Raw genomic sequence first — 55,852 nt, 5'->3', positions numbered from 1 at the left:
CGACGAGTTCGGCCGCACGCTGGGCGAGGAGATGCTCGAGCCCACGAAGATCTACGCCAAGGACTGCCTGGCGCTCGCCGCCGAGACCGACGTGCGCACGTTCTGCCACGTCACCGGTGGTGGACTGGCCAACAACCTCGCGCGGGTCATGCCCAAGGGTCTGGTCGCCGAACTCGACCGCGGCACCTGGAGCCCCGCTCCGATCTTCGCGATGATCGCGCAGCGCGGACGCGTGGAGCGGGCCGAGATGGAGCAGACGTTCAACATGGGCGTCGGCATGGTCGCGATCGTGGCGCCCGAGGACGTCGATCGTGCGCTGGCCGTCCTGACGGCGCGGCACATCGACTGCTGGACGCTGGGCAGCATCAAGAAGTCGCACGACGTGTCCGCCCAGCGCGCGATTCTCGCCGGCGACCACCCGAGGTTCTAGGGTCGGGCGCCGGCGGTCGGAACGGGGCGAGCTAGTGGCCCCGACCGGCTGAAGATGTGGAAATGAGGGGGAGCCGGTACCGGCTCCCCCTCATTTCTGTGTCTTCAGATCTCAGCGCCGCCAGTCGTCGTCGTCCTCCCGGGAGTGACCCTCCCTGTCGGCACGCTGGTCAGCGAAGACCTCGTCCCGATGCGAGTTGGACGACCCACCTGAGAGCTCTCTTTGCAGGCTGTCAAAATCCGTGGTCGGTACGCTGTACTTCAGCTCGCGTGCAACCTTGGTCTGCTTTGCCTTAGCCCGGCCGCGGCCCATGGCTGACCCCCTCGCGCTTTCGCGGGGCGGCCTGGGGAATTTGGCGGCCCCGTTTGAGTGTGTAAGTTCCTGCCCCACACTCTAGCGTGGAAAAGTCCCTCGCGCTTCCATCCACACCCCGAACCGGTGTCTGTTTAGTCTCATCGAGGTCGCGAGCTGCCCCGATGCCGGTATTTCGACTTCAGAAGACTCCCGGAATTGCCCGGACCGTCCCCACCCGGACGCCGCCGCCGAGCACGGGCTGCGATGCGAGGGCTGCCAGGTCCTCGGTCCATTCGGCGCCCATCCGGTGGAGAAGCGCTGCGGCGAGGGGCAACCGGGCCCGTTCGTGACCGTCGTCGATCTTCAGCGCGAACGCCGAGCCGTCGGGGAGCGCGCCCGCGTAGACCCCGTCGGCGCCGGCCTTCGTCATCAGCCCGGGAACGACCGGCATCAGGCGTGCGTCGTCCTTGCCGGTACCCGAGACGAGATACGGGTGTTCGCGGACGGCGTCGGCGACGGCGAGCTCGGGGGAGCCGGGCTCGGCGGTGACGAGCCGCGCGAACGCCCGCGCCAGATGCGTCAGCGACAGCGGGACGATCGGCAGCCCGCATCCGTCGATGCCGAGTTCGGCGTCGACGTCGCCGCTGATCGAGCCGAGCGTCTCGACGACCGCGAGTTGCAGCGGATGCGTCGGCTCCAGGTAGCTGTCCAGCGGCCAGTCGGCGGTCAGGCAGGTAGCGAGCATCGCCGCGTGTTTGCCCGAGCAGTTCATGTACACCGGGCGGGGGAGCTCCCCGGCGGCCAGCAGTTCGGCCCGCGCGAGCTCGTTGGAGGGCAGATCCGCGGGGCAGCGGAGCTGATCCTCGTCGAGGCCGTACCGGGCGAGGAGCCGCTCGACGAGTTCGACGTGGTCCGACTCGCCCTCGTGGGATGCGGTCGCGATCGCAAGCTCTTCCGAACTGGTCGGTTCGAAGCCGTTCCGCAGCATCGTCACGGCCTGCCACGGCTTGTTCGACGACCGCGGGTAGATCGGCGTGTGCACCTCGCCGAGGGCGAGCGCGATCTCGCCGTCGGCACTGAGGATCACCGCGGAACCACGGTGGACGCACTCACGGAATCCGGAACGGACGACCTCGACCAGTTCGATGCTCAATACGTGACCTGCACTTCCAGTCCGGCGATCCGACGGCGGGCCTTGTCCGCGACGGTCGGAGCGAGGTTCTCCTGCTGTTCGAGCAGTGCCACGAACCGTTCCGGGTCGCGACCGGTGAACAGATCGCGCACGGTGACGCCGTGCCCGGGCACGTGGATGCGGTGGACGGCGTCGCCTGCGGTGATCGACCCCTCGGTCACCACCCGCAGGTACGCACCCGTGTCGCCGCGTTCGGAGAACCGCTTGACCCACCTCGGCTCGGCGGCCCACACGCCGAACGTGCCGCACGGCGTCCGTGGGCCTGCCACCTCCAATTCGGTGGTGCCGATCCGCCAGCGCTCGCCGATCACGGCGTCGCTCGCGGCGATGCCGTCCAGCCGGAGATTCTCGCCGAACCATCCCGGGGGCAACACGCGGCCGAGTTCCGACGCCCAGCGCTGCGCCTCGTCCTCCTGGTACGCGTAGACGGCCTTGAACGGCCCGCCGTGGTACTCGGTGTCGCAGACGCGGTCGCCGGCCAGTCCGGCGGTCGTGACGGACACCGGGCCGTCGACGGGCCGCTTGTCGATCGCCGTGCGGGTCACCCGCCGGGTGCCGCTGTCGCGTTCGGTGTGCAGCACGCAGACGGCCAGCACCTCGCCGGTCGCCGCGGTCGTCCCGGTCACCGGCCGCGGAGCCGGTCGACGGCGGCGCGGCCGGCCTGGACCGCGTCGTCGACGGGCACGGAGTCGGGGTCGATGGACGCCGCGCACGGGCCGGTCACCAATTCGGTGTCGGTGGGGATGGACCGTTTGACGAGGGCCAGCGCGATGGGGCCGAGTTCGTGATGGTCGATCACCGTGCCGATCCGTCCGACCGCGCGCCCGCCCGCCGTCACCGGGTCACCGGGTTCCGGCCGGCCCTCGGCGCTGCCGTCGAGGTGCAGCAGAACCAGGTGTCGCGGCGGTTTGCCGAGGTTGTGGACGCGGGCGACCGTCTCCTGACCGCGGTAGCAACCCTTCTCGAGGTGGACGGCGCCGTGCTCGGCGGGACCGCCGATCCAGCGGACCTCGTGCGGGATGGTGCGGTCGTCGGTGTCGAGCCCGATCCGCGGACGCACGGCAGCCACCCGGAGGGCCTCGAACGCCCACGTTCCGGCGGGGGCGGCGCCGGCGGCGGTGAGCCGGCCCCACCACGTCGCGAGTCCTTCCCGCGGGACCAGCAGGTCGAAGGAGTCGGCGGTCGGCCACGGCATGCGGCGGACGAAACCGCCCCCGGCCACCACGGCCGCGGCGTACGGCTCGGCGGGCGCGGCGACCCCGGCGGCGTCGAGGACCGCCGTGGCGTCGGGGCCGATCACACTGAGGACGGCGAGTTCGTTGCCGTCGCGGGGCTCGGCCTTGGACCAGAAAACCATCTTGGTGAGGAACGAGAGAAGGTCGGATCCGCGGTCGGCTTCGGTGTCGATCCAGGTGACGCCGTCGAGGTCGGTCTGGACGAAGTGGTGTTCGACGCGGCCGTTGACGTCGAGGCTGAGGTTCTCGGCACTCGAGCCGTCGGGGAGTGCGGCGACGTGCTGGCTGGAGATGGTGTGCAGCCAGGTGAGTCGTTCGGGTCCGCTGATCGCGATGACGAACCGGTGGGAGCGGTCGACGACCACCGCGGAACGCTCGGCGCTGCGTTGTTCGCCGAGTGGATCGCCGTGGTGCCAGGCGACGCCGGCGTCGGGGGAGCCTTCGGGCGCGGGGACCGCGTCCGGGGCCGTGACGAGTGGACTGGGTGAGACGGGCAGTTTGTCGACCACGAACCCAGTCTAGGGACCATGGACCTCGGGTGGCGGTCAGCAGGGTCGATAGGCTGGGTCTCATGTCTGATCGAGTGCTGGTGACACTGGACCACGAGGTGCGCGACGCGGATGCCCCGCTGCTGCACGCGGACGATCTGGCGGTGGTGCGCGGCGACGGTGTCTTCGAGACGCTGTTGGTGCGCGGCGGTCGCGCACTGAAGGTGGAGCCGCACCTCACTCGACTGGTCGCGTCGGCGCGGGCCCTCGGTCTGCCGGTGCAGGACCTGGACGACTGGCGGCTGGCGCTGGAGTTGGCCGTCGAGGAGTGGGGATCCGAGCGGGAGGGCGCGATGCGCCTCGTGCTCAGCCGCGGCCGGGAGTCCGGTGGCGACGCGACCGCTTTCGTCACCGTCGGGCCGGTCTCCGATCGGATCCTGGATGCGCGCCGCGACGGGGTGTCGGTACTCACACTGGCCCGGGGCTATTCGGTGGATCTGTCGGCGAGCGCGCCGTGGCAGCTGCTCGGGGCGAAGACCTTGTCGTATGCCACGAACATGGCCGCCCTGCGGTACGCGGCCACGTTCGGGGCCGACGATGTGATCTTCGTCAGTAGTGAGGGCAATGTGTTGGAAGGGCCACGTTCCACGGTGGTCATCGCCCGTGAGAAGACGCTCCTCACGCCGCCGCCGGAGCACGGAATTCTGCCGGGCACCACGCAGCAGGCTCTCTACGAGGTGGCGTCCGGCAAGGGGGTCCGCTGTGAGTACGCGGCACTGCGCCCGGCGGATCTCATTACGGCGGAAGGTGTTTGGCTCATCTCCAGCATCACCATGGCCGCGCGGGTGCGCAAGATCGACGGCCTCGCCCTGCCGGACGCGCCCCTCGCCGACGAGATCGTGGAGCTGGTCGGCCTCGCGGTCGAGACGTCGGGTGCCGAGTCCGCGGAGGCTTGACAGGTCTACTACATTTCGTAGTAGCAAAGTCCTGCGGGGGAAACGACCCCCGCAGTACGTTGTTTTCAAGGGTCGGGCGGAAGCCCACGCTCCGGCCCTGAAGCCTGTCCTACGGGCCCAGTTTCGGAGTAGCCATGGATGCCTTGGATGTCTCCCGGTGGCAGTTCGGCATAACCACCGTCTATCACTTCATCCTCGTACCGCTGACGATCGGGCTCGCCCCGCTGATCGCCGTCATGCAGACGATGTGGGTGGTCACCGGAAAGGACCACTGGTATCGGCTCACCAAGTTCTTCGGGAAACTCTTCCTGATCAACTTCGCGCTCGGGGTCGCCACCGGCATCGTGCAGGAGTTCCAGTTCGGCATGAACTGGAGCGAGTACTCACGCTTCGTCGGCGACGTGTTCGGCGCGCCCCTCGCCCTCGAGGGACTGGTGGCGTTCTTCCTCGAGTCGACGTTCCTCGGACTCTGGATCTTCGGCTGGGGCAGGCTGCCCAAGCTCGTCCACCTGGCCACCATCTGGCTCGTCGCGATCGGTGTCAACGCGTCCGCGTACTTCATCATCACCGCGAACTCGTTCATGCAGCACCCGGTGGGGGCCGTCTACAACCCCGAGACCGGGCGCGCGGAACTCACCAGCATCTGGGAACTGCTCACCAACAACACCGCCCTCGCGGCCTTCCCTCACGTCGTCGCCGGAGCATTCCTCACGGCGGGCACGTTCGTGGCAGGCGTCGGCGGCTGGTGGATGGTGCGCAGCATGCGCAAGTCGAAGGAAGCCACCGAACCGGAGGTCGCGAAGAAGCACGAGGAGACCGCCAGGACGATGTTCCGTCCGGTCACGATCCTCGCGCTGTGGGTGATGGTCGCCGCGGGTGTCGGACTCGCGATCACCGGCGACATCCAGGGCAAGCTGATGTTCGAACAGCAACCCATGAAGATGGCGTCGGCCGAATCGCTGTGCCACACCGAAACCGGCGCCGACTTCTCGATCCTCACCGTCGGCACCCAGAACAACTGCGACAGCATCACCCAGCTCATCAAGATCCCCGGGCTCACCTCGTTCCTCGCGGACGGCAGCTTCGACTCCACCGTCGAGGGCGTCACCGAGATCCAGGCCCGCTACGAGGAGATGTACGGGCCGGGCAACTACAAGCCCAACCTGTTCGTCACCTACTGGACGTTCCGCGCGATGATCGGCTGGGCGGCCGGGTCTGCGCTGCTCGCCGTCGTCGGCCTGTGGATGACCCGCGGCGGCCGCGTCCCGGACAAGAAGTGGTTCGGCTGGCTGTCCCTCCTCGTCATTCCGACGCCGTTCCTCGGCAACAGCGCGGGCTGGGTGTTCACCGAGATGGGCCGCCAACCGTGGGTCGTGGCACCCAACCCGACCGGGGTCGACATGATCAGACTGACTGTCGACCAAGGCGTCTCGAATCACTCCCCGTGGACCGTCTGGGTCTCGCTCATCACGTTCACTGTGGTCTACGGGTCGCTGGCGGTCGTGTGGTTCACGCTGATCCGCCGGTACACGGTGGAGGGACCGCTCGAACACGACGCGCATCCACCGGGTGACGGCCACGACGAGCCCGAAGAACCGGGCAAGCCCGAGCAACTCTCGTTCGCGTACTAGGGGAGACGGTCATGGGACTTCAAGAAGTGTGGTTCATCCTGATCGCGGTGCTCTTCATCGGGTACTTCGTCCTCGAGGGATTCGACTTCGGTGTCGGCATGCTGATGCCGGTGCTCGGCAGGCGCAAGGACCCGAACGGGGACACCCGACGGCGGGTGGTGCTCAACACGATCGGCCCCGTGTGGGACGGCAACGAGGTGTGGCTGATCACCGGCGGCGGCGCGTTGTTCGCGGCGTTTCCCGAGTGGTACGCCACCTTGTTCTCCGGTTTCTATCTGCCGCTGCTGATCATCCTCGTCGCGCTGATCGTCCGGATCTGCGCCATCGAGTACCGCGGCAAGATCGACGACGACACCTGGCGCCGACGGTGCGACTGGGGCATCGTCTTCGGGTCCTGGGTGCCTGCCGTGCTGTGGGGTGTCGCGTTCGCGAACATCGTGCGGGGCGTCGACATCGACGCCGACAAGCAGGTCACCTCCAACCTCTTCGATCTGCTCAATCCGTATGCGCTGCTGGGCGGTCTGACGACCGCGCTCGTGTTTGCCCTGCACGGCGCGGTGTTCCTCGCCCTGAAGACGGCCGACGAGGTCCGCACGGACGCCGTCGAACTGGCGTCGCGGCTGGCAATCCCGGCCGTTCCGGTGGCAGGCGCGTTCGTGCTGTGGACGCAGTTGGCGCACGGCAAGGGCTGGACGTGGATCCTCGTCGCGATCGCCGCCGCCGCACTCCTGGGCGTGGTCGCGCTCACCCGCGCCGAACGTGAGGGCTGGGCGTTCGCGCTCACGTCGATCGCGGTGATCGCCACCGTGGCCCTGCTGTTCGGCTCGCTGTTCCCCAACGTCATGCCGTCCACACTGGACGCCGCGTACAGCCTCACCATCGACAACGCGTCGTCGAGTCCGTACACGCTGAAGGTGATGACGTGGGCCGCCGCGTTCCTCACCCCGGTGGTGCTGATCTACCAGGGCTGGACGTACTGGGTGTTCCGTCAACGGATCTCGACCAAGCACATCCCGCCGTCGATCGGTCTCCCGCTCGAGCGCAGATGAGCGCAGCGGTCGGCGACGCACCCCGCCCCGCCGGGCAGCGGGGTTCCCGGCGCCCCGTCGATCCCCGCCTGTGGCGGTACTCCGCGGCGGCCCGCGGGTATCTCGTCCTCACGGTCGGGCTGTCGATCGTCAACGTCGCGATGGTCATCGTGTCGGCGATCGTGATCGGCCGTGTGCTCGGTGGCGTCATCGTCGACGACGCCACCGACCTCGGACGGTGGTCCACCGAACTGACGGTCCTCGCGGCCGCGGTGGGGATCCGCGTCCTCGGCACCTGTATCCAGTCCCGTTTCGCGCACCGGTCCGCCACGCGGGTCGTGGCGGAACTGAAGGGCGAGGTGCTCGGCGTCGCCACGCGGATGCGGCCGCGCGCACTCGATCCGCGGCGGGACGAGATCGCGACCGTGCTCACCCGCGGCATCGACGGACTCGTGCCGTACCTCACCGGGTACCTCCCCGCCCTGGTCCTCGCGGGAACGCTCACGCCGGCGACGTTGGCGGTCATCGCATTCCAGGATCTGACGTCGGCGGCCATCATCTTCGTGACGCTGCCGCTCATCCCGGTCTTCATGATCCTCATCGGCCTGCTCACCAGGGGCAAGGCCGCCAAGACGCTGACCGCGATGACCACACTGTCCTCGCAACTGCTCGACCTCCTCGCCGGACTGCCCACACTCCGCGCGCTGGGCCGCGAACAGGGGCCCGCGACGCGGGTGCGCGAACTCGGCGACGCCCACCGCCGGACCACGATGTCGGCGCTGCGGGTGGTGTTCCTGTCGTCGATGGTGCTGGAACTGCTGGCCACCCTGTGCGTCGCGCTCGTCGCCGTGAGCATCGGACTGCGGCTGGTCTACGGGGGCATGGGACTCGAGGCGGGAATCGTCGCACTGATTCTCGCGCCCGAGGTGTACCTCCCGCTGCGGATGGTCGGCACCCAGTTCCACGCCGCCGAGGACGGGATGGCCGCCGCGAGTCGCGCCTTCGCCGTCATCGATGCCGACGAGCCGGTCGATTCGGACGAGCCTGTCGATTCTGACGGTGGGGTGGTGGACGCCGACAGCGCAATCGTGGTGGATGCCACCGGGGCTCGCCTCGAGTTCGACGACGTGGACGTCGCATCGCGCCGCGGCCTGGCGCCGCACGGACTGTCCGGGACCGTCGAACCCGGCGCGGTGACCGTGCTGACCGGGCCCAACGGCGCCGGGAAATCGACTGCGGTGCACGCACTCCTCGGCCTCGTCGCACCCGAGGGCGGACAGGTGCGGGTGGCGGGCGTCCCCGTGAATTCGCTCGACCGGTCCGCGTGGTGGGCGCAGGTGGCGTGGCTGCCGCAGCACCCCGTCCTCGTTCCCGGCACTCTGGACGAGAACCTCCGGCTCATCGGCGACGTCGTCGACCTCGAACAAGCCTGCGCGGCTACGGGTTTCGACCAGGTCCTCGCCGAACTCCCCGACGGTTGGAACACCCGCGTCGGATCCGGGGGAACGGGACTGTCGCTCGGACAGCGGCAGCGGCTCGCACTCACCCGGGTGCTGGCCACCCGGCGTCCGGTCCTGGTGCTCGACGAACCCACCGCACACCTCGACGACGCATCGGAGCGGACCGTGCTCGATTCCCTGCGCGGCCTGGCCGCCGCCGGCCGGACGGTCGTGGTGGTGGGGCACCGGCCGACCGTGCTCGCGGCCGCCGACCGGGTGATCGAGGTGAGCGCCGATGTCGCGTGACCCGCTGCTCCGGGCGCTGCCGCTCCTCGACCTGAAACCGGGACGGGTCGCACGGGCCGTCGCCGCCGGAGTCGCCACCCTGGGCAGTGCCCTCGCGCTGGCGGCGCTGTCGGCCTGGTTGATCACGAGGGCATGGCAGATGCCGCCCGTCCTGGACCTCAGCGTGGCCGTCGTGGCGGTGCGCGCCCTGGGCATCTCCCGCGGCGTCTTCCGCTACCTCGAGCGGCTGGCCACCCACGACACCGCCCTGCGCGGCACCACGTCCGCCCGCACCCGGCTGTACCAGCGGCTCGCCGACGGGGACCCCGCGGCCGCGGCCGGACTGCGCCGCGGCGAACTCCTCGCGCGCACCGGGGCCGACGTCGACACCCTCGGTGACGTCGTGGTCCGCGCGCTCGTTCCGATCGCCGTGGCCGTCGTCCTGGCCGTGGCCGCCGTCGGCATCCTCGCGGTGATCTCGCCGGCCGCGGCGCTCGTGCTCGCAGTGGCGCTCGCGGTGTCGGGGGTCGCGGCGCCCTGGTTGTCCGCCCGGGCCGCCCGCCTCGCCGAGACGTCCGGAGCGGAGGCGCGCGCCCGGTTCAGCGAGGGCGCCGTCACCGCCCTCGATCACGCCGCGGAACTGCGCGTCGCGGGTCGCCTCGACCGCGCCGTGTCGCGGGCCGTCGATGCCGAGCATGCCGCGGTCTCGGCCACCGACCGCGCCGCCGCACCCAGCGCGTTCGCCGACGCCGCCACACCGCTGGCAGTGGGGGCGAGCGTCATCGCGTCGCTGCTCATCGGCATGGACCTGTACTCGTCGGGGACCATGAGCCCGATGGCGATGGGCATCCTCGTGCTGCTGCCGCTGTCCGCGTTCGAGGCCACCGCGGCACTGCCCGCCGCAGCGGTCGCGCTGACGCGGGCCCGCATCGCGTCCCGCCGCATCATCGCCGTGCTCGATGCCGCAGTCGCGGATCCGCACCCCGGAGACCGGGACCTCGACGGACCGGCGGAAGTGGTCGCGAAGGACCTGCGGTGCGGCTGGCCCGGAGGGCAGATCACCGCCTCGCTCGACCTCGACCTGCGGCCGGGTGCCCGGGTCGCGATCGTCGGGGGCAGCGGGTCCGGGAAGACCACCACTCTGATGACGCTCGCCGGGTTGCTCCCACCCGTCTCGGGGACGGTCCGGATCGACGGGATCGACCTCCACCAGATCAGGTCCGAGGCGCTGCGCCGGAACGTCGGGTTCTTCGCGGAGGACGCGCACCTCTTCGACACGTCGGTGCTCGAGAACCTGCGGGTGGCGCGCGGAGACCTGGATGCCGCGGCGGCGGTGACCGTCCTGGAGTCCGTCGGGCTCGGGGGATGGGTGGCGGGGCTGCCGGAGGGAGTGCACACGACCCTCGCCGGCGGTGCCAGAGCGGTGTCCGGCGGGCAGCGTCGCCGGCTGCTCCTCGCCAGGGCGTTGGTGTCGCCCGACCGGGTGCTGTTGCTGGACGAACCGACCGAACACCTCGACGCCGACGCGGGCGCCGACCTGCTGCGGAGACTGCTCGCACTCGACGGCGGATTGGTGTCTGCGCAGCGCACAGTCGTGGTGGTCACCCACCAGCTTCCGCAGGATACCAGCGCTGACCTGGTGATACGGGTGGCGAAAGCTGAGAGCGAAAATGCGTTGCCGACTCCGTGAGTGCGGCGTACGTTCTTGTGTACACGAGGAAGGAGGTGGTCTGAAATTGAATGACAGACGGACACGTGAGGTGGCTGCCAGCTAGCCGCTACCGCTGACGGAATTCACTGACCGCGCGAGCGGCGAGCGAATCCCAGGCAGCTACCCGGCCCCCGAGCCCCCGGTCTGGTCCAAGATCGGGACCGGTGCACCAGCACCGGAAGGCTCGGGGGCCGTTGTGCGCTTCGCGCCCGTGAGTACTTGTTAACCGCCGGCGGTTAACAAGTACTCACGGCATCGCGGGCACGGGTTCGACCCACTCCAGCCGCCCCGCTCGAGCACCGTGCGCACCTCGGCCGCGACCTCACACGAGCGTTGCGTCACCTCCTCCCAGCCGTACACCAGCGCCGCCTTCCCCGCGAGTTCCGCCGCGTTGCCGCGACGCCGGTCGCGCAGCGCCACCGACCGCGACGAGTGGTACCGCAGCCCGTCCAGCCGCACGAGGAGCGGAACACCGCTGTCCGAGTAGTCCACGTCCTCGTACAAAGTCTTCCCGTCGACGAGCACAGGCGACTGTCGCCGGGCGGCCGGCAGTCCGTGGGCGAGTTCGACGTCGACGGCGTACCGGTGCTCCAGAATCGACTGGACTCCGCTGGAGACGAACGTCAGCGCGTCGGTCAGTGCCCTGCGGTATCTGCGCGGCGGACGCTGCTCGATCCGTCGAAGGAGCGTGTGGACCGAGACACTGCTGCCGGTGACCGCCGACACGACGACCCGCGCGGCCGCCGGCGCCGACGGCTCCTCGACGGCCAGATCGACGACCGTGTCGGCCAGGGACGTTCGCGGCAGGAGCGTCGGGACGAGGATGTGGGCGTGCGCCCGGGACCGGTGCACCACGACTCCCGGGTGGAGAAGATCGCCCTCGCGCGGAACCAGACGGCCGGACCGCCGGCCGACCTTGCGATACGTCGGCCCCTGGTGCTCCGCGGACAATCCGTAGGGCACGGTGACGTGGATCGGACCCTCGGGATCGACGCGCACCAGCGCCCACTCCTCGGCCGCGGTCCGGTGGCTGAGAATCGCGCGGGGACCGCCGAACAGCAGCGCCGCCCACAGCATCATCGGCCGGTCGAGGGGACCGTTGGTGACGGCGTAGACGCCGTGTAGAACCGCCGGCCACTGGCCGGACTCCACCATGTGCTGAATCTGCCGGGTGGAGATGCCCAGCCCACGTAGTTGCCGGGCCGTGACGAGGCCGTGCTGGTGGTCGAGGACACGTTGGAACTCGGGCTTGAAGTCGATCGTCGCAGGTGTCATGGACGCGACGGTGCGGAACCCGGCCGACAGGAATGGCCCGAAAACGGCCGATTTCAACCGACCTGTGGATGAATCAAAGGTTGTGGATAACCCGAGCCGTGAGTACTTGTCAACCGCCCGTGGTTAATAAGTACTCACGGGGCGTCAGCCAACGTAGCGGGACAGCCGCGCGGAGAGGTGGGGGCGCAGCTCCCCGTCCGCGATGATGCGTTCCTCGACGTACGCGAGGTCGCCGCCCTCGACGATGCCGTAGAGACGCTTGGCGCCGCCGACGAGGACACCGGAGGTGCTGCGGATCACGACGTCGGTCGCGAGTTCCCACGACGACTGGGTGAGGGCGCGACCGTAGAAGAGTTCGACGATGCCGGAGCTGTGGGCGAGGAGAAGCTCGACGACTTCCTCGTTGGTGCTGCCGGGAATGCCGTCTCCGCTGATCCGCCAGAAGCCGGTCTCGTGGAGGTCGGGGCGCACGTACTCGCCGTCGGTGTCCAGAACCCAGGTCTGGGATCTCCACTCGAGGTAGTTGCCCCCGTTGTGGGAGACGATGATCTGCTGCCCGAAGTGGTAGTCGCCGGTGGCGGGGTCGTGGCCTTCCCCTTCACCGCGCCAGACGCCCACGAGCGGCAGTACCGCGAGGAGTTCGTTGTTCAGATCCGGGCCGAGGCGCAGATTCGCGGTGTCCTCGGGCAGCGGAAGGTCCGGAAGCTGCGGGATGTTCCGCGACGCCGTCGTCTTGGAACGCTCGATGGCGTCCGCGACGGCTGCGTCACCGCTACCACGACGCACGGTGGGGGAGTCCCCAGCGGGCGCGCTCGTAGTCGGGTGCTCGGAAGGCGGATCTGCGCCTGCGTCCGGAGTGTGACTCACGACTCGTCGGTGACCAGGCGGTAGATCGTGTAGAGGGAGAACCACGTGATCAACACGGCGGCAAGGACAAGAAGTACCTCGAAGAAGATAACCACGGTGACATCCTAAACCGAACCCGTCGAACGGTCGAAACGGGAGGCGGCTTACCGTCACTGCGGCTACGGTTTTTCGAAGGCGACCACCCGGTCGGTTCCGGATATCCCCATGCCGTCGTCTCGTCTCCCGCTCCTCCCGGAGGTCCCATGCGTCGATCCAGCCCCGCCCTCCCCGGCCTGGCGCGAGCCGCGATCACGGCGACGGTTCTGCTGCTCACCGTGTCCGCGTTCGGCGCTCCCGGCCTGGCCGTCGCGGCCCCGGACTCCGGCAGTGCAGGGTCGGGAAGCGCCGGTTCGGGGAGCGACGACACCGACCGCGTCGATCCGAACAACTACGCCGCCGACTGCCCGGACATTCTCATCGTCGCGGTCTCGGGCGCGACGGATTCGGAGGAAGACCGCAACCCCCTCGCGGAGAGTGGCGAGGTGTGGTCGAACTGGGTGGGCAACGTGACGGTGCCGACCGGCGAGGCGAACAAGGACGAGCCGGGAACGGTGGGGTGGATGTATGTTCCGTACCCGTCCACGTACGGCCTGAGTTTGCTGCAACCTGTTCCGACATACCAGGATTCGATGGCCGCCGGTGTCGCGTCGACGAACAGGATCCTCGACGAGAACAAGGCGAAGTGTGGCGAGGACACCCAGTACGTGCTGCTCGGATACAGCGTCGGCGCCGAGGTCGTCGAACGGGTGGCGCGCGAACTCGGCCACCGCGACAGCAACGCTCTGGTTACCGCCGACGACATCGCCGGCGTCGCATTGATCGGCGACCCGTACCGTCCGGCGGGCACCCCCTCGATGGGCGAACCCGGCCCACCCGGAGGCGGATTCATGTCGTCCGAGCCGGCCGACTACGGCGCCCTCGACGGCAAGATCACCTACGCGTGCCGCCCCTACGACATCGCGTGCGACGCGCCGCAGGAGATCGCCGTCCTCGAGCTGGCGCTCGGGGTGCTGGGACAGATGCACTTCACCCTGCTGGACCCGGGCCAGACCGTCTCCGACTTCGCGAACGCGGTGACGAACATGGCGGCGCGGTCGATCGTGCACATCGTCACCCACGACGACTGGTTCGCCTCCGACGAGTCCTTCCTCGACGTCCTGCGCAAGGTGGCCGATCAGACCTACGACCCCGACGGGCCGGACCGGAACACGCAGCTGTCGCAGGAGCAGATGGTCGAGGCGCTGAACTGGGCGATGGGCCCCGGTTCCGAGGTTGTGAAGGCGAAGCTCGCGAAAGAGGGCCCCGGGTTCGTCGAGGACAACCGGGACGTCTTCGAACTCGTGATCAAGCCGTACATCTTCCTGGGCTTCATCCAGCACCTCTTCTATTGGAACAACAACCCGAACGACCCCTGGTACTGGGAGAGCGAGAAGATCGTTGACTGGATCACCGCGCTCGCGCAGCAGCAGTAGGCGGAGCCGCGCACAGGAAGGCCCCGCTCCGAATGCCGGAGCGGGGCCTTCCTGTGCTGGTGCTGAGTCTTACTCGCCGACCGTGACGTCGACGTTGTGCACGCCTGCGCTCGTCGGGCTCACCGTGGCGGTGCCGTTGCCGGAGCTGGACAGTGCACGCACGGTCCAGTCGCCGGGAGCGGCGAAGAAGCGGAAGTCTCCGGTGCCCGAGGCGACGACCTCGGCGGTGAACTCTCCGCCGCCGTCGAGGAGACGCACGAACGCTCCACCGATCGGCTGGCCGTCAGCGGCGAGAACGCGGCCGGTGATGACCGTTTCCTTCTCGACGTCGACGCCCGCGGGCAGGGTCTGGGTCTGTACAGGTGCTCCACACATGGTTCAGTGAACCTCCAACTCGATGGGTGCGCCGACGAGTGAGCCGTATTCGACCCAGCTGCCGTCGTAGTTCTTGACATCGGACTTGCCGAGGATCTCCTTGAGCACGAACCAGGTGTGGCTGGAGCGCTCGCCGATACGGCAGTACGCGATGGTGGGCTTCGACTCGTCGTAGCCCTTCTCCGAGTACAGCTTCTCCAGGTCGTCGTCCGACTTGAAGGTGCCGTCCTCGTTTGCGGTGGTGCTCCACGGGATGTTGATGGCCGTGGGGACGTGTCCACGCTGCTGCGCCTGCTCCTGCGGCAGGTGTGCGGGGGCGAGGATCTTGCCGGAGAACTCGTCGGGCGAACGCACGTCGACGAGGTTCTTGTTGCCGATGGCGTCGATGACCTCGTCGCGGAACGCGCGGATCGTCAGGTCGGGTGCGTCGGCCTTGTACTGCGTGGCCGGGCGGGCCACGGTCTCCTTGGAGAGGGGGCGCCCGTCGAGCTCCCACTTCTTGCGGCCGCCGTCGATCAGCTTGACGTCCTGGTGGCCGTACAGCTTGAAGTACCAGTACGCGTACGCCGCGAACCAGTTGTTGTTGCCACCGTAGAGAACGATGGTGTCGTCGTTGGCGACACCCTTGGCCGACAGGAGGTCGGAGAACTGCTGCTGGTTCAGGAAGTCACGACGGACCCCGTCCTGCAGGTCCTTCCGCCAGTCGAGGCGGATGGCGCCTTCGATGTGGCCGCCGTCGTATGCGCTGGTGTCCTCATCCACCTCGACGAAAACGGTCTTGGGGGCGTTGAGGTTCTGCTCAGCCCAGTCGGCGGAGACTAGGACATCGGAGCGAGCCATGGTGTTCCTTTCGATGTGTTCTTACTTGTGTCGGGTGGATCGTGCAGTGGTTCTGGGTGCGAAACTTTCAGGCCGCGGGCCGGAGGCGTGCGACGAGTGGATAGATCTGACAGCCGAGGCAGAACCCGAATGCGGCGTTGAGGAACGCCGCGAACAGGGCGAATGCGGTGGCCACGGCGCCGACGATGCCGGAGCCGGCGAGGAAGCCGACGGTGCCGACGGCGGCGAAGACGAATCCGACGAGCTGCGCGAACCGGAGCGGTGCGGCCGGTTCGCGTTCGCTCACCGGAGTGAGTCGCGGCGCGACGAGGGTGCCGAAGATCCGGCCGTACGGGCTGCGCCGCGGCCCGGAGGCCGCGCCTGCCGCGAAGACGACCGCCTGCAGTGCCAGCAGAATTCCTGCTGCGACCAGCGAGAACGTCGACACGACGAGGACGGCGACGAGGACCGCGGTGGTGACCCAGGCGGCGAACCGGGGGCCACGAACGTCGACCTGCTCGACCTCGAGTGTTGTGGACATGAGAAGTGCTCCTGCGTTGAGTCCTGAATGCTTGCCTGGCGCCGAGCAACGACGGACGACGTCGTCATCGGGTTTCGATCACGTGCGCGGAGTCCGCGGTGTCAGCAGAAAGCGACAGCCCTGGTGATCAGCAACAGGTACAGCAACAAGCCCCGAGGCGGCACAGGTCTACCGTGCGGCGTCGGGTGAGCATGAGCTCGTGGCTGGATTGCACGGCGACGAGTTTACCCGGTTCTTCAGGAATTTGAAGCCGGGGGCCGGGTGAGGGGTCCGAGCGCCGCCCTCAGGTCGGCCGTCGAGGGCACCCCGGACACCCGGAAGCGTTGCTGCAGGTCGGCGTCGAGAATGAACGTCGTCGGCAACGACAGAACGCCGAGTTCCTTGGCGAGAGCGGGATACTCGTCGATGTCGACTTCCACCTCGACGGGAGGTTCCGGCTCGCCGGTGAGGTCCGCGACGACCTGTCCGACGACCCTGCGCACCGCTGCGCAGGGTCCGCACCAGTCGGCGGAGAAGTGGAGAACGGTGGCCGGTCGCCCGTGCCCCGAACCCGACCCGACGCCCGCCGCCTCGAGGAGCAGGCGTCGCTCGTCGGTCACGGCCGTGGTCGTCTCGCCGGTGGTCCGGACCTTCCCCTGGCGGCGCTGCCAGACGAGCCCGAACGCGAGGGCCGCGAACAGTGCGATCAGTAACAGTGTGATTCCGGTCATCGGCTCTGCAGTTCGTTCAGGTCGATCGTGACGTTGTCGCCGACGCCCTCGATGACGATCTGCGAGCCCTCCGCGTACACCTCCGTCGGCTGGACGCCGAACGGCAGTTCCCGGGCGTCGATGGTCCGGGTGAAGAGGCCCAGGATCGCGGGGGCGAGCGGCTCGGGGATGGTGAAGTCGGCGTGGCCCTCGGGCCCGAAGTAGAAGTCGCTGGCGACGATCTTCACCTGATCGCCGTCGAGGACCAGGTCGGCCTGCACGCTGACGGTGGTCTCCAGCTGGCCGACGGGGACGGTGCCGGTGAGGACGACGCCGCCCGCGGTCGTCATTCCGGAGCCGCCGGAGCCGCCGGTCCCGTCCGACTTGCTGGCCGGCGGGGCCGAAACCTGCAGGTCGGGGATGTCGAGGAAGCGGCCGAGGTCGGTGGCGTCGATGAGCATCCGACCGGAGAGGTGGTCGACCGGAAGGCTCGTGACGGAGCCGTCGACGAGGTCGGACAGCGGCGCGGACACGCCCAGGAGGGTGGATTCGATCGTCACCTCACCGACCACGTCGCTCTGTACTCCCTGTGCGCGGATCTCGATGTTCTCGTACTTCCCGTCCCACGCCTGGGTGAGGAAGGGGAAGCCGTGCACCGTCACCTCGGGATCCGCGGTGAGGGACGCGCCCGCCCGCAGTTCCCGCGACACCCGGTATTCCGCGTACGCCGCCGAACCGAAGTCGACGACGAGCCCGAGTGCCACGAGGAAGACGATTCCGATGATGAGTTTCCGCACGGCCCCATTGTGACGGACACGGTGCCGGCGCAACCTCCGCGCCGGTTGCCGGGGTTCGGTGCGACGGACCGTGACGGCGGCGCGCTACTCTGTCACCGACAAAAGTGTCGATACCTTCAGTGTCGATCTACCTGGACCGGCGGACGAACGATCCGTCGGCCGGCCGGGTACGACGGCGACGAGATGGGAGGCTGTGTGGAGCTACTGCTTCTTACCTCCGACCCGAACCCCGAGGCAGTGCTGCCTGCCCTCGCCCTGCTGGCGCATTCGGTGCGGCCTGCCCCGACGGAGGTGTCCTCTCTCCTGGAAGCGAGCTCCGCCGACATCGCCCTGGTGGATGCGCGCACCGATCTCGCGGCGGCCCGCGGCCTCTGCCGGTTGCTGGGCAGCACGGGTTCCGCGGTCCCCGTGGTGGCGGTGCTCACCGAGGGTGGCCTGGTGGCGGTCAATTCCGACTGGGGTCTCGACGACATCCTGCTCCCGGGCACCGGGCCGGCCGAGGTGGACGCCCGCCTCCGACTGCTGGTCGGACGCACCGGCGGCGTCGCCAGCCCGGAGGCGTCGGGCAAGATCACGCTCGGTGAACTGGTCATCGACGAGGGCACGTACACGGCCCGGCTGCGTGGCCGCCCCCTCGACCTCACCTACAAGGAGTTCGAACTCCTCAAGTACCTGGCGCAGCACGCGGGTCGCGTCTTCACCCGCGCGCAGTTGCTGCAAGAGGTGTGGGGATACGACTTCTTCGGTGGTACCCGCACGGTCGACGTCCACGTGCGTCGCCTGCGCGCCAAGCTGGGCAGCGAGTACGAATCCTTGATCGGTACAGTCCGCAACGTCGGGTACAAGGCCGTCCGTCCCACCCGCAGCAAGTCGGGTGCGCCGGTGCCGCCGGTCGACGACCTCGACGCCGAAGATGCAGACTTCGAATCCGCGGAAGGACCTGTGATCCAGTGAGCGCTTCGGTGCAGTCCTGGACCGATCGACTCGACGGCAAGCAGGCCGCGGACGTGTCCGCACTGCTCGACCGCGCGACGGCAGCGGACGGAACCGCGCCCGTGTCGGAGCAGGGCGTGCACGCCGTGTCCGGGGCCGGCGGCGACGGTGTCCGCCATCTCGTGGAGACCGACGCCCATCGGATCGTCGGGTACGCGCAGCTGCAGCCGGGTCACGGCGAGCACCCCGCGATGGCCGAACTCGCGGTCGATCCCGAGGCGCGCGGCCGGGGGATCGGTAGCCGGCTGGTTACCGAGGTCCTGTCCGAGGGTGGTCCGGACACCCGGGTGTGGGCGCACGGCAACCTGCCCGCGGCGCAGGCGATGGCGCACCGCCTCGGGCTGAGCGGTGCACGCGAACTGCTGCAGCTCCGGCGTCCGCTCGAGGGTGCGGAGCTTCCGGAAATCATTGTGCCGGAGGATATTTCGCTTCGCGTGTATCGGGGCGTCGAGGATGATCCCGAGGTGCTGCGGGTCAACGCCGCCGCCTTCGCCTGGCATCCCGAGCAGGGGTCGTGGACCGAACGGGAAATGGCCGAACGCCGCGCGGAGGCCTGGTTCGATCCGGCCGGGCTGTTCATGGCGTACGGCACGTCGGACGAGAAACGGCTGCTCGGATTCCACTGGACCAAGGTGCACCCGCAGCAGGGCGACGAACCGGCGATCGGTGAGGTCTACGTGGTGGCCATCGGACCCGACGCCCAGGGGCGCGGTCTCGGCCGGTTGCTCACACTCGCCGGACTGCACTACCTGCGTGATCGCGGGCTCGGTGCGGTGCTGCTCTACGTCGAGGGCGACAACACGTCGGCGCTGCACACCTACGACCGGCTCGGGTTCGAGCGGTTCCACACCGACGTCGCGTACGCGCGAGCCTGAGGCGCGCCTCTTACTTCGGCACCCGTCGTTCGTCTCGGAAATATGGGCAAATGCTCGGTCTGTTCACTTTCCGTTCACCGATCGTGGTCCAACTGGACATTAGCTACCCCTAGGTTTCTCCGTGGGCAGCGCCGTGCTGCCTGGTGCAGGATCCTCCCGGTCCGCGCCTCATGTCGCCGCCCGATCCAGGGCGAGACGGTATTTCCGGAGGACTAGGTGAATCTCAAGCGCAATGGCGCCCTGCTCGGTGCAGTGGCCCTGGGTGCCATGACCTTGGCCGCGTGTGGCAGCGACAACAACGCCGCGTCGAGCGGCGTCGACGCAGCCGCCTCGAGCGCGACGTGCGAGGGCAAGGCCAACCTCTCCTCGGCCGGTTCCTCGGCGCAGAAGAACGCCATGGACCAGTTCGTCTCCACCTACATCTCCGTGTGCCAGGAGAAGGGCAAGACCGTCAACCTGGCGTACAACCCCAGCGGTTCCGGTGACGGACGTACCCAGTTCATCGCGGGGCAGATCGACTTCGCCGGTTCCGACTCGGCGATCAAGGCCGAGCAGGCCGAGCAGGCCAAGGCGCGTTGCGTCGGCGGCGAGGCGTGGAACCTTCCCCTCGTCTTCGGGCCCGTCGCGGTCGCCTACAACCTCGACGGTGTCGAGGACCTGGTGCTGAACGGTGAAGTCACCGCCAAGATCTTCAACGGCACCATCAAGAAGTGGAACGACCCGGCCATCGCCGCCCTCAACCCGGGCGCCACCCTGCCGGACCAGGACATCACCGCGATCATCCGGTCGGACTCCTCGGGAACCACCGACAACTTCCAGCAGTACCTCACCGCCGCCTCGAACGGCGCCTGGACCACCGGTGCCGGCTCCGACTTCACCGGCGGCATCGGTGAGGGCGCCAAGGGTTCGGCCGGTGTCGCGCAGGCAGTGGCCTCCGCCCCCGGCTCGATCACCTACGTCGAGAAGTCGTACGCAGACCAGAACAAGCTGTCGGCAGCGCAGATCGACACCGGCTCGGGCCCCGTCGCGCTGTCCGACGAGTCCGCGGCGAAGGCCATCGAGGGTGCTCAGTTCAAGGGTGCGGGCGAGGGCGACCTGACCCTCGACCTCGCCTCGATCTTCGGCACCAAGGAAGCCGGCGCGTACCCGCTGGTGCTCGCCACCTACGAGATCGTGTGCTCGAAGGGCTACGACGCCGACACCTCCGCAGCGGTCAAGTCGTTCCTGACCAGCGCCGCCAACGAGGGCCAGGCCAACCTGGCCGCGCAGGGCTACGTGCCGCTGCCCGACTCCATGAAGGAGAAGCTGAACGCGTCGGTCGCCGCAATCGGCTGATTCACACGGTAAGTCGTTCGGACCCGCCCATGACTCGATATTCTGACGATGAAAGATTGGGAGCGCAGATGAGTGAAGCGCACACCGAATCAGTACCTCGCGCCTCCGGCTCCGCTTCCGGCGGGGCCGGGGTGGGCGGTCCGAACGGCACTCCGGAGGCCGAGTTGAGTTCCACCAAGGCCGAAACCCCGACCCCGACCGGTACACCTCGCGGCAAGGCCGTCGCGAGGCCGGGGGACCGGATCTTCAAGTCCCTCGCGACCACGTCGGCGATCGTCATCTCCATCCTCATCGCCGCGATCGGCATCTTCCTCGTCTGGCGTGCCGTGCCCGCGCTGAGCCGGAACCAGGTCAACTTCCTCACCAGCCGCGAGTGGGTCACCCAGGACATCAACGCGATGGCGTTCGGTGTGCTCGACCTCTTCCAGGTGACGGTGCTGGTGTCGCTGTTCGCGCTGGTCCTCGCGATGCCGGTTGCGCTGGGTATCGCGATCTTCCTCACCGAGTACTCACCGAACTGGCTCAAGCGTCCGCTGGCGTACGTCATCGACCTGCTGGCGGCCGTGCCGTCGATCGTCTACGGCCTCTGGGGTCTGCTGGTGTTCGCGCCGGCGATCAAGCCACTTGCCGTGTGGCTCAACGAGACCCTCGGCTGGTTCCCGCTGTTCGCGACGGGCAGCGGTTCGATCACCGGCGGCGGCACCATCTTCACGGCCGGCATCGTCCTCGCCGTGATGATCCTTCCCGTCATCACCGCCGTGACCCGCGAAGTGTTCGTCCAGACACCGACGTCCCATATCGAGGCGGCGCTCGCCCTGGGCGCCACCCGGTGGGAAGTGGTGCGTACCACGATCATTCCGTTCGGTAAGTCCGGCTACATCAGCGGTTCGATGCTCGGCCTCGGTCGCGCCCTCGGTGAGACCATGGCTCTGTACCTGATCCTGCGCACCACGTCGCAGCCCTTCGGATGGTCGCTGTTCGACGGCGGCGCCACCATCGCGTCCAAGATCGCCCTCGGCTACGCGGAGTTCAACAACAACATCCAGGCCGGCGCGTACATCGCCGCAGGTCTGGTGCTCTTCGTACTCACGTTCGTCGTGAACGCCGCGGCCCGCGCCGTGATCGCAGGAAAGAAGGACTGACCCATGACCGCGACACTCGACAAGCCGGTCAAGGCACCCACCTTCCGGGGTGTCGGTACCCGGCGGCGCATCACCGACATCACCGCCACCGTTCTCGTGACGCTGGCAGTGCTCGTCGCCCTGGTCCCGCTGGTGTGGGTCCTGATCACCGCCGTCGTCAAGGGTATTCCCGCCCTGACGTCGGCCACCTGGTTCACCCACTCGCTCAGCGGACTCACGTCGTCGGCCGAGGGCGGCGGTATCTACCACGCGCTGATCGGCACGATCCTGCAGGGACTCGTCTGCGCGGTGCTGTCCATCCCGCTCGGACTGTTCGTCGCGATCTACCTCGTCGAGTACGCCGACCGGAAGTCGCGGCTGGCGAAGCTGACCACGTTCATGGTCGACATCCTCAGCGGTGTCCCGTCGATCGTGGCCGCCCTGTTCATCTACGCCCTGTGGATCGCGACGTTCGGCTTCCCGAAGTCCGGGTTCGCGGTGGCGCTCGCCCTGGTGCTGCTGATGGTGCCCGTCGTCGTCCGCAGTACGGAGGAGATGCTCCGCATCGTGCCGCAGGACCTGCGCGAGGCGTCGTACGCGCTGGGAGTTCCGAAGTGGAAGACAATCGCCAAGATCGTGCTGCCCACCGCGCTGCCGGGCATCATCACCGGCGTCATGCTGGCGCTGGCCCGCGTGATGGGTGAGACCGCTCCGCTGCTGATCCTGGTGGGGTACGCACCGTTCATCAACTTCAACCTGTTCGGCGGCGAGATGGGCACCCTCCCCGGCGTCATGGTCGCCGAGATGAACAACCCGACCGATGCCGGTACCAACCGCATCTGGGGCGCGGCGCTGACGCTGATCCTCCTGATCGCCGTCCTCAACATCGCGGCCAAGGTCGTCGGCCACTTCTCGCAGGTCCGCAGCAAGTGACACATACACTCGAGTTCGTACACCAATCAGTAGGGAGCCGGTAATGGCCAAGCGTCTGGATCTCAAGGACGTCAACATCTACTACGGCAAGTTCCACGCCGTCGCCGATGTCGGGCTGTCGGTCCCCCCGCGGAACGTAACCGCGTTCATCGGTCCGTCCGGTTGCGGCAAGTCGACCGTGCTGCGTTCGCTGAACCGCATGCACGAGGTGACTCCCGGTGCGCGCGTTGAGGGTTCGATCCTCCTCGACGGTGAGGACATCTACGGTTCCGGCATCGACCCGGTCGGCGTCCGCAAGACGATCGGCATGGTGTTCCAGCGTCCCAATCCGTTCCCGACGATGTCCATCAAGGACAACGTGGTGGCCGGCCTCAAGCTGCAGGGTGAGCGCAGCAAGAAGCGTCTCGACGAGGTGGCCGAGCGGTCGCTGCGCGGCGCGAACCTGTGGAACGAGGTCAAGGACCGTCTCGACAAGCCCGGTGGCGGACTCTCCGGCGGTCAGCAGCAGCGTCTGTGCATCGCCCGGGCCATCGCCGTCTCGCCCGACGTCCTGCTGATGGACGAGCCCTGCTCGGCGCTCGACCCCATCTCGACCCTCGCGATCGAGGACCTCATCACGGAGCTGAAGAAGGACTTCACCATCGTGATCGTCACCCACAACATGCAGCAGGCGGCGCGTGTGAGTGACCAGACCGCGTTCTTCAACCTCGAGGCGACCGGCAAGCCGGGACGTCTCGTCGAGATCGACGACACCGAGAAGATCTTCTCCAACCCGACGCAGAAGGCCACCGAGGACTACATCTCGGGCCGCTTCGGATAACGCACACCGAGGAGAACGCCCCGGCCGGATCTTCGGCCGGGGCGTTCTCCTCGTATGGACGACGTCCAGTGAACGAACGGGACGCTCGTACGGTCAGACCGTACGAGCGTCCCGTTCGCGCGAAAAGTGTTGGGGGAGTCTACAGTTCCGGGTAGGACGTGAGGTTGTCGGCGTCGTTCACGGCGGTCTCGGTGTCGTCGGGCAGCTTGCCTGTGACCAGGAAGATCACCCGGCGGCCCACCTCGACGGCGTGGTCGGCGAAACGCTCGTAGAAGCGGCCGAGCAGGGTGACGTCGACGGCGGCGGCCACACCGTGCTTCCAGTCGCGGTCCATGAGCACGGTGAACAGGTGCCGGTGGAGGTCGTCCATCGCCTCGTCCTCTTCGCGCAGGCGCGCGGCACGCTCGGGGTCGCGCGTCTCGAGGACCTCGCGGGCGGCGGCGCCGATGGAGACGGCGATGCGTCCCATCTCGGCGAAGTAGCCGTTGACCTCTTCGGGGAGCACGTGGTTGGGATGTCGGCGGCGCGCGATCTTGGCGACGTGGAGCGCCAGCGCCCCCATCCGGTCGATGTCGGCGACGATCTGGATTCCGCTGACGACGGAGCGGAGGTCGCCGGCGACCGGTGCCTGCAGGGCGAGGAGGGCGAACGCCCGCTCCTCGCAGATGGTGCTGAGCTCGGTGATCTTGTCGTGCTCGCCGATGACCTGCTCGGCGAGCGAGAGGTCGGCCTGGAGCAGCGACTGGGTGGCTCGCTCCATGGCGACCCCCGCAAGCCCCGCCATCTCACCGAGCAGGTCGGCAAGCTCGGTCATCTGTTCGTTGTAAGCCACGCGCATGAGGTCACAGCCTACGGTGCACGGGAAACCAAGTCACGATCACACGGTGAACGCAGGGTGAACGACGCCGCTGAGCGTGCGCTCAATCGCAGGACGTGTCGCCCGCGTTCACAACCGCCAGGTCCGCGGGGATTTCCGCGTCCTCCGGCTGACCGATTCGCACGTCCGACACGTTCAGCGGAGTGTCGATCGGGCTCGGTGTCTGCACGGTCCCGGAGAAGCTCGAACCGAGCGCGACCTCCACGACCGTTCCGAGTCCGGTGGTCGCCTCGAGCACCGCACCCGGGAACGACGACGCCAGGGTCGCCGCCTCGGCCTCGTGGCCCGGCGAGAACCGGATGACGGTCTCGCTGCTGGTGCCCGTGTAGTTGCCGACGTTGTAGATCTGGAACCCCTCGGCGGCGAGATTGTCGGCGACGGTCGCGGCCAGCCCCGACTCACCCGATGCGTTCGACACCTGCACCGTCACGCTGGACGGGTCGACGGCCTGGACCGTCTCCGGGGCGGGCGGCGCGGCCTGCGGCTCGGGTGCGGTCGAGGGCAGTGGTTCCGCCCGCTTCTCGCCGGGCAGCGCCTCGTCGTCGATGATGGCCCGGAAGATGGCCTTGATGTCGTCGGTGCGGGGAATCTCGTTGCCCCACTCGGTGGTGCCTGCGGTGGGCACGGTCAGGAAGGTGACCGCGCCCGCGTCGACGTTCTGCAGTGAGCGCCCGAGCGTGACCAGCGACTTCGTGTCGATGTTCTCCACGAACGTGTCGCGGGTGAACGCGTTGATGAAACCGTTCAATTTGCTGGGATTGAGCAGCACCTGACTGGACAGGGCGCCCCTCAGCAGGGCGGAGAGGAATCTCTGCTGCCGGTTGATGCGCCCGTAGTCGCCGTTGCCCTCCGCCTCGACGTGTCTGGCGCGGACGAAGTTCAGTGCCGTCTTGCCGTCCAGCATCTGGGTGCCCGCCTGCGGCAGAACGGTGCCGAGTACGTCGTCCTCGAGCGGCTGGGTGGTACATACCTTCACCCCGCCGATCTCGTTGACCATCGACTCGAAGCCGGCGAAGTCCATGCCGACGAAGTGGCCGATCTTCAGACCCGACATCTTCTGGATCACCTTCACCAGGCACTTCGGTCCGCCGAGCGCGTACGTGGCGTTGAGTTTGTCGCCGTCGGCGGCGGGGAAGGTCTCGCCGGTGTAGCTGCCGCTGTCGTTGTCCCAGCCCTGGCAGACGGGCCGCTCGACGTCGAGGTCGCGGGGGAACGACACCGCGACCACCCGGCTCCGGTCGGCGGGGATGTTGACGAGCATCACCGTGTCGGCGCGGGAGCCCTCGGCGTCGTCGATGGTTCCGGCGCCGACCTCGCCGCTCGCGCCGGCGCGAGTGTCGGTGCCGACGATGAGGTAGGTCTCGTCACCGGTCTGCCCGACGGCGTCGACGATGTCGGTCGATTCGGTGTCGAGTGCCGCGATCTGGTCGAACTTGCCCTCGGTGGAGCGCAGGTAGCCCCAGACGATGCCGGTTCCGGCGAGTGCGACCACCGCGACGAGCGCGACGACGGCGCGTCCCGCTGCGCGCAGACGCTTGCGTTTGCGGGTCTTGTTGAGGGCCAGGCGTGTGGTGCCCGGGTTGCCGACCACCTGCGGTACCGCGGTGGTCTCGGCGGAATCTGCGACCCATTCGGGTTCGGGCGTGCTCTGCGGCGGCTCCGACGGCGGGGCTGCCGGCGGCGTTGCCGGTGGGCTCTTGCGCGGCGGAACCCCGGGAGGCGGCGGCTGCCGCTCGTCTATCGGGGGAATCGTCTCCGTCTTCTCCGGATCGTTCGCGTCGTTCGCCTCGTCCTCGGCGACCTTTTTCACCAGGTCGGCGACGGAGAGCGCCTCGGTGGGCCCGCCCGCGGCCCGGCGGCCGATCCGGCCGCTGTCGTGGCGGGACGGTTCGGTGCGTTCCACCGGTGCACGGTGCTCGGGGGCTGCGGGCGGTTCGGGAGGCCGCCGTTCGGGAGGTGGCTGTCGCGGCGGGAGTCGCCGCGGCCGTCCCGACTGGGCTTCCCGGTAGCTGGGATCCGCTAGAGGACGCTCCCAGGGGGCGCGGGATTCGGGAGTCGGTGAGTCCGCACTGTGATCATCACCCACCGATGCAACCTGACCTCTCCGCCGACTCGGACCTCCGTCGGCCCCGACGGATTCCAGCCATAGTACTTATCGAACGTCGAGGCTCCCCACAAGTAGCGAGGTGACGCGCGTTCGCGCTGCTAACCACCGGAATGCATGAGGTCGGCGCCGGCGGGCACCAGGCAGTCGTCGGGGTCGTCGAGCCACCCCTCGGGGAGGGCGACCGTGCCGGGCGATCCCTGCCGCCCGCGCGGACCCTCGGCGTCCTTGGGGAACGGGATGGTCGGATCGAGCTGGACGAGGAGGTCGTCGAGTTCGGTGAGTTTGCTCACGAGGGCCATCGCGACCCGCAGTTCGGACCCGGCGGGGAAGCCCCGCAGGTACCAGGACACGTGCTTGCGCAGTTCGCGCAGGCCCTTGTCCTCGCCGTGGTGATCGGCGAGGAGTTCCGCGTGCCTGCGGATGATCGTGGCCACCTCGCCGAGGTTGGGCGGAGTGGGCTGCGGCTTCCCGTTCAGTGCCGCGCTCAGCTCCGCGAACAGCCACGGCCTGCCGAGGCATCCGCGTCCGACGACGACGCCGTCGCACCCGGTCTGCTCCATCATGCGGGCCGCGTCCTCGGCCGCGAAGATGTCGCCGTTCCCGAGGACGGGCACGTCCGTGACGTGTTCCTTGAGCCGGGCGATCTCGTTCCAGTCGGCCGTGCCGGAGTACCGCTGCGAGGCGGTACGCGCGTGCAGCGCGACGGCGGCAGCACCCTCCCCGGCGGCGATCCGCCCGGCGTCGAGATGCGTGTGATGCTCGGCGTCGATGCCGACGCGGAACTTGACGGTCACCGGGACGTCGGTGCCCTCGGTCGCCTTCACGGCCGCCGCGACGATCCGGCCGAACAGGGTGCGCTTGTACGGCAGCGCCGCACCGCCGCCCTTGCGGGTCACCTTGGGGACGGGGCAGCCGAAGTTCATGTCGATGTGGTCGGCAATGTTCTCGTCGACGATCATCTTGGCCGCGGCGTACGTGGTGTCGGGGTCGACGGTGTACAGCTGCAGGGACCGTGGCGTCTCGGTCGGGCCGAACGTCGTCATGTGCAGGGTCGCGGGCTGCCGCTCGACCAGCGCTCGCGCGGTCACCATCTCGCAGACGTACAGGCCGGACGTGCTGCCCGCGCGCTCCGTCTCGAGCTCACGACACAGCGTGCGGAAGGCGACGTTGGTGATCCCGGCCATGGGGGCCAGAACCACCGGACTGCGCAGCTCGAGCGATCCGATACGAAGGGATGACATTGACGACCTCTGGGAAAGTGCTGGAAAAAACTGTGCCCGGTACCGAATCCGGTACCGGGCACAGGATAACTGTTTTCGTCAGGAAGCCTTCTGCTCACGCTTCTTGGCCTCGCGGGCGAGCATGCGGTCGCGCTGCTCCTCGAACTTGGTGGCCTGGCCCTCGAGGTTCTCGAGGAACTTGCCGAGGCTCTCGCGAATCTCCTCGCCGCGGGCGGTGAAGTCGTTCCGCTCGAAGATGTTCCACTTGCGCAGGACGGGCATCACGACCTCTTCGAGGTGCTGACGCAGGTCGTAGATGCCGTGCTTGGCCATGAGGACACCGTTGCGCCGGAAGTTCGGCATACCGGCGCCCGGCATCTGGAAGTTCTGGACGATCATGTTGACGGCCTCGAGCGCCTGGTCGGGTGCGAGGTCGAGAGCCGCACCGCACATGTTGCGGTAGAAGATCATGTGCAGGTTCTCGTCGGCCGCGATGCGCTGCAGCATCTTGTCGGCGATCGGGTCCTTGCATGCCTTGCCGGTGTTGCGGTGGCTCACGCGGGTGGCGAGTTCCTGGAACGTGACGTACGCGACGGAGTGGAGGAAGCCTGCGTCGACGTCGGCGGGGGACGCGAAGCCGTTCGTCATGTGCTCCATGCGGAATCGCTCGAGCTGGACGGGGTCGACGGCGCGGGTCACGACGAGGTAATCGCGCATCACGATTCCGTGACGGTTCTCCTCGGCGGTCCAGCGACCGACCCATGTTCCCCACGCGCCGTCCTGCGAAAAGTTCTCCGCGATCTCGCGGTGGTACGACGGCAGGTTGTCCTCGGTAAGGAGGTTCGTGATCATCGCGGCCTTGGCGACCTCGTCGAGCTGCGACTGCTCGGGGTCCCAATCGGTGCCGCCCATCGCGGCGAAGTTACGTCCTTCGTCCCACGGAACATAGTCGTGGGGATGCCATTCCTTGGCCATGGAGAGGTGGCGGTTGACGTTCTCTTCTGCAACCGGCGACAACTCCTGCAGCAGTTCGAGTTGGGTCAGGTCCCTCGCCATGTGTAATGCCTCCAGTAGCTCAAATTTGACTTTGTTCAGCCTACGGCACCGTAAGTAGGTTGGTAAACGCCGTCGGCGGCCCGGGAACCGTCGAAGTTACCGATCCGTAATGGACCTTCCGGGATGTGTCGCCGCCACGCGGCGAACCGTTACATGACAGTGTACTGATGAGGTTGCGTGTGCGGTGACCAGCGTAATCATCCCAGGGAGAGATCATCACAGCGACGCGCGGGCAGTTGTGGACGATCACAGATTTGTGGGTCTCCACAGATTCCCCGCCCGAACTCGAGCCGTGTCGGCGGTTGCGTCGGAGGCGCTTCGTCCGGGCTCCGAGTCTCCTGGGAATTCGATCCACCCCAGGTGTGAATATCGACACCCTGCGGGGCGGCGGCGACCCGCCGCCCCGTCTCGCTACTTCTTTCCGCCGCCGAGCAGTCCGCCGAGCACGTCGCCCAGTCCGCCGCCCGCACCCTTCCCGAGCAGGCCACCGAGAACCCCGCCGAGCCCGCCGGAACCGCCGCCGCCTCCGAGGAGTCCGCCCAGTACGTCCCCGAGACCTCCGCCTGCCCGGCCCGCACCTTGCGGCTGCGCCTGCGGAGCGGAACCGCCACCCGTCACCTGCTTGGCGATGTACGCCAGCACGATCGGCGCGAGGATCGGCAGCAACTGCTTCATGAGGTCGCTGCCCACTCCGCTGCCGCCGCCGACCCCGCCGAGTGTGCTCGCCACCCGGTCACGTTCGCCGCCGAAGATGTTGGACACGATCTTGTCGCCGTCGTCCGTGTCGACCTGGTCGATGTCGATTCCGCCGTCCAGCAGCGTGGTTCCGCTGTGATCGTGCAGCGCGCTCTGCAGGGACGCGGCGCCGTCCGGGTCCTCGGCGTTGGCGCCGAGCCCGCCGACGAGCGTCGGCAGCGCCGACTTCACCGCGGTCTCGGCGGTGGCCTCGTCGACGCCGAGTTGCCGGGCGATCTGGTTGATCGGAATCTGGGACAGAAGGTCGTCGATCGATGCCATGGATGCCTGCCTCGTCTTGGGGCTCTTCGTCGAAACCCCCGGACTTCCGACACTAGTGAATCCCGTATGTCCGATATGCCTGTTGCGGTCGGTCGGGGTGCTGCCGACAATCGTCACATGGGCAACAACATGAGCCGCCTCGAACAGATCGCCGCCGAATTGCCCGAAGCCGTACGGGTGGACATCGCCCAGTGGGACGGGCACCCGACGTTCCGGGTGCGGGGCAAGAACTTCGTGTTCAGCGACGTGGACGCCACCCGGTTGACGGTGAAGCTCACCGTCGACGAGGCAGAAGCGGTAATCGCGACGGAACCGGGGGCTGAGCCCGCGGGATACGGTCTCGGTAGGCACGGATGGATCGCAGTGGACGTCGCGGACGCGGACGGGCCCCGGTGGGAACAGCTGCGTGAGTGGATCAGGACGTCGTACACGCTCGTCGCGCCGAAGCGACTGGCGAAGCAGGTGCTGGACGAAGAACCGTTGCCGACGCAGGGAGACCAGTCATGACGACCGACAACAGCGCATCCACCACCACGCCGGCGAAGTCGGGACTGCCGTCGTGGGCCAAGAAGGCCATCGGGATCGCCGTCCTCCTGGTGGTGCTGGTCATCGCGTATTTCATCCTCGCGGCGTACCTTCCGCGGGCGTGGGCGCAGAACGTGGGCGGGATGGCGGACGGCAGCTTCGGCGGCGGCATCCTGTGGGGACTGCTGTTCGGCACCCTGTGCACGCTGCTGCCCCTGCTGCTGTTCCGCGGGGCGTGGCGGTTGTTCCGTAAGCGCCGGTTCAAGCCCGTGCAGATCGTGCTGCTGGTCCTCGGAGTCGTTGTGGTGCTGCCCAATCTGCTGACGCTCAGCGTGGTGCTCGGCGGCAACAGCGCGGCGCACGCCGGCGAACGGATCATGGACGTCGACGCGCCCGGATTCCGCGGTGCGTCGCTCGCCGGCGCCATCATCGGTGTGGTGCTGTTCCTCGGCGTCGCAGGAGTCAGCTTCACGTACCGCAAGCGCGGTGAGGATCTCGCCGAGATGCGCGGGGACACGAGAGCGACAGACGGGCAGGTCGGCGACGGGCCGTCACCCGCCGCGCCCTGACAATTCACCACACGAGCACGGGTGTGATCGCCCGCAGCCTGACCGATGACGGCGGGGATCCCCGTCGTGTCCAGGGTGCGGGTGGCGCCGCCGCCGGTCCCCGCGCGGATCGCCGCGACGAGTCCTGAGTCCCGGGATCGATCGCGACCGCACCGAACTCCGCCGCGAGCGCACGCCGCGCGGGCACCGGATCGACCGCGAAAAGCGTTGCGAAGCCCACTGATCGGGCGACGATCCGCACCGGAACCTCGTCCGTGCGGGGCTCGTCGAGTTCGACCTTCTCCAGCGTGAATGGAGACTCGGGGCCGCGTGAGACGGCTGCGGTGACCTGCATTGGGGCTCAGTCTCTTTCGAGCAGGAAGTAGTAGTGCCGACCGTCGTCGAGGACCAGTGCGGACTTGCCGTTCATGATGCCCATGAGGGTCGAGTCGTCGACCTTCTTGAAGTGATCGAAGATGGGGGCGCCGTCGTACACCATGGTCGCGGTGACCTCGCCCCGGAACTCGATGTTCCACAGACTGGCCTCGCCGTTGCCGCCCTCGACGTCGGAATAGAGGTTGCCGTCCGCGTCCCGGCAGATCAACGGCTTCGCGTCCTCGGGGGAGTGGAACGTCTTTCCGTGCCAGCGGCTCGCGACCAGCTTGTCGTGCAGGCGGTGCCCGGTGGCGAAGTCGTCGCCCTTCCAGCTGCCGAGGATGTCCTCGGCCCGCACGGTGTCGAGTGCCGCCCACACGGCGTCGAGTTCGTCGGGGGAGACGCCGGCGTCGCGCCGTCGAAGCTCGTGGAACGTGCTGCGGGCCTGATCGATGTCCATGGTCGTACCTCGGGTTCTCGTGCGGACGGGAAGGTCGAAGAGTTTCCGAACCAGATTGTTCGTCAACTGCGCACGCTACGCCGAACCACATGGTTCGGCAACGGGCAATTTAGGATGTCGGCATGCGATCAGCGGGAGAAGCCACGCGCGACCGGATCCTCGCCGCGGCCAAGGACGAATTCGCCCGCTACGGAGTGGCGGGGGCCCGGATCAACCGCATCGCGGAGGCGGCCCGGGCGAGCAAGGACCGCCTGTACGCGTACTTCGACAGCAAGGAAGCGCTGTTCGACGCCGTCATCCAGCAGTGGATTGCGGAGACCACGGAACAGACGGCGCTGCGGGGCGACGATCTGCCGGGGTATGCGGGCCGCTTGTTCGACGACTACGTGGCGCACCCCGAGAACGCACGGCTGCAGGAGTGGGCCGACCTCGAGATGCGGGAACAGATCGCGGACAGCGACGCGCGGATCGTCACCCTGCGGCCCAAGGCCGCCGAGATTCGCCGAGGGCAGCAGGAGGGGTTCGTCGATCCGTCGTGGAACGCAGGCGAACTACTGCTCGTGATCACCGACGTCGTCCGATCGCTGGCCACCGCGCCCGGCGGCAAGAAGTCGGGGGAGCGCACGGTGGCGCAGCGGCGGCAGACCGCCGTCGAGGCGGTTCGGCGGTTGATCCGGGTGCCCTCGGTGGAGGACGCGCCGCGCCGCGGGTGAGTGCCGCTCAGCTGCGCAGTAGCGCGTTGAGCCGAGCGGCCTGACGCGTGAGGTGGTCTCGTTCGGGGAGATTGGGCGCCTTGTCGGCCGCCTCCGCGTAGAGCCGTGCCGCCGTTGCCAGGTCACCGTAGCGCTCGCGGAGATAGGCCGCGACCGCAGTGTGACGGGGCAGTGTGTCGTCCAGCGCCGCGAGTGCGGCCAGCCCGGCGCGCGGGCCGTCGGCCTCGCCGACCGCGACGGCCCGGTTGAGGCGGGCCACCGGGCTGTCGGTGAGGTGCACCAGTTCGTCGTACCACTCGACGATCTGCACCCAATCGGTCTCCTCGGCCGTCCGGGCGTCGGCGTGGAGCGCGGCGATGGCGGCCTGGGCCTGGAACTCGCCCAGGCGGTCGCGGGCCAGGGCCGCCTGGAGGATGTCGACGCCCTCGGCGATCAGACGGGTGTCCCACAGGCTGCGGTCCTGCTCGGCGAGGGGTACCAAGCTGCCGTCGGGGCCGGTCCGTGCCGGGCGCCGCGCGTGGTGAAGCAGCATGAGCGCGAGCAGACCCGCGACCTCCGGATGGTCGATCGCGGCCGCGAGCTGACGGGTGAGCCGGATTGCCTCGGCGGCGAGGTCCACCTCGCCGGAATACCCCTCGTTGAACACCAGGTAGAGCACCCGCAGCACCGTGGCGACATCGCCGGGCTGGTTGAACCGGACGCCCGAGACGGTCCGCTTGGCCCGGCTGATGCGCTGGGCCATCGTCGCCTCCGGAACCAGGTAGGCCTGCGCGATCTGACGCGTCGTCAGGCCGCCGACCGCGCGCAGCGTGAGTGCGACGGACGATGCCGGTGTCAGTGACGGGTGCGCGCACAGGAAGTACAGCTGGAGCGTGTCGTCGACCGCCTCGACCGGTCCGGGCACGGGCTCGGCCTCGATGCGTTCCTCGCGCTGCCTGCGGGAGGAGTGGGCGCGGGCGGTGTCGAGGAACTTCCGCCAGGCCACGGTGACCAGCCAGCCCTTGGGATCCCGTGGCGGGTCGTCCGGCCACACGCGCACGGCCTCGACCAGGGCGTCCTGCACGGCGTCCTCGGCCTCCGCGAAGTCGGCTCCGCGGCGGACGAGGATCCCGATCACGGCGGGGGTGAGGGTGCGCAGTACCGCCTCGTCCACTGGCGAACCTCCTCGGTGAGGTACGGCCCATTGTGGCCGTGTTCACTGCGGGGACGAAGCCGGCTGCGGATTCTCGACATCCCCGCGGCCAAGGTGAGCGCGCCGCCGGGCCGTTACCTCGTGACCACTCCGCCGCTCCGAAAACGCGTCTATCGCACTACCTGACCAGGATGAACTGGTCAGGACGGTGCCCCCAGTAGGGCTCGAACCTACGACCTGCGGATTAAAAGTCCGTAGCTCTACCAACTGAGCTATAGGGGCGCGGAGCCAGAGTCTAGTGCGCAGACAGTGACCGAGAGAACAGCACCCCCGGCACGGCGCGCCGTGCCGGGGGATCGATGTGGTCGGCTCGGGTGCGCACCCCCTGCAGCGCACCCGAGCCGACCCGAATTATACCACTTGGTGTGTTTTCGGCGGCGGTCCGATTTCGAGTCCATAACAGGCTTCAGGTTTGTTATTGAGAGGTTTTGATGATCTGAAGACTGCTCTGTTGGTTCTTTCAAAACGGGGATACTGTTATGTATGGCTCCAAGCTCGCCCCTGCAGGGCGAAAAGCGGGGGTTACTACATTTGGGAGAGGGATTCACCGTCATGGCACGTCAGCAGGAGCGTGCGCGACGCACTCGCGCTGCACTGGTGGAGTCGGCCGCGATCGAGTTCGCGAAGCGCGGCTATGCGGCGGCGTCGGTCAACACGATCCTCGAGGGCTCGAACGCCACCAAGGGGGCGATGTACTTCCACTTCCAATCGAAGGAAGAACTCGCCCGCGCCGTCCTCCAGTCCGGGGTGGAGCAATTCACCGCCCTGACCGACAGGTGGACGAGTCGCACGGACATCGGGCCGTTCGAGGCCCTGCACGGTTTCGTGATCGACCTGGCGAAGCTGTTCCATTCGAGCGTCATCGTGCGGGCCGAGTTCCGGCTGATCGTCGAACCCGAGTTCTACCCGGACGTGCAGTCCGGCGGCTCGCAGGTGTGGGGACGCACCGCGCACGAGTTCGCGATCCGCGCCCAGCGGGACGGGTCGCTGCGCGCCGATGCCGACCCGGAGAAGTTCACCCGGGTCCTGGCGGCCTCTCTCGCCGGCCAGCGGTACATGTCCGACATGACCGCGCTGGAGGGCGACCTCGGTGCACGGTTCGTCGAATCGCTCGAGGTGATCCTCGCGGCGATGGCTTCACCCGAGTGGCTGGAGAAGTTTGCGCGGGACGGATGGCCGGATTCCGGGTCAGAACTGCCCGATTTGTAGTCTGACCTGGCGATTTGGGAAATTCTCGATCCGTGTCCTAAGCTATCCAAGCTCCCAACGGAACGCCGTTGAGGTACTGGTTCGGAGAAATCCGACGGGCCCCCTTCGTCTAGCGGCCTAGGACGCCGCCCTTTCAAGGCGGTAGCGCGGGTTCGAATCCCGTAGGGGGTACGTTTGACCGGTGTCGAGCATGCGGTATGGTTCGACGGCAGTAAAAGTGACACGCAGTAACGCTCTACACTTGTAGAGCACAGCAGGACAAGCAAGGCCCTGTGGCGCAGTTGGTTAGCGCGCCGCCCTGTCACGGCGGAGGTCGCGGGTTCGAGTCCCGTCAGGGTCGCAAGTGTGTTGCCGATACTCGGTATCGGCAACACAATGCGATAGGCATTCGGTTCGGGTGCCGTCCGGCCAGGTAGCTCAGTTGGTACGAGCGTCCGCCTGAAAAGCGGAAGGTCGCCGGTTCGATCCCGGCCCTGGCCACCACGATTCACAGAAACTCCGTTGTCGAGAACGTCGACAGCGGAGTTTTTTCGTTCCCACCCCACGTGAGTGCCAAAGTGTGAGGGAACACACTTTGGCACTCACGTGGGGCTACCGTCGCGCGACGGCGCCGAGGTGACTGTCGCTAGGCTGACGTCCATGAGCACTGCTGAAGAGCCGCTGACAGCGGGCCGCGACGGGCTGTTGTCGTTGCTCCGCCACGGGCAGCTGCCCTCCCGCGGGGCCAAGGCCCCGCAGCGGGAGCGGTACCAGCGGATCGTCGCCGCGGCGATGGAACTCGCGTCCGAGGGCGGGTACGACGCCGTGCAGATGCGTGCCATCGCGGATCGGGCGGGCGTCGCGCTGGGCACCGTGTACCGGTACTTCCCGTCGAAGAACCACATGCTGGTGATGGGCCTGCTGATGGTGTTCGAGGGCATGCGGTCCCGGTTCGAGAACGTCACCATCCCCGGCGACACCCCGTCGGAGCGGATCCTGTTCGTCCTCCGGAAGAACACCGAGGTCCTCGAGAAGGACCGGCCGCGGTACGAGGCCCTCGTGCGTGCGTTCATGTTCGCGGACGCGTCGGCGTCGGCCGAACTGGATGCGTTCGGCGCCCTGATGACGGAGATGTTCGCCAAGACCATCGGAGTCGAGAAGATCTCCGACGACCAGTTGAACGCCATCCGCGTGATCGGCGACGTCTGGATGTCGAGCCTGGTGTCCTGGGTGGCCGGCCGCATCTCGGTGGACGACGTGATGGCGCACCTCGGGCTCGCGGTTCGTCTCGTGTTCCGCCGCCTCGGCGGCTAGCTCCTCAGCCGACGCGCCCGAAGTAGGCGTCCCGGATCACCGCCCTGTCGTCGATCTCACCCGCATCCGCGTCCATGACGACGCGTCCGACGTCGAGGACTGTGACGTGATCGGCCACACTCATCGCGGCGTCGACGGCCTGCTCGACGAGGAGCACCGCCAGCCCGGCCTCCTTGAGGGTGTTCACGCGTTCCATGACTTCGCCGACGATCACGGGCGCCAGCCCGCCGGACGGCTCGTCGAGCAGTAGCAGGGTGGGTTTCGCCATCAGCGCCTGCCCGATCGCCAGCATCTGCTGCTGCCCGCCGGACATCGCACCGGCGAGCAGGCCGCGTTTCGCGCCGAGGACGGGGAACAGGTCGTAGATCCGCTCCACCTCCTCGCGGACGGCCGATCGTCGCATCCTGCGGACGTACCCGCCGAGAATCAGGTTCTGTTCCACGGTCTGCCGGTGGAACACCCGCTTCCCCTCCTGCACGTAGGCCATGCCCTGACGGACCCGCCGGTGCGGCGCCACCTTAGCGATGTCGCGGCCGTCGAAGTCGATCGTCCCGGCGGACACCCTGTTCAGCCCCGAGATGGCGCGCAGGGTGCTGGTCTTCCCCGCACCGTTCCGGCCGAGCAGTGCGGTGACCTTGCCGGGCCACACGTCGAGTGAGACGTCCCACACCACCCGGAGGTCGCCGTAACCGGATTGCACGTTCCGCAGACTCAGCAGCGGTGTCGCAGTCTGATTGCTCATGAGGTCGCCTCTCCGGCCAGTTCCGTGTCCTCGGCGACGACGCCGAGGTATTCGCTGAGTACGCGAGGGTTGTGTTCGATCTCGGACGGTGGACCTTCGGCGATCACGCGGCCCTGAGCGAGCACGACGATGGTGTCGGCGAGTGCCAGTACCAGGCGGAAGTTGTGCTCGACCAGCACGATCGTGCAGCCGGCGTCGCCGAGTTGACGGATCAGGCCGGCAAGGCGTTCCACTTCGTCCTCGTCGAGGCCGGATGCCACCTCGTCGAGCAGCAGGACCCGCGGTTCGGCGACCACCGACCGTGCGACCTCGAGCAGCCTCCGCATTCCCAGGGGGAGTGCGGTGGCGGTCTCGTCGCGCAGGTGCGACAGCCCCACGACCTCGAGTGCGCGTTCCGCCTCGGCGATGTCGGCGGCGCGGACCCTGCGATGACGGGGAAGCCGCAGGACGGTCGAGAGCATCGATACCCGGTCGGTGCTGTACCGACCGGAGGCCACCGCCTCGAGGACGGTGACGCCGTCGGGGATGTCGGGTGTCTGGAACGTGCGGGCCACGCCGCATCCGGCGACCCGTTCCGGCGCCAAGCCCTGGACCTCGGTGTCACCGATCAGGATTCGACCGCTGTCGGGGCGGTAGAACCCGCAGATCATGTTCAGCATCGTGGTCTTGCCCGAGCCGTTCGGTCCGATCAGCGCGGTGATGCTGCCCGGTTCCGCTCGCAGCGATGCGTCGTCGAGTGCCTGGTTGCCGCCGAATGCCTTCGAGATGCCGTCGACCACGAGTACCCGACCCGACATCGGGTCCATCGCCGGTCGATCCGTGCCTCCGGGGCGGGCGCGGGTTGCACGGCCGGTCAGGCCCGCCGCGCGGTCCAACCGCGCCGTCGCCTGTTTCGCGACCTTCGCGAGGCCACCGCTGAGGAGGACGCCGCCGAGGATCAGGAATCCGCCGTAGAAGACGAGGGCGTACTGCTGGAACTCGGACGACTGGTTCGGGCCGAGTTGCATGATCGCTGCCCCGACCGCCGCGCCGTAGACGCTCGTCGCGCCTCCGAGGATGCACGCCGCGAGAACTGCTGTCGCGAACGTGAATCCGAACGCCTCGGGGGAGACGTACATGTCGATGTTCGCGAACAGGGCGCCCGCGAGGCCGGCGGGGAACGCGCCGATCGCATACCCGAGAAGTTTCATCCGGAACACCGAGATGCCGACAGAGGACGCGAGTACCTGGCTCTGTTTGAGGGTGCGGAACGCGATGCCGTGCCGGGAGACCACCAGGTTGCGCAGGACCGCGAACCAGAGGATCGCGACGATGACGACCACCATGTAGAACCGGTCGGCGTCGATCGCCTCACCGAACAGGGTCGCCGGTTCGATCCCGCTGAGTCCGTTGCGGCCGCCGGTGGTGTCGCCGAAGACGGCGATGATGTCCGGCACGAGGAGAACGAGGAAGAACGACGTCATCGCCAATGACCAACTGCCGAGCCGCAATCCCGGGATTCCGGTGACGATGCCCACGGCGAGCGCGACCAGCCCCGAGGCGGTCAACTGCAGCACGATGTCCGTGTATCCGGCGATCGACATGAGCCCGGCGGTGTACGCCCCGGCCGCGTACATCGCGGCCTGGCCGAGCGCGAGTTCCCCCGCGTAGCCGAGGCTGAGATTGAGGCCGCTGACGACCAGCGCGAGGATGCAGGCGAGTTGCACCTGCCGGGACAGTGCGAAGCCCAGACCGAACTCCGGCAGGAACAGCACGAGGAGGCCGACGGCGAGCGGGAAGAGCCAACCCGGGGCCGATCGAATGAGGCGCCACAGAGCCATTGCTTACACCACCCGTTCCCGCGTCCGGCCGAACAGTCCGGCCGGACGCACCATGAGGATCGCGATGAGGACGACGAAGACCGCGATGTTGCTGTACTGGCTGCCCAGGTCGAGAGCGGCGAACGACTCGACGAGTCCGACGGTCAGGCCGCCGACCAATGCGCCGGGGAGCGAGCCGAATCCGCCGATCGCCAAGGCGACGAAGCCCTTGATCGCCAGCGCCGAACCCAGGGTGGCCACCGCGAACGTCTTGGGACCCACGAAGAGCCCGAGGAATCCGGCGAGCGCACCGGAGAAGGCGAACGCACCGAGGGCCAGCGCCCGGACGTTGACACCGCGCAAGAGGGCGGCTTCGCGGTCCTCGGAGATGCCCAGGAGTGCGAGACCGGTCATGGTCCGGGTGCCGGCCCGGCCGAGGACGACCACCAGCACGACCGCCAGAATCAGCAGCACGATCTCGACCGGATACGTGCGGCCGCCGAGGACCGTGATCGGGTCGTTCGAACCGAAGAACGGGACGGTGAGCGGTTCGCTTCCCCAGATCAGCTGCGTCGCACCGTTGATCAGCGTCGCGGCGCCGAGCGTGGTGACGAGCTGATTCTGGTGATCACGGACCGGCCGGACCGCGACGATCTCCTCGATCCCGGCCAGGATCATCACGGCGACCGTGGCCGTCACCGCGACGACGAGGATGGGCAACTTCAGGGTGACCAGGCCGGTGTAGGCGACGAAGGTGCCGACCATCATCAGCTGGGCCTGAGCGAAGTTGAACGTGTGGGACGAGATGAAGACGATGTTGTAGCCGATCGCCACGAGCGTGTAGACCGCCCCCAGCGCGAGGCCCGACCAGACTATGGTCACCGATATCTCCTGTGGGTGGGTGTCACGCGCTCGGGTTTCCGTACTGGCCGTTCAGGAGTGGGCTCGGCGGCACGAACTTGTACGCCTCGTCTCCGGGTTTCGACGCGTGCGAGTCGGCCGAGAAGTGATAGGACGGGGAGAACGCGGTCTCGGCGCCGTCGAGGACCTCCTGGTTCTCGAGCGCCTCGGCGAGGGCTTCGGGATCGGACGAGGATCCGGCCTTGTTCGCGGCGGCCACGACGAGGGGCAGTGCGTCGTAATTGTCGGCGAGGATCAGCGTCGACGGGATGTCGCCCATCGCCTTCATGTTGTCGACCATCGTGTTGACGGCGGTGTCGTTCGCGTCGTAGACCGTGCTCGACAGCACGTGCATGACCAGGTTCGCCGTGGCCGGAGTGCCGAGCACGCCTTCCGGTGCAGCCTTCGAGACCAGCGACGTTCCCGCGACCGAGGTGTTGCCGACGAGCGGAATGTTCCAGTCGAGCCGCTGAAGGCTCGCGAGGAGATAGCCGAGTGGTGCCCCGTAGGCGTCCACGACGAGTGCCTGCGTGCCCCGGTTCTTCAGCGATTGCAGTTGTGCCGTCATGTCGAGTGCCGCGGTGTCGTACTCCTCGGATCCGGTGCTGCTCACCCCCTCTTCGCTCAGCGCGTCTTCCATCGCCTGTCCGAACACTTCGCCGTAGGCGCTACTCCCGTGGACGACGCCGACGGACTGGTATCCCTTGCCCTTGATGTATCGGGCGATGGTCTCGGCGTTCTCGGCCGGTCCCGAGGCGAGGTCGAAGTTGAGCGGGTACTTCTCCGGATTCGCCGAATCCTCGGTGGGCCCGATGTTGAACGAGAGGATCTTGTTCTGCGCGAGGATCGGCAGTGTCGCGGTGGTGATGGTCGACGGACCGGAGTTGAGGAAGAGGTCGGGCTTCTTTCCCGACGCGATGGCCTCCCGCAGCGTGGACACGGCCGTGGTGGCGTCGCCCGCGTCATCGACGACGGTGATCTCCACTTGGCGTCCGCCGACGCCGCCTGCCCTGTTCACGGCCTCGGCGCTCGCCTTCGCCGCGAGCACGGACGTCTGCGCGTTCGCGGCGAGCGCGCCCTGCCCGCTGATTCCGCCGGTCACGAGCACCCGGTAGGGGCCGCCTGCGGCGTCGGCGTCGTCTGCGCCCGCGCCGGAACACCCGGTGAGCGCGAGTGCGGTCGCGGCGAGCGCCGCTGTGAGAGCTGAGGATCGAATTCGCATGGGCGCCCCTTCAACGTAAGCAAGCAAGTGCTTGGTTCGGGAAAAGGTAGCAGAACTAACGGTCGATGTCCGCGGAATGTCTCACTCGGCGGGAGGATTTCGACCGGAACGCGCCGAACTCAGCGAAACGACTGCCGGATCACCGGTTCTCGCCGTTCGAGGATGGTGGCGGTGTGCTGCCGGACCATCGTGTCGAGATGCTCACCCTGCGGTGCGAGCCAGAAGTCGCCGCGGTCGATGCCCGCGAAGACCAACTGCGCGAACGTGTCTGCGTCGAGTCCGTCGGTGTCGAGCAACTCGCGCATCTGCGTGACCATACGATCGACGGCCGGATGGGAGACGGCCCCGAACGGGTTGTCGAACACGGATGTGACGACCGGCCCGGGTGCGAGCACGCTCGCGGACACCGGGGCGTCGATCATGCTCAACTCCATCTGCAGGCATTCGGTGATCGCGACGACCGCGAATTTCGATGCGCTGTACGGCGACATCATCGGGCCGGGCGCGAAACCGCCGACCGACGCGGTGTTGACGACGCGGCCGGTGCCGCCCTGATCGAGCATCCGTGGAACGAACGCGCGGATTCCGTTGACGACGCCCGTGATGTTGACGCCGAGTGCGGCGTCCCAGTCGGATTCGCCGAGTTGCCAGAGGAATCCGGCCCGCATGATGCCGGCGTTGTTGAAGAGCAGGTCCACCCGGCCGAACGAGTCGAACGCGAGTTCGGCCAGGGCGTGCACGGATCGGGAGTCGGACACGTCGGTGACGCAGGTGAGGACGCCGCCCAGGTCCGCGGACGCACGGTCCAGTGCGGCCGCGTCGATGTCGGCGAGCACCACGGCCATGCCGCGGGCGTGCGCATGCCGGGCGATCCCCGCCCCGATTCCCGAGGCCGCGCCGGTGACGACGACAACCTGCTTCTCATCCGATTCCGGTTCCGTCACCGCTCGAACGGTAGGACCGTCGGCGGCGCCCTCGGCCCGGCCCTCTCGCTCAGCGGGAGGGATTCACGTGCCGCGACCCCACAGCGGTTCGAGGTCGGGGCCCTCCTCGCCCTGCTGCGCACCCCGGAAGCGCACCGCGAAGACGATCCAGCCGATGGCGGCCATCAGCAGGAAGCTGACCAGCCGGTAGACGACGATCGCGGACACCGCTTCGGAGCCGGCCATTCCGCTCGCGGTCAGGGCGGGCACCAGCACGGCGTCCATGACACCGAGCCCGGCGGGCAGGAGTGGGATGGCCGAACCCGCGGCGTTGCCCGCCGCGTACGCGACGGCGAGCCCGGCGAACCCGGGATGGGCGCCGACCGCGTAGCACGCGAACGCGAGGCACGAGGCGTCTGCGATCCAGTTGAACAGCGACCACCCGAACGCGCGGGCCGTGTCGCGGCGATCCATCCGGACGGCGCTCATCTGGTCGACGATGTGCTTCCACTGGCGAACCCCGGTCAGCGGAGGCTTCTTTCGCAGCGCGTTGACGCCGCGCAGCGCGGTGATGCCCACGCCCTCGAGTGCGTCGGGTCGTGACGCGGCGTACTGGGCCACGACGAGGAAGGCGCACAGGCCGCCGAACGTGAAGATCAGCGAGAACGGGTTGGTCTTGGCTCCGACGAGCAGTGCGCCCGCGAGTCCGACGAGCGCCAGGCCGATCGCCTGAAGGACGCCGGCCATCACCAGTTGCCACGTCGCGATCACCGGCGACGCACCCCAGAGCCGTGTCTGCCGGTACGTGAACGTCGTCGCGAGAACCGGGCCGCCCGGCAGCGTCACGCTCATCGAGTTGGACGCGAACGTCACCGCCAGCGACTGCCGCTGCCTGATGTGCACACCCGCCACCCCCAGCAGGCAGCGCTGCACCCGGGCGAAGCTCGACATCGACGCCAGCGACGCCACGACGGCCGCGGCCACCCAACCCCATTTCAGGTCGCCGAGGTTCTGGACGCTCTCGGACAGGTCCGGCCAGATCAGGACGATCTCCACCGCGAGCACCACGACGAGCAGGCCACCGATCACCCATTCGACACGACGCCTGCGGGGCGTCGGGCGGGTGTCTTCGGCGTCAGTCATACGCGTCCATTACACATGGCGGGTGATCAGACCGTGTATCCGCCGTCGACGTCGAGCTTCTGTCCGGTGACGAAACCGGCCCGGTCGCCCGCGAGGAAGCAGACGGCCTCGGCGACGTCGGCGGCGGTGCCGAACCGGCGTAGCGGTATCCGGCTCATCGCGGCGTCGAGTGCGTGTTGATCGAGTTCTTCGGAGGTGATCAGCCGCTCGGCCATGCCGTCGGTGAGCATCCCCGGGCCCACCGAGTTGAAGCGGACGCCGTAGCGGCCCTCCTCGGCGGCGAATCCCTTGACCAGTTGTTCGATCGCGCCCTTGGTTCCCGGGGAGAGGCCGTCGCGCACCGGGAAGCGGCTGGTGGCCGCGGTCGTGACGGCGACGACGGAACCGGACGCGTCCCGCAGCGCGGGCAGGGCGGCCTTGACGACGGTGAAGAACGCGACCGCCTCCTGCTCGAGGTGTTCGGCGTAGTCCCGGGGAGCGACCTCGGACAGGTGGATCATCGGGACGTGCGGTCCGGCGGCGTGGATCAGGATGCCGAGGCCACCGAAGTGTTCGACGGTCTGCTTCACGACGCTCGTGACGCGCGGCTGGTCCGTGAGGTCGGCGGAGAACGCCTGCGCGGCGACGCCGCTGCCTTCCAGTTCGCCGACGAGGTCCGCGGCGACGTCGGCATTGGACCGGTAGGTGATGGCCACGTCGTGGCCGAGGGTCGCGAGTTGCCGTGCGATGGCGGAGCCGATGCCGCCGGTGCCGCCCGTGACCAGTGCGGCGCAGCGATGTCGAGGGGTGCTGGTGGCGGGTGTCGCCATGAGGAACTCCGAGCGTGTGAGGGAATCGCGTCCCTAACCTAGCAACCGCTTGGTTTCGGTGTGCGGGGAACCGTGCACCGAAGCCGAGCGCAGCCTTGCCTGGCTATCCGACCAGGCCTTTTCGTCTTAGCCTGAACGCATGTCAGCGCAGAACGCCGAGCGGGCCGAACCGTCGCGGCACCCCGACGAGCCGCACGCACCCAGTCTGGCGAGCCGCCTCAACTGGTTGCGGGCCGGTGTCCTCGGCGCCAACGACGGCATCGTGTCGACGGCCGGTCTGGTGGTCGGGGTGGCGGCGGCCACCACCGAGCGCTCGGCGATCTTCACCGCCGGATTCGCCGGTCTCGCGGCCGGGGCGGTGTCGATGGCGCTCGGCGAGTACGTCTCGGTGAGCACCCAGCGTGACACCGAACGTGCGCTGCTGTCGAAGGAGCGTCGCGAACTCGCCGAGACCCCCGACGCCGAGTTCGAGGAACTCGTCGAGATGTACGAGGACAAGGGGCTACGGGACGAGACCGCCCGGACGGTCGCCCGCGAACTCACCGATCACGATGCTTTTGCCGCCCACGTGGACATCGAACTGGGCATCGATCCGAACGATCTGACCAACCCCTGGCAGGCCGCGGGATCCTCGGCGCTCTCGTTCACGCTCGGCGCACTCGTCCCGCTGCTGGCGATCCTCTTACCGCCTGTGCACCTGCGGATTCCGGTGGCGTTCGTCGCGGTGCTGGTCGCGCTCGTCCTCACGGGCACCGTCAGCGCGGCCCTCGGCGGTGCCCGGCGCACCCGGGCGGTACTCCGCGTCGTGCTGGGTGGGGCGCTCGCGATGATCGTCACCTACGGGATCGGTCAGCTGGTGGGGACGAGCATCGCCTAGCCCCGGCGACCGTCACTCGTTCCGGCAGATCATGACCGGGCAGGTGGCGTGGTGGAGCAGATTCTGACTCGTGGACCCCATCAGCGCGCCGAGCAGCGGTCCCCGGCCGTGGCTGCCGACGACGATCAGCTGGGCGTCGGCCGAGTGCCGCAGGATGACGTCCGCGGCGGCGCCCTGCTCGGCCACCCTGGTCACGGACACGTCCGGGTATCGTTCCGCCTCGCCCGCGAGGCCCTCGGAGAGCACGGCCTCCTCCTCCTGTTGCACGGCATCCCAGTCGACGAGCAGGCCGGTGCCGCCCGCGCCGGGGGAGCCCTGCCAGGTGTGGACGGCGCTCAGGGGCGCCTCGAAGAACGACGCGAACTCGAAAGCGTGGGCCACCGCGTCACCGCTGAGGTCGCTTCCGTCGACCCCGACCACCACCGGACGCTGGTCCGGCGCGGTGACCTCGCCCCGGAGGACGGTCACCGGGCAGGGCGCGCGGTTGGCCACGTGCAGCGCCGTCGAACCGACCAGCACCGAACGGAACGCGCCCGCTCCCGTGGACCCGAGCACGATCAACCGCGCCCAGTCGGCGGCCTCGAGCAGCGCGGTGCCTGCCGGGCCGGGACTGATGGTCGTCTCGATCTCGAGACCGGGGAACTTCGGCCCCAGCAGCCTCTTCGCCGTCCCGATGATGGCCTCGCCGTCCTCGCGCAGCTGACTGAGGAACTGCGATTCCAGCATGATCGCCGCCGGGCTGTACAGCGGACCGTCCTGCGGCAGCGCGTGCACGAGCGACAGCGTGGCACCCCACTTCGACGCGACTGCGGCACCCCACAGGGCGGCGGCGGTGGAGGCGTCGGATCCGTCCAGGCCGACGACGACGGAATGACTGGCGGGTGTGCTCACGTCCGGATCCCTTCGCTCACGCTGGTGGGGTACTCCCCGACTGTGCCCTACTTCCAGACTTTTCGGGCCACCTTCTTCGCGGTCTTCCACTCCGGTTTCAGATCGGCTGCCAGTGCGTCGCCGCGGTCGAGTTCACGCTGCAGCAGCATTCCGAGGCCCAGGCTCGACTCGGCGGAGTGCTGATCCTCCGCGACGGCCGCGAGGATGTGCTCCCGTGCGACGACGGCGTCCTGATAGTCGCCGAGTACGTTCTGAAAGCCCTTGAACTTCTTCTGCGCGCGGGCGGACGCCTTCGGTGTCAGTGACCGCGTCGACTCGATCGCATAGCGCAATCGTTTGGCGCGCTTACGCGCTCGGTGCGTCAGTTCGTCGCGCTCGGCCCGGGTGGTCGCGGCCGCCGCCTTCCCCACGCGCCCGTGGACGGACTTCGACAACGTGCGCAGGGTTTTCGCGACGGTCTTCTTCGACGGACCCGAACCCTCCGACGACTCGACGGCGGCGAGGAACGTGTCGAGCCCGGCGAGCAGGTCGAGGTAACGCTGGGAGTTCAGGGCGGCCAGCGCCCCGGGCCGGGCCGCCGCGGCGAGTCCCGAGAAGTATTCGTCGAGACGCGCCCGCACGACCTCGCGGTCGGGTATCTCCTCGGCGTCACCCAGCCGATCCACGAGCCGGCTCCACTGCACCTCGGTGTCCCGCGCCGGGCCGAGGGCCTGGCCGACCCAGCGGAGTTCGTCGATCAACTCGTCGACCGTCTCCTGGTCGCGCAGGCTGGACCCGTACACCTGGAGGACACTCCGGATCCGCCGGGCCGAGACGCGGAGGTCGTGGACGGACTCCTCGACGTCGCGCCGCACGCCGAGGTCGGCCGTCACGAGAGAATCCTTCTGCTCGGCCAGATACTCCAGCAGCAGCGTCCGCGGCGCGGACCGCTTCTTCCCGCGCATTGGGGCCGGGGTGCCGCCCACCGCGTCGCCGAGTGCCCGCCGCAACTTGGACGGCGCGTCCGAGCGGGTGATTCCGGCATCGGTAAGCCGGGAGTCTATGGCGTCGAACAGCTTTCGGTCGCCGGCCGCGAGTTCTACTTCGATCTCCCGCCACACCCGCTCGTCGGTTCCGGTGCCCGTCTCGGGGACGGCGGCGATCACGACATCCGACACGACCTCGGCGAGCGTCGTGCCCGCCGCGTTCACGAGCCGTTGCCGCTCGCGGTCGGTGCTGATGAGTGCGACCGGGTTCAGGGCGGCGCCACGGGTGAAGGCCGTGAGCAGTTCCGCGAACTCGCGGGGCACCTCCGTCTCGGGGTGCTCGGGGTCGGGTGCCAGCTGCAGCTCGGTCCGCTCGTCGGCGCCTGCCGGGATCTTCAGATGCCAGCCTGCGTCGTCGCCGCCTTCCCGGCGGCGGAGCGTGATCCCGGAGCGGAGCAACAGCAGTTCACCCGTGTCGTAGTACAGGGCGGACAGCTGGACGGTGTCGCGCCGGGGTTCGCCGTCGACGCCCGGAAGCCCCGACAGCGCTGGCAGCTGCTGCTCGGATGTCGCTTCGTACTTGCGTTCCACTTCGGAGACGGACGTCGCGGTACTCATGTCACCATCTTTCCGGCTGAGCGGGCCGGGCGAAAGGACCCGAGGTCACAGCGGCCAGTCGAGGCTCCGGACGCTCGCGAAGCGTCGTGTGACGCCGGAGCAGGGGTCGGCGAACTCGACGGAACGGGCCAGCAGTCGCAGCGGCGTCGAATAGTCGTCGGCGGCAACGTCGTAGAAATCGGGATAGAAGTTGTCGCCGTGGATCGGGATGCCGAGCGAACTCATGTGCACCCGCAACTGGTGCGTCTTGCCGGTGTGCGGAAGCAGCCGGTACCGGGCCGCGTCGCCGTGGACCTCGAGCAGTTCGATTCGGCTCTCGCTGTTGGCGGGACCGTCCACCTCGTACGCCTTCAGGACCCCGCGTTCCTTGACGATTCGACTGCGGACCGTGGCGGGCAGCGGGAGATCGGGGTCGTAGCGGGCGACGGCCTCGTACTCCTTGGTCACCCGGCGCTGATCGAACAGCGACTGGTAGTCGCGCCGGACCTCTCGCCGCACCGTGAAGATGAGCACCCCGGCGGTCAACCGGTCGAGCCGGTGCGCGGGTGTCAGTTCCGGGAGGTCGAGGTCTCGGCGCAACCGGACCAGCGCCGACTCGGCGACGTACGCGCCGCGCGGGGTGCTGGCCAGGAAGTGGGGTTTGTCGACGACGAGGAGATTCTCGTCGCGGTGGAGGATCTCGATCTCGAACGGCACCCGCTTCTCGACCGGCGGATCCCGGTACAGGTACACGAATCGGCGGGGCGCGAACGGCGTGGATTCGGTGATCGGCTGCCCGCGCTCGTCGACGACTTCGGCCGTGTCGACCTTCTCGCGCAGACGGGTCTCGTCGTGCGGAAAACGTGCGACGAGGTATTCGAGCACGGTGGGCCACGTGCCGGTGTCCGGCATCCTCAGCCGCGTCGGGTTGAGGCCGTCGCGGACGGGAAGTGGGGCGTCGGGCACGTTCGTCACGGTAGTCGAGTGGCGGGGAAAACCCGTCGTTGACCGCAAGGGAACTCATGGTTACTATCCGGTAAGTTTGTGACGCGGGCCACCCTGATGGTCGCTGAGGCGCGTCATCGGAGGATTTTCACGGGGGTCGTGGTGATCGTGCGTCGACGGGCGTTTCGTCCGGGTGCGGTGGCAGTTGCTCTTGCGGTGGCGATGGGTCTCGCTGTCGTTCCGGCGGTGACGGCGTCGGCGGATCCGACGGGGGGAGTGGCGGGCGCCGCGTGGAACGCCGCGGTCGACGCCCCGCCCAAATATCCGGTGATCGCGATCGACTGGGACGTTCCCATCACCATGAGCGACGGAACGGTGTTGAAAGCCAACGTCTATCGCCCCGCGGACGCCTCGGGCACGCCGATCGACACGAAGATGCCATCGGTCCTCAATGTCACGCCGTACACGAAGCTGGTCGGCAACGTCGTCGATTCCGTGTTCGCGGTGCCGGGACTGGAGCACACGGTCGTCGACCTCGTGAACTCCTTCGATCTCGCGGGAACGCCGTTCGACGGCGTCGGCGAGTTGTCGAAGGTGCTCACCGGCGGTGGGATGCGCGTCTTCGGCGTCAACCGCGACCTCGTCCGGAACGGATACACCCAGGTGGTGGTCGATGCGCGCGGCACCGGCTTCTCGCAGGGCGAATGGCAGGCGCTCGGTCCGCTCGAGCAGCAGGACTCCGTCGAGATCATCGACTGGATGAGCAGGCAGGGGTGGTCCGACGGCAAGGTCGGAATGGCGGGCGTGTCCTACTCGGGAATCAATTCGCTGCAGGCCGCGGGGCATCGGCCACCGGCGTTGAAGGCGATCTTCCCCACCGAACCGGGCAACGACCTGCTCCGCGACATCGTCGGGACGGGCGGTGGTCTCGGCGTGGGATTCATGCCGCTGTGGCTGTCACTGGTCAACGGTCTCAAGTTCGTTCCCGACGTCCGGTCGCTGGCTCAGGGGAACTTCGACGAGCGGTGGCTGCAGGACCGGTTGCGCGATCCGCTGACCCTGTTCCCCGCACTCATCCAGGCGATGACCGCGTCGCAGATCGGCGATCTCGACTCCGGCACGCTGCGGGTGGCGCAGGACGGCCAGTTCTACGAGGAGCGGAAGGCACGGGCGGAGAACATCGACGTGCCGACCATGCTCTACGGCGCCTGGCACGACATCTTCGCGAACAGCGAACCGCGGGTCTACAACGACATTCCGCTGCCCGCCGGGGAGAAGCAGCTGATCATGAGCGACGCCTACCACGTCTCGTTCGGGGGCGGCTTCGGCGAGCCGGGTGCGCCGCCGCGACTCGACGTCCTCGAACGCGCATGGTTCGACAAGTGGCTGAAGGGCATCGACAACGGCATCGACGAGTACGGTCCGGTCACGCTGTACCAGCAGGGCAACGGCTGGACCACCACCGATCAGTTCCCGCGGGCCGGTGTCGACTACCAGCGGATGTACCTGTCGGGTGCCCCCAGCGGCACCGCCGGGCACGCCGCCCACGACGGCAGCCTGGTGCCGGCGAAACCCGGCGACACGGCGCAACTCACCGTCGCACCCGGACTCCGCGGGCTCTGCTCCCGCGACGGAACGCAGGGCACCGCCGGCGCGGCCGTCGTCTTCGGATCGGTGTGCAGCAAGGACTCCCGCTTCAACGAGGCCGAGGGCCTGACGTTCACCAGCGCCCCCGTCACGCAGCCGACGGAACTGTCGGGTCCGGTCAACCTGCACCTCGAAACCGTGCTCGACGCGCCGGACGGATTCTGGGCGGTGACGCTGAACGACGTCGCACCGGACGGCACGTCGACCGCGCTCACCAACGGTGCGCTCACCGCTTCGATGCGGGCGGTGGACGATTCGAAGAGCACCAGGTCGGCCAACGGCGACTACACCGAACCGCACCACTCTCTGACGGTGGCCGCGCGGCAGCCGCTGGTTCCGGGTGAAGTGACACCGGTCGACATCAACTTCGTGCCCACCGACGCGGTCCTCGCGCCGGGTCACCGGTTGCGCGTCGACGTGTACGCGGGCAGCGTTCCCCGGTATCTGCCCCTCGGACCGATTCTGGCGGACAGTCAGCTGAAGCCGCAGCACGTGGCGTTGTCGCCGGACCGGCCGAGTTTCCTCAATCTGCCGCTGGTCGGGGCGCAGACGTGGTGACGGGTTCACGCCGCGTCCCGAGATCCGTAGGGTTGACGGCATGACCAAGTGGACAGCTTTGGACATCGTCGATCAGAGCGGCCGTACGTTCGTCGTCACGGGCGCCAACAGTGGTCTGGGGGAGGTGGCCGCGCGGGCCCTGGGCAAGGCGGGAGCCCACGTCGTGCTGGCCTGCCGCAACACCCACAAGGGTGAGGTGGTCGCGCGGTCGATCGGCGACAACGCCGAGGTGCGCCGTCTCGACCTGTCCGACCTCGCATCGGTGCGCGAGTTCGCCGCCGGCGTCGATTCCGTCGACGTGCTCGTGAACAATGCCGGGGTGATGGCAGTTCCGCAGCGCAAGACGGCCGATGGATTCGAAATGCAGATCGGCACAAATCATCTCGGGCATTTCGCATTGACCGGACTGCTGCTCGGCAAGATCACCGATCGGGTCGCCACGATGTCGAGTGCGGCACATCAGGCGGGAACGATCCATCTCGACGATCTCAACTGGGAACACCGCAAGTACAACCGCTGGAGCGCGTACGGGCAGTCGAAACTCGCGAATCTGCTGTTCACGTACGAATTGCAGCGCAGGCTCGCGGCGGCGGGATCCCCCGTCACGGCGGTGGCCGCGCACCCCGGCTACGCGTCGACCAATCTGCAGGCGCACACCGAGTCGGTGCAGGACAAGCTGATGGCGGTCGGGAACCGGATCTTCGCGCAGTCGGCGGAGATGGGGGCGCTGCCGATGTTGTTCGCGGCCACCGCCCCCGGCGTGATCGGCGGAAGTTACATCGGGCCGGACGGCCTGTTCGAGCAGCGTGGCCACCCGAAGGTGGTGGGCTCCAACAAGAAGTCGCGGGACGAGCAGACCGCGAAGGGGCTGTGGTCGCTGTCGGAGGACCTGACGGGCGTCGAGTACAAGTTCGGGTGACCCGACGCCCGCGCGGGTGTCTCAGTCTTCGGTGACCTCGAGGGTGACGTCGACGTTGCCGCGGGTGGCGTTGGAGTACGGGCACACCTGATGTGCCTTCTCCGTCAGTTCGAGTGCCTCCGCGCGCGGCAGGTGGGGGAGCGACACCTCGAGCGTGACGGCGAGGCCGAATCCGCCGCCGTCCGTGGAGCCGATCCCGACGCGGGCGCCGACGGCGGAGTCGGCGATGTTCGCCCCGGCCTGACGGCCGACCAACTGGAGTGCGGAGTGGAAGCAGGCCGCGTATCCGGCGGCGAACAGCTGCTCGGGGTTGGTGCCGTCGCCGGACCCGCCCATCTCGGTGGGGATGGCGAGGTTCAGGTCGAGCCGGCCGTCGGACGTGCGGGCGTGGCCGTTGCGGCCTTCCCCGGTTGCGAGGGCTTCGGCGGTGTAGACGATCTTCATGGTTACTTCTCTCCTGTAGGGGTTTCTGTAGGGGTTGCGAAACTGTGGAGCGATTCGGTGAGGCGCGCCAGGGTGTCGCGCAGGGCGACGAGCTCGTCGACACTCATGCCCGTCGAGCGGGCGAGTTCGGTGGGGATGCCCTCCGCGGCGGCGCGGAGGCTCGCCCCCTTCTCGGTGAGGTGGATCCCGACCCGGCGTTCGTCGGCCGACGAACGCCTGCGTTCGACCAGCCCCAGCGCGTCGAGCCGCTTGAGCAATGGCGACAGGGTGCCGGTGTCGAGATCGAGGGCGTCGCAGATCTCACGCACCCCGCGGCCGTCCCGTTCCCAGAGCACGAGCAGCACGAGGTACTGCGGGTAGGTCACGCCCAGCGCGTCGAGCATCGACCGGTATCGCGCCGTCATGGCCCGGGAGGCCGAGTACAGCGCGAAGCACACCTGGCGGTCGAGGGCGAGGTTGTCGGTCACCCCTGAATAATTGCACACAACTAGGTTGTGTACAACCAAAATGGGAATTGTGGTGGTTGCCCTTACACTGTTGGCCAGTGACACGGGGTGCTGCCCGGCGAAGATCCGGGCGGCTGAGAAGACACCCGTCGAACCTGAACTGGGTAATGCCGGCGAAGGGATGTCGCGGAGACGGCCGTATGCGCTCATCCGATGTCTCGTCGCCGACCGATCGGAAGGTGACAGCAATGCAGCTCGACAAGCAGATCGTCCTGGTGACCGGCGGTGGCCGGGGCCTCGGTTCCGCCATCGTGCGCTCGTTCGCGGCGCAGCACGCGCGGGTGGTCGTGAACTACCGCAACAGCCGGGAAGCGGCGGAGGAGCTCGCGGCTTCCCTGGGCGCGGACCGCGCGGTCGCGCTCCGGGCCGACGTCACCGATGCCGCGCAGGTGGCTGCGCTGTTCGCCGCCGCGGAAGAGCACTTCGGATCGCCGGTGACCACGGTGATCAACAACGCCCTCGCCGACTTCTCCTTCAACGGCGACGCACGCGACAAGGCGGACGTCATCACGTGGGAGGCCTTCGACTCGCAGTTGCGCGGCAGCGTGCAGGCGACCCTGAACACCACGCAGGCCGCGCTGCCGGGCATGCGCGCGCTCGGGTTCGGCCGCATCGTGAACGTCGGGACCAACCTGTTCCAGAACCCCGTCGTCCCGTACCACGACTACACCGCCGCCAAGGCCGCGGCGCTGTCGCTGACCCGCACGCTCGCCGCCGACCTCGGGCCCGACGGCATCACCGTCAACATGGTCTCGGGCGGACTGCTGCGCACCACCGACGCGAGCGCCGCCACCCCCGACGAGGTGTTCGACCTCATCGCGGCGAGCACTCCGCTGCAGCGGGTCACCACCCCGGACGAGTTCGCCGACGCGGTCCTGTTCTTCGCGTCTCCGTGGTCGCGTTCGGTGACCGGCCAGAATCTCGTCGTCGACGGCGGACTGGTCAAGGACTGACATGAGCGACGCCCGGCAACTGCACTTCAACGCGTTCCTCTTCGGCTGCGGGCACCACGGCGCCGCGTGGCGGCACCCCGCCTCGCAGGTGGAGCGGCTCAGTGACATCGCCTACTACGAGGAACTGGCGCAGACCGCGGAGCGGGGTTGCCTCGACGCGGTGTTCTTCGCCGACGGGCATTCGGTGCGCGACCCCGCGTCCGGGGGCATGTGGTTCCTCGAACCGCTCACCGCGCTGTCCGCGATGGCGCGGGCGACCGAGCGGGTCGGTCTCGTGACGACCGTGTCCACCACGTTCTACACCCCGTTCCACGCCGCGCGGATGCTGGCGTCGCTCGACCACATCAGCGGCGGCCGCGCCGGCTGGAACGTGGTGACGTCGATGTTCGACGCCGAGGCCCGCAATCACGGTCTCGAGGAGATGCCGCCGCACGACGACCGCTACTCGCGGGCCGCGGAATTCGTCGACGTGGCACTCGCACTGTGGGATTCGTGGGAGCCCGACGCGCTCGTCCTCGACCGGGAGGGGCTCTTCGCCGATCCGGCCAAGGTGAACCCGGTCGGGCATCGGGGCAAGCATTTCCTCGTCGACGGCCCGCTGACCGTGCCGCACTCGCCGCAGGGCCGTCCGGTGCTGTTCCAGGCGGGCGCGTCCGATCAGGGCCGCGACCTGGCCGCCCGGTGCGCCGAGGGCATCTACGCCGTCGCCTACGACCTCACGGCCGCGCAGAGTTACTACGGCGACGTGAAGCGGCGCATCCGTGCCGCGGGCCGCGACGCCGACGCGGTGACCGTGATGCCCGGTCTCGTCACCTACGTGGGCTCGACCACCGAGGAGGCGCGCAGGAAGAAGGCGGAACTCGACGCGCTCCTGCCCGTCGAACAGTCGCTGGCGCAGTTGTCGATGTTCGTCCAGCAGGATTGCAGCGCATGGGAATTGGACGCACCCGTTCCCGCGCTGCCGCCGCTGTCGGAGTTCACCGGACCGCAGGGTCGGTACGACACGATCCTGCGGATCATCGAGAAGGACCGTCCCACTGTGCGGTCGCTGCTGGGCACGTTGGCGGCAGGCGGCGGGCACTGCACCATGATCGGCACCCCGGAATCGATCTCCGACGAGATCGAGGTGTGGTTCCGCGGCGGCGGCGCCGACGGCTTCAACCTGATGCCGCCGCTCTACCCGAACGGGCTCGCGGACTTCGTCGACGAGGTCGTCCCCGTCCTGCAGCGGCGGGGGCTGTTCCGCGCGGAGTATGAGACAGCGACCCTGCGCGACCATCTCCGGGGTCGCCGATAGTTGCCACCACAAAGAACACAACCTTCTCTAAGTACGCAACAGTGACTGTGAGCGTCCCTCCCCCCGACACTGGCTGTTATCGCGATCACATCGCGGTGCAAGCTCGGACGAGGAGTGGCAATGCTGGTAGCACTCGGCTTTCTGATGGTGGCCGTGTTCATGTTCTTGATCATGTCCAAACGGGCCACTCCCGTGGTCGGGCTGATCGCCGTCCCGGTCGCATTCGGCATCGCGGCCGGGGCGGGTCTCGGCATCGGCGACATGATCACCGACGGGATCAAATCGCTGGCCCCCACGGCCGCGTTGCTGTTCTTCGCGATCATCTTCTTCGGGATCATGATCGACGTCGGCCTGTTCGACCCGCTGGTGAAACTCATCCTCCGGCTCGTCCGCAACGACCCCATGCGGCTCGTCGTCGGCACCGCGGTCCTCGCGATGGTGGTGTCTCTGGACGGTGACGGATCCACGACGTTCATCATCGTGACGTCCGCGCTGTTGCCGCTGTACATGAAGCTGAAGGTCAGCCCCGTCGTGCTCACGGTGGTCGCCGGCCTGGCCAACGGTGCGATGAACATCGTCCCGTGGGGTGGACCGACGGTTCGGGCCGCCTCGGCGCTGGGCATCTCGCCGTCCGACGTGTTCGTCCCGATGATCCCGTCGCTCGTGGTCGGACTCGTCGTCGTGCTGCTGTTCGCCGTGCAGCTCGGCTACAGCGAACGCCGCCGCATCGGCTCACTCGAGCTCACCGACGAGCGCCTCCTCGTCTCCGCCGGCTCCGGCCTCCGCCGCTCCGGCTCGGGCTCCGGTGGCAGCGGTGACGCACCTCGGACGGGTGGCGGTTCCGGCGACGCCGGTTCGGACGACGGCCAGGGCTTCGTCGACGGCCTCGACCCCCAGCGGCCCACGCTGCGACCGAAGCTGTTGTGGTTCAACATGCTCGTGACCGTGGCGCTGCTCGTCGTGCTCGTGATGGACGTGCTGCCGATTCCGGTGCTGTTCATGGTGGCCGCGGCGATCGCGCTGACCGTGAACTTCCCGCGGGTCAAGGAACAGCAGGAAGCGATCACCCGGCACTCGTCGAGCATCGTCTCCGTCGTCGCGATGGTGTTCGCCGCGGCCGTACTCACCGGCGTGTTCCAGGGCACCGGAATGGTCGAGGCGATGGCGCAGTGGCTGCTCGAGATCATCCCCGCCGCGCTCGGACCGCACCTGGCCGTCATCACCGGCATCCTGAGCCTGCCGTTCACGTTCTTCATGAGCAACGACGCCTTCTACTTCGGCGTCATGCCCGTGCTCGCCGAGACGGCGTCCACGTACGGCATCGAGCCGGTCGAGATGGCCCGCGCCTCCATCACCGGCCAGACGTTCCACATGCAGAGCCCCCTCGTCCCGGCCATCCTCCTGCTCGTCACCCTGGCGGGTGTCCCGCTGGCGGACCACCACAAGAAGGTGCTGTGGCGCGCGGCGCTGGTGTCGCTGTCGA

54 protein-coding genes, 4 tRNA genes, 1 pseudogene and 1 riboswitch (2 of these 60 only partly in view) are annotated in these 55,852 nt (G+C 68.2%); of the genes and pseudogenes, 27 read left to right on the top strand and 32 right to left on the bottom strand.

The features are described 5' to 3' along the window. Positions 1–430: the 3' end of a phosphoribosylformylglycinamidine cyclo-ligase gene (gene purM, locus P3H15_RS16205; RefSeq protein ID WP_276138179.1), read on the top strand. 650 nt of this gene lie to the left of the window's left edge; the window shows 430 of its 1,080 coding nt (coding positions 651–1,080); its start codon lies off the left edge, out of view; the stop codon is at positions 428–430. A gap of 111 nt (positions 431–541) precedes the next feature. Here the strand turns inward: purM and P3H15_RS16200 are convergent, their stop codons facing one another. The 4 genes from P3H15_RS16200 to P3H15_RS16185 form a co-directional block, all read right to left on the bottom strand. Continuing rightward, complete coding sequence (locus tag P3H15_RS16200; RefSeq protein WP_005244376.1) at positions 542–742, bottom strand: DUF3073 domain-containing protein; 201 nt, start codon at positions 740–742, stop codon at positions 542–544. A 181-nt stretch (positions 743–923) separates the two neighbouring features. Beyond that, positions 924–1,877, bottom strand: a complete 954-nt coding sequence (locus tag P3H15_RS16195) for an asparaginase (protein ID WP_015888682.1) — start codon at positions 1,875–1,877, stop codon at positions 924–926. Then, positions 1,874–2,542, bottom strand: a complete 669-nt coding sequence (locus tag P3H15_RS16190; protein ID WP_276138178.1) for an MOSC domain-containing protein — start codon at positions 2,540–2,542, stop codon at positions 1,874–1,876. The genes P3H15_RS16195 and P3H15_RS16190 overlap by 4 nt, the downstream gene beginning before the upstream one ends. Next, positions 2,539–3,660 carry a folate-binding protein YgfZ gene (locus tag P3H15_RS16185; protein WP_276138177.1) on the bottom strand — a complete coding sequence of 374 codons (1,122 nt, stop codon included), beginning with the start codon at positions 3,658–3,660 and terminating at the stop codon, positions 2,539–2,541. Before P3H15_RS16185 ends, P3H15_RS16190 begins: the two co-directional genes overlap by 4 nt. Positions 3,661–3,722: 62 nt before the next feature. Between P3H15_RS16185 and P3H15_RS16180 the strand changes: the two genes are divergently transcribed. The 5 genes from P3H15_RS16180 (at position 3,723) to cydC (ending at position 10,668) form a co-directional block, all read left to right on the top strand. Next, positions 3,723–4,595, top strand: coding sequence for an aminodeoxychorismate lyase (locus tag P3H15_RS16180; protein ID WP_276138176.1), 873 nt, complete (start codon positions 3,723–3,725; stop codon positions 4,593–4,595). Between the two features lie 134 nt (positions 4,596–4,729). After that, positions 4,730–6,226, top strand: a complete 1,497-nt coding sequence (locus tag P3H15_RS16175) for a cytochrome ubiquinol oxidase subunit I (protein WP_276138175.1) — start codon at positions 4,730–4,732, stop codon at positions 6,224–6,226. Between the two features lie 11 nt (positions 6,227–6,237). After that, the gene (gene cydB, locus P3H15_RS16170; protein ID WP_095863320.1) at positions 6,238–7,275 is read left to right on the top strand and encodes a cytochrome d ubiquinol oxidase subunit II; all 1,038 of its coding nucleotides are present in this window, start codon (positions 6,238–6,240) and stop codon (positions 7,273–7,275) included. Then, positions 7,272–8,999 carry a thiol reductant ABC exporter subunit CydD gene (gene cydD / locus P3H15_RS16165; protein WP_276138174.1) on the top strand — a complete coding sequence of 576 codons (1,728 nt, stop codon included), beginning with the start codon at positions 7,272–7,274 and terminating at the stop codon, positions 8,997–8,999. Before cydB ends, cydD begins: the two co-directional genes overlap by 4 nt. Beyond that, entirely contained in the window at positions 8,989–10,668 is a 1,680-nt protein-coding gene (gene cydC, locus P3H15_RS16160; protein WP_276138173.1) for a thiol reductant ABC exporter subunit CydC, read from the top strand. Before cydD ends, cydC begins: the two co-directional genes overlap by 11 nt. A gap of 243 nt (positions 10,669–10,911) precedes the next feature. Here the strand turns inward: cydC and P3H15_RS16155 are convergent, their stop codons facing one another. Beyond that, on the bottom strand, positions 10,912–12,021 hold the full coding sequence (locus P3H15_RS16155; protein WP_276138172.1) for a type IV toxin-antitoxin system AbiEi family antitoxin domain-containing protein: 1,110 nt from the start codon (positions 12,019–12,021) through the stop codon (positions 10,912–10,914). Positions 12,022–12,108: 87 nt separating this feature from the next. Then, positions 12,109–12,750, bottom strand: coding sequence for an FABP family protein (locus P3H15_RS16150; protein WP_276138201.1), 642 nt, complete (start codon positions 12,748–12,750; stop codon positions 12,109–12,111). 323 nt (positions 12,751–13,073) lie between these two features. On the opposite strand from P3H15_RS16150, the gene P3H15_RS16145 reads away from it, so the two are divergent. Further along, positions 13,074–14,342 (top strand): cutinase family protein, encoded by a 1,269-nt coding sequence (locus tag P3H15_RS16145; protein WP_276138171.1) that lies wholly within the window; start codon positions 13,074–13,076, stop codon positions 14,340–14,342. Between the two features lie 69 nt (positions 14,343–14,411). On the opposite strand, the gene P3H15_RS16140 is transcribed toward P3H15_RS16145, so the two are convergent. The 5 genes from P3H15_RS16140 to P3H15_RS16120 all read right to left on the bottom strand — a co-directional run bounded on the left by P3H15_RS16140 (position 14,412) and on the right by P3H15_RS16120 (position 17,563). Continuing rightward, positions 14,412–14,717, bottom strand: a complete 306-nt coding sequence (locus tag P3H15_RS16140) for a DUF1416 domain-containing protein (protein WP_072943045.1) — start codon at positions 14,715–14,717, stop codon at positions 14,412–14,414. A gap of 3 nt (positions 14,718–14,720) precedes the next feature. Beyond that, on the bottom strand, positions 14,721–15,557 hold the full coding sequence (locus tag P3H15_RS16135) for a sulfurtransferase (RefSeq protein ID WP_276138170.1): 837 nt from the start codon (positions 15,555–15,557) through the stop codon (positions 14,721–14,723). A 67-nt stretch (positions 15,558–15,624) separates the two neighbouring features. Further along, positions 15,625–16,077, bottom strand: coding sequence for a DUF4395 domain-containing protein (locus P3H15_RS16130; RefSeq protein ID WP_276138169.1), 453 nt, complete (start codon positions 16,075–16,077; stop codon positions 15,625–15,627). A gap of 236 nt (positions 16,078–16,313) precedes the next feature. After that, a complete protein-coding gene (locus P3H15_RS16125) occupies positions 16,314–16,787 on the bottom strand; it encodes a co-chaperone YbbN (protein WP_276138168.1) in 474 nt (157 codons plus the stop codon). Continuing rightward, positions 16,784–17,563, bottom strand: a complete 780-nt coding sequence (locus P3H15_RS16120; protein ID WP_276138167.1) for an LmeA family phospholipid-binding protein — start codon at positions 17,561–17,563, stop codon at positions 16,784–16,786. Before P3H15_RS16120 ends, P3H15_RS16125 begins: the two co-directional genes overlap by 4 nt. A gap of 195 nt (positions 17,564–17,758) precedes the next feature. Here P3H15_RS16120 and P3H15_RS16115 point away from each other — a divergent pair, with 195 nt between their 5' ends. From P3H15_RS16115 to pstB, 6 genes are all read left to right on the top strand, one after another. Next, a complete protein-coding gene (locus P3H15_RS16115; protein ID WP_043825261.1) occupies positions 17,759–18,517 on the top strand; it encodes a response regulator transcription factor in 759 nt (252 codons plus the stop codon). Then, complete coding sequence (gene mshD, locus P3H15_RS16110; protein ID WP_276138166.1) at positions 18,514–19,431, top strand: mycothiol synthase; 918 nt, start codon at positions 18,514–18,516, stop codon at positions 19,429–19,431. The genes P3H15_RS16115 and mshD overlap by 4 nt, the downstream gene beginning before the upstream one ends. 216 nt (positions 19,432–19,647) lie before the next feature. After that, complete coding sequence (gene pstS / locus P3H15_RS16105) at positions 19,648–20,766, top strand: phosphate ABC transporter substrate-binding protein PstS (protein ID WP_276138165.1); 1,119 nt, start codon at positions 19,648–19,650, stop codon at positions 20,764–20,766. Between the two features lie 68 nt (positions 20,767–20,834). Beyond that, entirely contained in the window at positions 20,835–21,908 is a 1,074-nt protein-coding gene (pstC, locus tag P3H15_RS16100; protein WP_276138164.1) for a phosphate ABC transporter permease subunit PstC, read from the top strand. Positions 21,909–21,911: 3 nt separating this feature from the next. Further along, positions 21,912–22,820 (top strand): phosphate ABC transporter permease PstA, encoded by a 909-nt coding sequence (gene pstA / locus P3H15_RS16095; RefSeq protein WP_072943053.1) that lies wholly within the window; start codon positions 21,912–21,914, stop codon positions 22,818–22,820. Positions 22,821–22,863: 43 nt separating this feature from the next. Continuing rightward, positions 22,864–23,640, top strand: a complete 777-nt coding sequence (gene pstB / locus P3H15_RS16090; protein ID WP_015888703.1) for a phosphate ABC transporter ATP-binding protein PstB — start codon at positions 22,864–22,866, stop codon at positions 23,638–23,640. A gap of 139 nt (positions 23,641–23,779) precedes the next feature. Here pstB and phoU read toward each other — a convergent pair whose 3' ends face one another. The 5 genes from phoU to P3H15_RS16065 all read right to left on the bottom strand — a co-directional run bounded on the left by phoU (position 23,780) and on the right by P3H15_RS16065 (position 29,917). Next, positions 23,780–24,478, bottom strand: a complete 699-nt coding sequence (gene phoU / locus P3H15_RS16085) for a phosphate signaling complex protein PhoU (protein WP_276138163.1) — start codon at positions 24,476–24,478, stop codon at positions 23,780–23,782. 82 nt (positions 24,479–24,560) lie between these two features. Continuing rightward, positions 24,561–26,603, bottom strand: coding sequence for an LCP family protein (locus tag P3H15_RS16080; RefSeq protein ID WP_276138162.1), 2,043 nt, complete (start codon positions 26,601–26,603; stop codon positions 24,561–24,563). Between the two features lie 119 nt (positions 26,604–26,722). Beyond that, positions 26,723–27,865, bottom strand: coding sequence for a tRNA dihydrouridine synthase DusB (gene dusB / locus P3H15_RS16075; protein ID WP_206006794.1), 1,143 nt, complete (start codon positions 27,863–27,865; stop codon positions 26,723–26,725). A 78-nt stretch (positions 27,866–27,943) separates the two neighbouring features. Then, on the bottom strand, positions 27,944–28,900 hold the full coding sequence (locus P3H15_RS16070) for an acyl-ACP desaturase (RefSeq protein WP_276138161.1): 957 nt from the start codon (positions 28,898–28,900) through the stop codon (positions 27,944–27,946). A 411-nt stretch (positions 28,901–29,311) separates the two neighbouring features. Continuing rightward, positions 29,312–29,917, bottom strand: a complete 606-nt coding sequence (locus P3H15_RS16065) for a DUF937 domain-containing protein (RefSeq protein WP_276138160.1) — start codon at positions 29,915–29,917, stop codon at positions 29,312–29,314. A gap of 117 nt (positions 29,918–30,034) precedes the next feature. On the opposite strand from P3H15_RS16065, the gene P3H15_RS16060 reads away from it, so the two are divergent. Continuing rightward, positions 30,035–30,424 carry an MmcQ/YjbR family DNA-binding protein gene (locus tag P3H15_RS16060; RefSeq protein ID WP_276138159.1) on the top strand — a complete coding sequence of 130 codons (390 nt, stop codon included), beginning with the start codon at positions 30,035–30,037 and terminating at the stop codon, positions 30,422–30,424. Continuing rightward, complete coding sequence (locus tag P3H15_RS16055; RefSeq protein WP_276138158.1) at positions 30,421–31,011, top strand: hypothetical protein; 591 nt, start codon at positions 30,421–30,423, stop codon at positions 31,009–31,011. The genes P3H15_RS16060 and P3H15_RS16055 overlap by 4 nt, the downstream gene beginning before the upstream one ends. Positions 31,012–31,237: 226 nt before the next feature. Here the strand turns inward: P3H15_RS16055 and P3H15_RS55505 are convergent. Further along, a pseudogene (locus tag P3H15_RS55505) lies at positions 31,238–31,345 on the bottom strand (NAD(P)-dependent alcohol dehydrogenase); the annotation flags it as partial. 6 nt (positions 31,346–31,351) lie between these two features. Further along, the gene (locus P3H15_RS16045) at positions 31,352–31,825 is read right to left on the bottom strand and encodes a DUF4334 domain-containing protein (protein ID WP_276138156.1); all 474 of its coding nucleotides are present in this window, start codon (positions 31,823–31,825) and stop codon (positions 31,352–31,354) included. Between the two features lie 122 nt (positions 31,826–31,947). Here P3H15_RS16045 and P3H15_RS16040 point away from each other — a divergent pair, with 122 nt between their 5' ends. Continuing rightward, entirely contained in the window at positions 31,948–32,538 is a 591-nt protein-coding gene (locus P3H15_RS16040; protein ID WP_276138155.1) for a TetR family transcriptional regulator, read from the top strand. Positions 32,539–32,545: 7 nt separating this feature from the next. On the opposite strand, the gene P3H15_RS16035 is transcribed toward P3H15_RS16040, so the two are convergent. Both P3H15_RS16035 and P3H15_RS16030 read right to left on the bottom strand, forming a co-directional pair. Next, positions 32,546–33,691: an RNA polymerase sigma factor gene (locus P3H15_RS16035; RefSeq protein WP_276138154.1), complete on the bottom strand. Its 1,146-nt coding sequence runs from the start codon at positions 33,689–33,691 to the stop codon at positions 32,546–32,548. Positions 33,692–33,879: 188 nt separating this feature from the next. Continuing rightward, positions 33,880–33,952 (bottom strand) — tRNA-Lys (locus tag P3H15_RS16030). A gap of 330 nt (positions 33,953–34,282) precedes the next feature. Between P3H15_RS16030 and P3H15_RS16025 the strand changes: the two genes are divergently transcribed. The 5 genes from P3H15_RS16025 to P3H15_RS16005 all read left to right on the top strand — a co-directional run bounded on the left by P3H15_RS16025 (position 34,283) and on the right by P3H15_RS16005 (position 36,232). Then, positions 34,283–34,939, top strand: coding sequence for a TetR/AcrR family transcriptional regulator (locus P3H15_RS16025; protein WP_276138153.1), 657 nt, complete (start codon positions 34,283–34,285; stop codon positions 34,937–34,939). Positions 34,940–35,037: 98 nt separating this feature from the next. Continuing rightward, positions 35,038–35,110 (top strand) — tRNA-Glu (locus P3H15_RS16020). A gap of 95 nt (positions 35,111–35,205) precedes the next feature. Then, positions 35,206–35,279: transfer RNA gene (locus tag P3H15_RS16015), tRNA-Asp, on the top strand. A gap of 66 nt (positions 35,280–35,345) precedes the next feature. After that, positions 35,346–35,422 (top strand) — tRNA-Phe (locus tag P3H15_RS16010). Positions 35,423–35,578: 156 nt separating this feature from the next. After that, a complete protein-coding gene (locus P3H15_RS16005) occupies positions 35,579–36,232 on the top strand; it encodes a TetR family transcriptional regulator (RefSeq protein ID WP_276138152.1) in 654 nt (217 codons plus the stop codon). A 4-nt stretch (positions 36,233–36,236) separates the two neighbouring features. Here the strand turns inward: P3H15_RS16005 and P3H15_RS16000 are convergent, their stop codons facing one another. The 7 genes from P3H15_RS16000 to P3H15_RS15970 all read right to left on the bottom strand — a co-directional run bounded on the left by P3H15_RS16000 (position 36,237) and on the right by P3H15_RS15970 (position 43,770). Then, complete coding sequence (locus P3H15_RS16000; protein ID WP_276138151.1) at positions 36,237–36,974, bottom strand: ABC transporter ATP-binding protein; 738 nt, start codon at positions 36,972–36,974, stop codon at positions 36,237–36,239. After that, positions 36,971–38,794, bottom strand: coding sequence for a branched-chain amino acid ABC transporter ATP-binding protein/permease (locus tag P3H15_RS15995; protein WP_276138150.1), 1,824 nt, complete (start codon positions 38,792–38,794; stop codon positions 36,971–36,973). The genes P3H15_RS16000 and P3H15_RS15995 overlap by 4 nt, the downstream gene beginning before the upstream one ends. Positions 38,795–38,797: 3 nt before the next feature. Then, the gene (locus P3H15_RS15990; RefSeq protein WP_276138149.1) at positions 38,798–39,655 is read right to left on the bottom strand and encodes a branched-chain amino acid ABC transporter permease; all 858 of its coding nucleotides are present in this window, start codon (positions 39,653–39,655) and stop codon (positions 38,798–38,800) included. A 22-nt stretch (positions 39,656–39,677) separates the two neighbouring features. Further along, complete coding sequence (locus P3H15_RS15985) at positions 39,678–40,895, bottom strand: ABC transporter substrate-binding protein (RefSeq protein WP_276138148.1); 1,218 nt, start codon at positions 40,893–40,895, stop codon at positions 39,678–39,680. 119 nt (positions 40,896–41,014) lie between these two features. Then, positions 41,015–41,839, bottom strand: coding sequence for an SDR family NAD(P)-dependent oxidoreductase (locus tag P3H15_RS15980; RefSeq protein ID WP_276138147.1), 825 nt, complete (start codon positions 41,837–41,839; stop codon positions 41,015–41,017). A gap of 63 nt (positions 41,840–41,902) precedes the next feature. Beyond that, the gene (locus tag P3H15_RS15975) at positions 41,903–42,961 is read right to left on the bottom strand and encodes a YbhN family protein (RefSeq protein WP_095863337.1); all 1,059 of its coding nucleotides are present in this window, start codon (positions 42,959–42,961) and stop codon (positions 41,903–41,905) included. Between the two features lie 26 nt (positions 42,962–42,987). Beyond that, entirely contained in the window at positions 42,988–43,770 is a 783-nt protein-coding gene (locus P3H15_RS15970) for an SDR family NAD(P)-dependent oxidoreductase (RefSeq protein WP_276138146.1), read from the bottom strand. 139 nt (positions 43,771–43,909) lie between these two features. On the opposite strand from P3H15_RS15970, the gene P3H15_RS15965 reads away from it, so the two are divergent. Then, complete coding sequence (locus P3H15_RS15965) at positions 43,910–44,647, top strand: VIT family protein (protein ID WP_276138145.1); 738 nt, start codon at positions 43,910–43,912, stop codon at positions 44,645–44,647. 12 nt (positions 44,648–44,659) lie between these two features. On the opposite strand, the gene P3H15_RS15960 is transcribed toward P3H15_RS15965, so the two are convergent. The 3 genes from P3H15_RS15960 to P3H15_RS15950 are packed head-to-tail and all read right to left on the bottom strand — an operon-like array spanning position 44,660 to position 48,066. After that, positions 44,660–45,538, bottom strand: a complete 879-nt coding sequence (locus tag P3H15_RS15960; RefSeq protein ID WP_276138144.1) for a universal stress protein — start codon at positions 45,536–45,538, stop codon at positions 44,660–44,662. Between the two features lie 47 nt (positions 45,539–45,585). Beyond that, complete coding sequence (locus P3H15_RS15955; protein ID WP_276138143.1) at positions 45,586–47,121, bottom strand: CYTH and CHAD domain-containing protein; 1,536 nt, start codon at positions 47,119–47,121, stop codon at positions 45,586–45,588. Positions 47,122–47,166: 45 nt separating this feature from the next. Then, the gene (locus tag P3H15_RS15950) at positions 47,167–48,066 is read right to left on the bottom strand and encodes a pseudouridine synthase (RefSeq protein ID WP_276138142.1); all 900 of its coding nucleotides are present in this window, start codon (positions 48,064–48,066) and stop codon (positions 47,167–47,169) included. 201 nt (positions 48,067–48,267) lie between these two features. Between P3H15_RS15950 and P3H15_RS15945 the strand changes: the two genes are divergently transcribed. Together P3H15_RS15945 and P3H15_RS15940 are read left to right on the top strand one after the other, a co-directional pair. Then, a complete protein-coding gene (locus P3H15_RS15945; RefSeq protein ID WP_276138200.1) occupies positions 48,268–50,250 on the top strand; it encodes a CocE/NonD family hydrolase in 1,983 nt (660 codons plus the stop codon). Positions 50,251–50,290: 40 nt separating this feature from the next. Next, entirely contained in the window at positions 50,291–51,169 is an 879-nt protein-coding gene (locus P3H15_RS15940; RefSeq protein WP_276138141.1) for an oxidoreductase, read from the top strand. Between the two features lie 21 nt (positions 51,170–51,190). On the opposite strand, the gene P3H15_RS15935 is transcribed toward P3H15_RS15940, so the two are convergent. Both P3H15_RS15935 and P3H15_RS15930 read right to left on the bottom strand, forming a co-directional pair. Continuing rightward, on the bottom strand, positions 51,191–51,613 hold the full coding sequence (locus P3H15_RS15935; protein WP_072943091.1) for an organic hydroperoxide resistance protein: 423 nt from the start codon (positions 51,611–51,613) through the stop codon (positions 51,191–51,193). Between the two features lie 2 nt (positions 51,614–51,615). Further along, a complete protein-coding gene (locus P3H15_RS15930; protein WP_276138140.1) occupies positions 51,616–52,080 on the bottom strand; it encodes a MarR family winged helix-turn-helix transcriptional regulator in 465 nt (154 codons plus the stop codon). Between the two features lie 73 nt (positions 52,081–52,153). Further along, a riboswitch (TPP riboswitch) is annotated at positions 52,154–52,258 on the top strand. 49 nt (positions 52,259–52,307) lie between these two features. Between P3H15_RS15930 and P3H15_RS15925 the strand changes: the two genes are divergently transcribed. From P3H15_RS15925 to P3H15_RS15915, 3 genes are all read left to right on the top strand, one after another. Next, positions 52,308–53,072: a 3-oxoacyl-ACP reductase gene (locus P3H15_RS15925; protein WP_276138139.1), complete on the top strand. Its 765-nt coding sequence runs from the start codon at positions 52,308–52,310 to the stop codon at positions 53,070–53,072. Position 53,073: 1 nt separating this feature from the next. Further along, positions 53,074–54,369, top strand: coding sequence for an LLM class flavin-dependent oxidoreductase (locus P3H15_RS15920; RefSeq protein ID WP_276138138.1), 1,296 nt, complete (start codon positions 53,074–53,076; stop codon positions 54,367–54,369). Between the two features lie 84 nt (positions 54,370–54,453). Further along, positions 54,454–55,852 carry the 5' portion of an SLC13 family permease gene (locus P3H15_RS15915; RefSeq protein ID WP_346348782.1) on the top strand. It continues 41 nt past the right edge of the window, so only the first 1,399 of its 1,440 coding nucleotides appear in the window; the start codon lies at positions 54,454–54,456; its stop codon lies beyond the right edge, outside the window.

Origin of the sequence: Rhodococcus sp. T2V (genome assembly GCF_029269925.1) — a bacterium.
Lineage (GTDB): Bacteria > Actinomycetota > Actinomycetes > Mycobacteriales > Mycobacteriaceae > Rhodococcus_F > Rhodococcus_F koreensis.
Note: the sequence above shows the minus strand (reverse complement) of the source record. Positions and strands in the feature narration are given on the sequence as shown.

What these genes read in the sequence shown, in the direction of transcription:
- P3H15_RS16200 (WP_005244376.1), bottom strand. Translation starts at nt 742, where the DNA reads ATGGGCCGCGGCCGGGCTAAGGCAAAGCAGACCAAGGTTGCACGCGAG.
- P3H15_RS16180 (WP_276138176.1), top strand. Translation starts at nt 3,723, where the DNA reads ATGTCTGATCGAGTGCTGGTGACACTGGACCACGAGGTGCGCGACGCG.
- P3H15_RS16175 (WP_276138175.1), top strand. Translation starts at nt 4,730, where the DNA reads ATGGATGCCTTGGATGTCTCCCGGTGGCAGTTCGGCATAACCACCGTC.
- cydB (WP_095863320.1), top strand. Translation starts at nt 6,238, where the DNA reads ATGGGACTTCAAGAAGTGTGGTTCATCCTGATCGCGGTGCTCTTCATC.
- cydD (WP_276138174.1), top strand. Translation starts at nt 7,272, where the DNA reads ATGAGCGCAGCGGTCGGCGACGCACCCCGCCCCGCCGGGCAGCGGGGT.
- cydC (WP_276138173.1), top strand. Translation starts at nt 8,989, where the DNA reads ATGTCGCGTGACCCGCTGCTCCGGGCGCTGCCGCTCCTCGACCTGAAA.
- P3H15_RS16145 (WP_276138171.1), top strand. Translation starts at nt 13,074, where the DNA reads ATGCGTCGATCCAGCCCCGCCCTCCCCGGCCTGGCGCGAGCCGCGATC.
- P3H15_RS16140 (WP_072943045.1), bottom strand. Translation starts at nt 14,717, where the DNA reads ATGTGTGGAGCACCTGTACAGACCCAGACCCTGCCCGCGGGCGTCGAC.
- P3H15_RS16135 (WP_276138170.1), bottom strand. Translation starts at nt 15,557, where the DNA reads ATGGCTCGCTCCGATGTCCTAGTCTCCGCCGACTGGGCTGAGCAGAAC.
- P3H15_RS16130 (WP_276138169.1), bottom strand. Translation starts at nt 16,077, where the DNA reads ATGTCCACAACACTCGAGGTCGAGCAGGTCGACGTTCGTGGCCCCCGG.
- P3H15_RS16125 (WP_276138168.1), bottom strand. Translation starts at nt 16,787, where the DNA reads ATGACCGGAATCACACTGTTACTGATCGCACTGTTCGCGGCCCTCGCG.
- pstC (WP_276138164.1), top strand. Translation starts at nt 20,835, where the DNA reads ATGAGTGAAGCGCACACCGAATCAGTACCTCGCGCCTCCGGCTCCGCT.
- pstA (WP_072943053.1), top strand. Translation starts at nt 21,912, where the DNA reads ATGACCGCGACACTCGACAAGCCGGTCAAGGCACCCACCTTCCGGGGT.
- pstB (WP_015888703.1), top strand. Translation starts at nt 22,864, where the DNA reads ATGGCCAAGCGTCTGGATCTCAAGGACGTCAACATCTACTACGGCAAG.
- phoU (WP_276138163.1), bottom strand. Translation starts at nt 24,478, where the DNA reads ATGCGCGTGGCTTACAACGAACAGATGACCGAGCTTGCCGACCTGCTC.
- dusB (WP_206006794.1), bottom strand. Translation starts at nt 27,865, where the DNA reads ATGTCATCCCTTCGTATCGGATCGCTCGAGCTGCGCAGTCCGGTGGTT.
- P3H15_RS16070 (WP_276138161.1), bottom strand. Translation starts at nt 28,900, where the DNA reads ATGGCGAGGGACCTGACCCAACTCGAACTGCTGCAGGAGTTGTCGCCG.
- P3H15_RS16065 (WP_276138160.1), bottom strand. Translation starts at nt 29,917, where the DNA reads ATGGCATCGATCGACGACCTTCTGTCCCAGATTCCGATCAACCAGATC.
- P3H15_RS16060 (WP_276138159.1), top strand. Translation starts at nt 30,035, where the DNA reads ATGGGCAACAACATGAGCCGCCTCGAACAGATCGCCGCCGAATTGCCC.
- P3H15_RS16055 (WP_276138158.1), top strand. Translation starts at nt 30,421, where the DNA reads ATGACGACCGACAACAGCGCATCCACCACCACGCCGGCGAAGTCGGGA.
- P3H15_RS16045 (WP_276138156.1), bottom strand. Translation starts at nt 31,825, where the DNA reads ATGGACATCGATCAGGCCCGCAGCACGTTCCACGAGCTTCGACGGCGC.
- P3H15_RS16040 (WP_276138155.1), top strand. Translation starts at nt 31,948, where the DNA reads ATGCGATCAGCGGGAGAAGCCACGCGCGACCGGATCCTCGCCGCGGCC.
- P3H15_RS16025 (WP_276138153.1), top strand. Translation starts at nt 34,283, where the DNA reads ATGGCACGTCAGCAGGAGCGTGCGCGACGCACTCGCGCTGCACTGGTG.
- P3H15_RS16005 (WP_276138152.1), top strand. Translation starts at nt 35,579, where the DNA reads ATGAGCACTGCTGAAGAGCCGCTGACAGCGGGCCGCGACGGGCTGTTG.
- P3H15_RS16000 (WP_276138151.1), bottom strand. Translation starts at nt 36,974, where the DNA reads ATGAGCAATCAGACTGCGACACCGCTGCTGAGTCTGCGGAACGTGCAA.
- P3H15_RS15995 (WP_276138150.1), bottom strand. Translation starts at nt 38,794, where the DNA reads ATGGCTCTGTGGCGCCTCATTCGATCGGCCCCGGGTTGGCTCTTCCCG.
- P3H15_RS15985 (WP_276138148.1), bottom strand. Translation starts at nt 40,895, where the DNA reads ATGCGAATTCGATCCTCAGCTCTCACAGCGGCGCTCGCCGCGACCGCA.
- P3H15_RS15975 (WP_095863337.1), bottom strand. Translation starts at nt 42,961, where the DNA reads ATGACTGACGCCGAAGACACCCGCCCGACGCCCCGCAGGCGTCGTGTC.
- P3H15_RS15970 (WP_276138146.1), bottom strand. Translation starts at nt 43,770, where the DNA reads ATGGCGACACCCGCCACCAGCACCCCTCGACATCGCTGCGCCGCACTG.
- P3H15_RS15965 (WP_276138145.1), top strand. Translation starts at nt 43,910, where the DNA reads ATGTCAGCGCAGAACGCCGAGCGGGCCGAACCGTCGCGGCACCCCGAC.
- P3H15_RS15955 (WP_276138143.1), bottom strand. Translation starts at nt 47,121, where the DNA reads ATGAGTACCGCGACGTCCGTCTCCGAAGTGGAACGCAAGTACGAAGCG.
- P3H15_RS15945 (WP_276138200.1), top strand. Translation starts at nt 48,268, where the DNA reads ATGGGTCTCGCTGTCGTTCCGGCGGTGACGGCGTCGGCGGATCCGACG.
- P3H15_RS15940 (WP_276138141.1), top strand. Translation starts at nt 50,291, where the DNA reads ATGACCAAGTGGACAGCTTTGGACATCGTCGATCAGAGCGGCCGTACG.
- P3H15_RS15935 (WP_072943091.1), bottom strand. Translation starts at nt 51,613, where the DNA reads ATGAAGATCGTCTACACCGCCGAAGCCCTCGCAACCGGGGAAGGCCGC.
- P3H15_RS15925 (WP_276138139.1), top strand. Translation starts at nt 52,308, where the DNA reads ATGCAGCTCGACAAGCAGATCGTCCTGGTGACCGGCGGTGGCCGGGGC.
- P3H15_RS15920 (WP_276138138.1), top strand. Translation starts at nt 53,074, where the DNA reads ATGAGCGACGCCCGGCAACTGCACTTCAACGCGTTCCTCTTCGGCTGC.